Origin of the sequence: Cellulomonas sp. T2.31MG-18 (assembly GCF_964266755.1) — a bacterium.
In the GTDB taxonomy this organism is placed as follows: domain Bacteria; phylum Actinomycetota; class Actinomycetes; order Actinomycetales; family Cellulomonadaceae; genus Cellulomonas.
The window spans coordinates 226,857-280,679 of the sequence record NZ_CAXWGW010000002.1 but is presented as its reverse complement, the minus strand read 5'-3'; the positions used below and the strand labels follow the sequence as shown (position 1 = coordinate 280,679).

At 74.1% G+C, this 53,823-nt stretch carries 58 protein-coding genes, 3 tRNA genes and 1 riboswitch (2 of these 62 running past the window's edge); of the genes, 25 read left to right on the top strand and 36 right to left on the bottom strand.

Annotation, left to right across the window (positions count from 1 at the left end; genetic code table 11):
- The 3 genes in view from ACFQTY_RS09170 to ACFQTY_RS09160 are tightly spaced (at most 43 nt apart) and all read right to left on the bottom strand, a layout consistent with a single transcriptional unit that may run on beyond the window.
- Nucleotides 1–663 carry the 5' portion of an LLM class flavin-dependent oxidoreductase gene (locus ACFQTY_RS09170; protein WP_378099617.1) on the bottom strand. 246 nt of this gene lie to the left of the window's left edge, so only the first 663 of its 909 coding nucleotides appear in the window; its start codon is at nucleotides 661–663; its stop codon lies beyond the left edge, outside the window.
- Nucleotides 664–672: 9 nt separating this feature from the next.
- Nucleotides 673–1,632, bottom strand: coding sequence for a cation diffusion facilitator family transporter (locus ACFQTY_RS09165; protein WP_378099615.1), 960 nt, complete (start codon nucleotides 1,630–1,632; stop codon nucleotides 673–675).
- A 43-nt stretch (nucleotides 1,633–1,675) separates the two neighbouring features.
- Nucleotides 1,676–2,017 carry a metallopeptidase family protein gene (locus ACFQTY_RS09160; RefSeq protein ID WP_291761562.1) on the bottom strand — a complete coding sequence of 114 codons (342 nt, stop codon included), beginning with the start codon at nucleotides 2,015–2,017 and terminating at the stop codon, nucleotides 1,676–1,678.
- Between the two features lie 128 nt (nucleotides 2,018–2,145).
- On the opposite strand from ACFQTY_RS09160, the gene ACFQTY_RS09155 reads away from it, so the two are divergent.
- From ACFQTY_RS09155 to ACFQTY_RS09140, 4 genes are all read left to right on the top strand, one after another.
- Nucleotides 2,146–2,218: transfer RNA gene (locus ACFQTY_RS09155), tRNA-Glu, on the top strand.
- 27 nt (nucleotides 2,219–2,245) lie between these two features.
- A tRNA-Asp gene (locus ACFQTY_RS09150) sits at nucleotides 2,246–2,319 on the top strand.
- Between the two features lie 39 nt (nucleotides 2,320–2,358).
- Nucleotides 2,359–2,431, top strand: a tRNA-Phe gene (locus ACFQTY_RS09145).
- Nucleotides 2,432–2,664: 233 nt separating this feature from the next.
- Nucleotides 2,665–3,009: a hypothetical protein gene (locus ACFQTY_RS09140; protein WP_378099613.1), complete on the top strand. Its 345-nt coding sequence runs from the start codon at nucleotides 2,665–2,667 to the stop codon at nucleotides 3,007–3,009.
- Nucleotides 3,010–3,112: 103 nt separating this feature from the next.
- Here the strand turns inward: ACFQTY_RS09140 and ACFQTY_RS09135 are convergent, their stop codons facing one another.
- The 4 genes from ACFQTY_RS09135 to ACFQTY_RS09120 form a co-directional block, all read right to left on the bottom strand.
- Nucleotides 3,113–3,865: a hypothetical protein gene (locus tag ACFQTY_RS09135; RefSeq protein ID WP_378099611.1), complete on the bottom strand. Its 753-nt coding sequence runs from the start codon at nucleotides 3,863–3,865 to the stop codon at nucleotides 3,113–3,115.
- Nucleotides 3,866–3,930: 65 nt separating this feature from the next.
- Entirely contained in the window at nucleotides 3,931–4,500 is a 570-nt protein-coding gene (locus tag ACFQTY_RS09130; RefSeq protein ID WP_378099609.1) for an RNA polymerase sigma factor, read from the bottom strand.
- A gap of 66 nt (nucleotides 4,501–4,566) precedes the next feature.
- Nucleotides 4,567–4,836 (bottom strand): hypothetical protein, encoded by a 270-nt coding sequence (locus tag ACFQTY_RS09125; protein ID WP_378099607.1) that lies wholly within the window; start codon nucleotides 4,834–4,836, stop codon nucleotides 4,567–4,569.
- A 5-nt stretch (nucleotides 4,837–4,841) separates the two neighbouring features.
- The gene (locus ACFQTY_RS09120; RefSeq protein WP_378099605.1) at nucleotides 4,842–5,072 is read right to left on the bottom strand and encodes a hypothetical protein; all 231 of its coding nucleotides are present in this window, start codon (nucleotides 5,070–5,072) and stop codon (nucleotides 4,842–4,844) included.
- Nucleotides 5,073–5,283: 211 nt separating this feature from the next.
- Here ACFQTY_RS09120 and ACFQTY_RS09115 point away from each other — a divergent pair, with 211 nt between their 5' ends.
- The 3 genes from ACFQTY_RS09115 to ACFQTY_RS09105 all read left to right on the top strand — a co-directional run bounded on the left by ACFQTY_RS09115 (nucleotide 5,284) and on the right by ACFQTY_RS09105 (nucleotide 7,020).
- Nucleotides 5,284–5,736, top strand: a complete 453-nt coding sequence (locus tag ACFQTY_RS09115; RefSeq protein WP_378099603.1) for a hypothetical protein — start codon at nucleotides 5,284–5,286, stop codon at nucleotides 5,734–5,736.
- Between the two features lie 262 nt (nucleotides 5,737–5,998).
- Complete coding sequence (locus ACFQTY_RS09110) at nucleotides 5,999–6,538, top strand: DUF2321 domain-containing protein (protein ID WP_378099601.1); 540 nt, start codon at nucleotides 5,999–6,001, stop codon at nucleotides 6,536–6,538.
- 131 nt (nucleotides 6,539–6,669) lie between these two features.
- The gene (locus ACFQTY_RS09105) at nucleotides 6,670–7,020 is read left to right on the top strand and encodes a hypothetical protein (protein ID WP_378099598.1); all 351 of its coding nucleotides are present in this window, start codon (nucleotides 6,670–6,672) and stop codon (nucleotides 7,018–7,020) included.
- Nucleotides 7,021–7,501: 481 nt separating this feature from the next.
- On the opposite strand, the gene ACFQTY_RS09100 is transcribed toward ACFQTY_RS09105, so the two are convergent.
- Genes ACFQTY_RS09100 through ACFQTY_RS09085 form a run of 4 tightly spaced genes read right to left on the bottom strand, consistent with a single transcriptional unit; the run spans nucleotide 7,502 to nucleotide 11,121 of the window.
- Nucleotides 7,502–8,716 (bottom strand): ABC transporter permease, encoded by a 1,215-nt coding sequence (locus ACFQTY_RS09100; protein WP_378099596.1) that lies wholly within the window; start codon nucleotides 8,714–8,716, stop codon nucleotides 7,502–7,504.
- A complete protein-coding gene (locus ACFQTY_RS09095) occupies nucleotides 8,716–9,399 on the bottom strand; it encodes an ABC transporter ATP-binding protein (protein WP_378099594.1) in 684 nt (227 codons plus the stop codon). Before ACFQTY_RS09095 ends, ACFQTY_RS09100 begins: the two co-directional genes overlap by 1 nt.
- Complete coding sequence (locus ACFQTY_RS09090) at nucleotides 9,396–10,502, bottom strand: peptidoglycan-binding protein (protein ID WP_378099592.1); 1,107 nt, start codon at nucleotides 10,500–10,502, stop codon at nucleotides 9,396–9,398. Before ACFQTY_RS09090 ends, ACFQTY_RS09095 begins: the two co-directional genes overlap by 4 nt.
- On the bottom strand, nucleotides 10,495–11,121 hold the full coding sequence (locus tag ACFQTY_RS09085; RefSeq protein WP_378099590.1) for a hypothetical protein: 627 nt from the start codon (nucleotides 11,119–11,121) through the stop codon (nucleotides 10,495–10,497). Before ACFQTY_RS09085 ends, ACFQTY_RS09090 begins: the two co-directional genes overlap by 8 nt.
- A gap of 140 nt (nucleotides 11,122–11,261) precedes the next feature.
- On the opposite strand from ACFQTY_RS09085, the gene ACFQTY_RS09080 reads away from it, so the two are divergent.
- Nucleotides 11,262–11,912 (top strand): response regulator transcription factor, encoded by a 651-nt coding sequence (locus ACFQTY_RS09080; RefSeq protein ID WP_378099588.1) that lies wholly within the window; start codon nucleotides 11,262–11,264, stop codon nucleotides 11,910–11,912.
- Complete coding sequence (locus ACFQTY_RS09075) at nucleotides 11,909–13,081, top strand: ATP-binding protein (RefSeq protein ID WP_378099586.1); 1,173 nt, start codon at nucleotides 11,909–11,911, stop codon at nucleotides 13,079–13,081. The genes ACFQTY_RS09080 and ACFQTY_RS09075 overlap by 4 nt, the downstream gene beginning before the upstream one ends.
- Before the next feature lie 16 nt (nucleotides 13,082–13,097).
- Here the strand turns inward: ACFQTY_RS09075 and ACFQTY_RS09070 are convergent, their stop codons facing one another.
- Nucleotides 13,098–13,949, bottom strand: coding sequence for an FkbM family methyltransferase (locus ACFQTY_RS09070; protein ID WP_378099584.1), 852 nt, complete (start codon nucleotides 13,947–13,949; stop codon nucleotides 13,098–13,100).
- Between the two features lie 231 nt (nucleotides 13,950–14,180).
- On the opposite strand from ACFQTY_RS09070, the gene ACFQTY_RS09065 reads away from it, so the two are divergent.
- The 3 genes from ACFQTY_RS09065 (at nucleotide 14,181) to ACFQTY_RS09055 (ending at nucleotide 15,439) form a co-directional block, all read left to right on the top strand.
- Complete coding sequence (locus tag ACFQTY_RS09065) at nucleotides 14,181–14,642, top strand: phage holin family protein (protein ID WP_378099582.1); 462 nt, start codon at nucleotides 14,181–14,183, stop codon at nucleotides 14,640–14,642.
- A 90-nt stretch (nucleotides 14,643–14,732) separates the two neighbouring features.
- Nucleotides 14,733–15,140 carry a phage holin family protein gene (locus ACFQTY_RS09060; protein ID WP_291761338.1) on the top strand — a complete coding sequence of 136 codons (408 nt, stop codon included), beginning with the start codon at nucleotides 14,733–14,735 and terminating at the stop codon, nucleotides 15,138–15,140.
- Nucleotides 15,140–15,439 (top strand): DUF3618 domain-containing protein, encoded by a 300-nt coding sequence (locus tag ACFQTY_RS09055; RefSeq protein ID WP_378099580.1) that lies wholly within the window; start codon nucleotides 15,140–15,142, stop codon nucleotides 15,437–15,439. Before ACFQTY_RS09060 ends, ACFQTY_RS09055 begins: the two co-directional genes overlap by 1 nt.
- Before the next feature lie 151 nt (nucleotides 15,440–15,590).
- Here the strand turns inward: ACFQTY_RS09055 and ACFQTY_RS09050 are convergent, their stop codons facing one another.
- On the bottom strand, nucleotides 15,591–15,797 hold the full coding sequence (locus tag ACFQTY_RS09050) for a BldC family transcriptional regulator (RefSeq protein WP_263731471.1): 207 nt from the start codon (nucleotides 15,795–15,797) through the stop codon (nucleotides 15,591–15,593).
- 498 nt (nucleotides 15,798–16,295) lie between these two features.
- Here ACFQTY_RS09050 and ACFQTY_RS09045 point away from each other — a divergent pair, with 498 nt between their 5' ends.
- Nucleotides 16,296–16,508 carry a DUF3073 domain-containing protein gene (locus ACFQTY_RS09045; RefSeq protein ID WP_263731470.1) on the top strand — a complete coding sequence of 71 codons (213 nt, stop codon included), beginning with the start codon at nucleotides 16,296–16,298 and terminating at the stop codon, nucleotides 16,506–16,508.
- 117 nt (nucleotides 16,509–16,625) lie between these two features.
- Here ACFQTY_RS09045 and purM read toward each other — a convergent pair whose 3' ends face one another.
- Genes purM through ACFQTY_RS09030 form a run of 3 tightly spaced genes read right to left on the bottom strand, consistent with a single transcriptional unit; the run spans nucleotide 16,626 to nucleotide 19,797 of the window.
- Nucleotides 16,626–17,744, bottom strand: a complete 1,119-nt coding sequence (gene purM, locus ACFQTY_RS09040) for a phosphoribosylformylglycinamidine cyclo-ligase (protein ID WP_378099577.1) — start codon at nucleotides 17,742–17,744, stop codon at nucleotides 16,626–16,628.
- A complete protein-coding gene (purF, locus tag ACFQTY_RS09035; RefSeq protein ID WP_378099575.1) occupies nucleotides 17,741–19,288 on the bottom strand; it encodes an amidophosphoribosyltransferase in 1,548 nt (515 codons plus the stop codon). Before purF ends, purM begins: the two co-directional genes overlap by 4 nt.
- A gap of 38 nt (nucleotides 19,289–19,326) precedes the next feature.
- Nucleotides 19,327–19,797: a histidine kinase gene (locus ACFQTY_RS09030; RefSeq protein WP_378099573.1), complete on the bottom strand. Its 471-nt coding sequence runs from the start codon at nucleotides 19,795–19,797 to the stop codon at nucleotides 19,327–19,329.
- 241 nt (nucleotides 19,798–20,038) lie between these two features.
- Between ACFQTY_RS09030 and trpS the strand changes: the two genes are divergently transcribed.
- Nucleotides 20,039–21,139 carry a tryptophan--tRNA ligase gene (gene trpS / locus ACFQTY_RS09025; RefSeq protein WP_378100710.1) on the top strand — a complete coding sequence of 367 codons (1,101 nt, stop codon included), beginning with the start codon at nucleotides 20,039–20,041 and terminating at the stop codon, nucleotides 21,137–21,139.
- Between the two features lie 55 nt (nucleotides 21,140–21,194).
- Here trpS and ACFQTY_RS09020 read toward each other — a convergent pair whose 3' ends face one another.
- From ACFQTY_RS09020 to purL, 5 genes are all read right to left on the bottom strand, one after another.
- On the bottom strand, nucleotides 21,195–21,575 hold the full coding sequence (locus ACFQTY_RS09020; protein ID WP_378099571.1) for a sterol carrier family protein: 381 nt from the start codon (nucleotides 21,573–21,575) through the stop codon (nucleotides 21,195–21,197).
- 105 nt (nucleotides 21,576–21,680) lie between these two features.
- Complete coding sequence (gene rsgA / locus ACFQTY_RS09015; protein ID WP_378100708.1) at nucleotides 21,681–22,217, bottom strand: ribosome small subunit-dependent GTPase A; 537 nt, start codon at nucleotides 22,215–22,217, stop codon at nucleotides 21,681–21,683.
- Nucleotides 22,118–22,786, bottom strand: coding sequence for a GTPase RsgA (rsgA, locus tag ACFQTY_RS09010; RefSeq protein ID WP_378099569.1), 669 nt, complete (start codon nucleotides 22,784–22,786; stop codon nucleotides 22,118–22,120). Before rsgA (ACFQTY_RS09010) ends, rsgA (ACFQTY_RS09015) begins: the two co-directional genes overlap by 100 nt.
- A 63-nt stretch (nucleotides 22,787–22,849) precedes the next feature.
- Entirely contained in the window at nucleotides 22,850–24,334 is a 1,485-nt protein-coding gene (locus tag ACFQTY_RS09005; protein WP_378099567.1) for an RNB domain-containing ribonuclease, read from the bottom strand.
- Nucleotides 24,335–24,349: 15 nt separating this feature from the next.
- Nucleotides 24,350–26,731, bottom strand: a complete 2,382-nt coding sequence (gene purL, locus ACFQTY_RS09000) for a phosphoribosylformylglycinamidine synthase subunit PurL (protein ID WP_378099565.1) — start codon at nucleotides 26,729–26,731, stop codon at nucleotides 24,350–24,352.
- A 53-nt stretch (nucleotides 26,732–26,784) separates the two neighbouring features.
- Here purL and ACFQTY_RS08995 point away from each other — a divergent pair, with 53 nt between their 5' ends.
- Nucleotides 26,785–27,531, top strand: coding sequence for a rhomboid family intramembrane serine protease (locus ACFQTY_RS08995; protein ID WP_378099563.1), 747 nt, complete (start codon nucleotides 26,785–26,787; stop codon nucleotides 27,529–27,531).
- Between the two features lie 92 nt (nucleotides 27,532–27,623).
- On the opposite strand, the gene ACFQTY_RS08990 is transcribed toward ACFQTY_RS08995, so the two are convergent.
- Nucleotides 27,624–28,844: an AGE family epimerase/isomerase gene (locus ACFQTY_RS08990; RefSeq protein ID WP_378099561.1), complete on the bottom strand. Its 1,221-nt coding sequence runs from the start codon at nucleotides 28,842–28,844 to the stop codon at nucleotides 27,624–27,626.
- Nucleotides 28,845–29,060: 216 nt separating this feature from the next.
- Here ACFQTY_RS08990 and ACFQTY_RS08985 point away from each other — a divergent pair, with 216 nt between their 5' ends.
- Complete coding sequence (locus tag ACFQTY_RS08985) at nucleotides 29,061–29,999, top strand: DUF2599 domain-containing protein (RefSeq protein ID WP_378099559.1); 939 nt, start codon at nucleotides 29,061–29,063, stop codon at nucleotides 29,997–29,999.
- 47 nt (nucleotides 30,000–30,046) lie between these two features.
- Here the strand turns inward: ACFQTY_RS08985 and ACFQTY_RS08980 are convergent, their stop codons facing one another.
- Entirely contained in the window at nucleotides 30,047–32,107 is a 2,061-nt protein-coding gene (locus ACFQTY_RS08980) for an acyl-CoA dehydrogenase (protein WP_378099557.1), read from the bottom strand.
- On the bottom strand, nucleotides 32,104–32,835 hold the full coding sequence (locus ACFQTY_RS08975; RefSeq protein ID WP_378099555.1) for a TetR/AcrR family transcriptional regulator: 732 nt from the start codon (nucleotides 32,833–32,835) through the stop codon (nucleotides 32,104–32,106). Before ACFQTY_RS08975 ends, ACFQTY_RS08980 begins: the two co-directional genes overlap by 4 nt.
- 151 nt (nucleotides 32,836–32,986) lie before the next feature.
- On the opposite strand from ACFQTY_RS08975, the gene ACFQTY_RS08970 reads away from it, so the two are divergent.
- Genes ACFQTY_RS08970 through ACFQTY_RS08960 form a run of 3 tightly spaced genes read left to right on the top strand, consistent with a single transcriptional unit; the run spans nucleotide 32,987 to nucleotide 36,808 of the window.
- On the top strand, nucleotides 32,987–34,363 hold the full coding sequence (locus ACFQTY_RS08970) for an acetyl-CoA C-acetyltransferase (protein ID WP_378099553.1): 1,377 nt from the start codon (nucleotides 32,987–32,989) through the stop codon (nucleotides 34,361–34,363).
- Nucleotide 34,364: 1 nt separating this feature from the next.
- A complete protein-coding gene (locus ACFQTY_RS08965) occupies nucleotides 34,365–35,783 on the top strand; it encodes a 3-oxoacyl-ACP reductase (RefSeq protein WP_378099550.1) in 1,419 nt (472 codons plus the stop codon).
- Nucleotides 35,780–36,808 carry a MaoC/PaaZ C-terminal domain-containing protein gene (locus ACFQTY_RS08960; RefSeq protein ID WP_378099548.1) on the top strand — a complete coding sequence of 343 codons (1,029 nt, stop codon included), beginning with the start codon at nucleotides 35,780–35,782 and terminating at the stop codon, nucleotides 36,806–36,808. Before ACFQTY_RS08965 ends, ACFQTY_RS08960 begins: the two co-directional genes overlap by 4 nt.
- Here ACFQTY_RS08960 and ACFQTY_RS08955 read toward each other — a convergent pair.
- Together ACFQTY_RS08955 and ACFQTY_RS08950 are read right to left on the bottom strand one after the other, a co-directional pair.
- A complete protein-coding gene (locus ACFQTY_RS08955; RefSeq protein ID WP_378099546.1) occupies nucleotides 36,738–38,039 on the bottom strand; it encodes an APC family permease in 1,302 nt (433 codons plus the stop codon). The genes ACFQTY_RS08960 and ACFQTY_RS08955 overlap by 71 nt on opposite strands.
- Nucleotides 38,040–38,615: a GNAT family N-acetyltransferase gene (locus tag ACFQTY_RS08950; protein WP_378099544.1), complete on the bottom strand. Its 576-nt coding sequence runs from the start codon at nucleotides 38,613–38,615 to the stop codon at nucleotides 38,040–38,042.
- Between the two features lie 116 nt (nucleotides 38,616–38,731).
- Between ACFQTY_RS08950 and ACFQTY_RS08945 the strand changes: the two genes are divergently transcribed.
- Complete coding sequence (locus tag ACFQTY_RS08945; protein WP_291761303.1) at nucleotides 38,732–39,328, top strand: pentapeptide repeat-containing protein; 597 nt, start codon at nucleotides 38,732–38,734, stop codon at nucleotides 39,326–39,328.
- A 26-nt stretch (nucleotides 39,329–39,354) separates the two neighbouring features.
- Here ACFQTY_RS08945 and ACFQTY_RS08940 read toward each other — a convergent pair whose 3' ends face one another.
- Complete coding sequence (locus tag ACFQTY_RS08940) at nucleotides 39,355–40,728, bottom strand: aminotransferase class V-fold PLP-dependent enzyme (protein ID WP_378099541.1); 1,374 nt, start codon at nucleotides 40,726–40,728, stop codon at nucleotides 39,355–39,357.
- 31 nt (nucleotides 40,729–40,759) lie between these two features.
- Nucleotides 40,760–40,874: riboswitch (SAM riboswitch) on the bottom strand.
- 273 nt (nucleotides 40,875–41,147) lie between these two features.
- On the opposite strand from ACFQTY_RS08940, the gene ACFQTY_RS08935 reads away from it, so the two are divergent.
- Together ACFQTY_RS08935 and ACFQTY_RS08930 are read left to right on the top strand one after the other, a co-directional pair.
- On the top strand, nucleotides 41,148–41,567 hold the full coding sequence (locus tag ACFQTY_RS08935; protein ID WP_337974425.1) for a rhodanese-like domain-containing protein: 420 nt from the start codon (nucleotides 41,148–41,150) through the stop codon (nucleotides 41,565–41,567).
- Nucleotides 41,564–42,826, top strand: coding sequence for an O-succinylhomoserine sulfhydrylase (locus tag ACFQTY_RS08930; protein WP_378099539.1), 1,263 nt, complete (start codon nucleotides 41,564–41,566; stop codon nucleotides 42,824–42,826). Before ACFQTY_RS08935 ends, ACFQTY_RS08930 begins: the two co-directional genes overlap by 4 nt.
- A gap of 9 nt (nucleotides 42,827–42,835) precedes the next feature.
- Here ACFQTY_RS08930 and ACFQTY_RS08925 read toward each other — a convergent pair whose 3' ends face one another.
- Nucleotides 42,836–43,609: a VIT1/CCC1 transporter family protein gene (locus tag ACFQTY_RS08925; protein ID WP_378099536.1), complete on the bottom strand. Its 774-nt coding sequence runs from the start codon at nucleotides 43,607–43,609 to the stop codon at nucleotides 42,836–42,838.
- 131 nt (nucleotides 43,610–43,740) lie between these two features.
- Here ACFQTY_RS08925 and ACFQTY_RS08920 point away from each other — a divergent pair, with 131 nt between their 5' ends.
- The gene (locus ACFQTY_RS08920; protein ID WP_378099534.1) at nucleotides 43,741–44,421 is read left to right on the top strand and encodes a DUF1345 domain-containing protein; all 681 of its coding nucleotides are present in this window, start codon (nucleotides 43,741–43,743) and stop codon (nucleotides 44,419–44,421) included.
- 52 nt (nucleotides 44,422–44,473) lie between these two features.
- Here ACFQTY_RS08920 and purQ read toward each other — a convergent pair whose 3' ends face one another.
- The 6 genes from purQ to ACFQTY_RS08890 form a co-directional block, all read right to left on the bottom strand.
- Nucleotides 44,474–45,169, bottom strand: coding sequence for a phosphoribosylformylglycinamidine synthase subunit PurQ (purQ, locus tag ACFQTY_RS08915; RefSeq protein WP_378099532.1), 696 nt, complete (start codon nucleotides 45,167–45,169; stop codon nucleotides 44,474–44,476).
- The gene (gene purS / locus ACFQTY_RS08910; RefSeq protein ID WP_378099530.1) at nucleotides 45,169–45,441 is read right to left on the bottom strand and encodes a phosphoribosylformylglycinamidine synthase subunit PurS; all 273 of its coding nucleotides are present in this window, start codon (nucleotides 45,439–45,441) and stop codon (nucleotides 45,169–45,171) included. The genes purQ and purS overlap by 1 nt, the downstream gene beginning before the upstream one ends.
- 99 nt (nucleotides 45,442–45,540) lie before the next feature.
- Nucleotides 45,541–46,464, bottom strand: a complete 924-nt coding sequence (locus ACFQTY_RS08905) for a phosphoribosylaminoimidazolesuccinocarboxamide synthase (RefSeq protein WP_378099528.1) — start codon at nucleotides 46,462–46,464, stop codon at nucleotides 45,541–45,543.
- A gap of 97 nt (nucleotides 46,465–46,561) precedes the next feature.
- Nucleotides 46,562–47,170 (bottom strand): hypothetical protein, encoded by a 609-nt coding sequence (locus ACFQTY_RS08900; protein ID WP_378099526.1) that lies wholly within the window; start codon nucleotides 47,168–47,170, stop codon nucleotides 46,562–46,564.
- A gap of 67 nt (nucleotides 47,171–47,237) precedes the next feature.
- On the bottom strand, nucleotides 47,238–48,503 hold the full coding sequence (gene purD / locus ACFQTY_RS08895; protein WP_378099524.1) for a phosphoribosylamine--glycine ligase: 1,266 nt from the start codon (nucleotides 48,501–48,503) through the stop codon (nucleotides 47,238–47,240).
- Between the two features lie 70 nt (nucleotides 48,504–48,573).
- Nucleotides 48,574–49,860, bottom strand: coding sequence for an adenylosuccinate synthase (locus tag ACFQTY_RS08890; RefSeq protein WP_378099522.1), 1,287 nt, complete (start codon nucleotides 49,858–49,860; stop codon nucleotides 48,574–48,576).
- Between the two features lie 209 nt (nucleotides 49,861–50,069).
- Here ACFQTY_RS08890 and ACFQTY_RS08885 point away from each other — a divergent pair, with 209 nt between their 5' ends.
- Nucleotides 50,070–50,426 (top strand): STAS domain-containing protein, encoded by a 357-nt coding sequence (locus ACFQTY_RS08885; protein ID WP_378099520.1) that lies wholly within the window; start codon nucleotides 50,070–50,072, stop codon nucleotides 50,424–50,426.
- Nucleotides 50,427–50,428: 2 nt separating this feature from the next.
- Here the strand turns inward: ACFQTY_RS08885 and ACFQTY_RS08880 are convergent, their stop codons facing one another.
- Complete coding sequence (locus tag ACFQTY_RS08880; RefSeq protein WP_378099518.1) at nucleotides 50,429–52,606, bottom strand: SpoIIE family protein phosphatase; 2,178 nt, start codon at nucleotides 52,604–52,606, stop codon at nucleotides 50,429–50,431.
- An 86-nt stretch (nucleotides 52,607–52,692) separates the two neighbouring features.
- Here ACFQTY_RS08880 and ACFQTY_RS08875 point away from each other — a divergent pair, with 86 nt between their 5' ends.
- A complete protein-coding gene (locus tag ACFQTY_RS08875; RefSeq protein ID WP_378099516.1) occupies nucleotides 52,693–53,103 on the top strand; it encodes an STAS domain-containing protein in 411 nt (136 codons plus the stop codon).
- 128 nt (nucleotides 53,104–53,231) lie between these two features.
- Here the strand turns inward: ACFQTY_RS08875 and fbaA are convergent, their stop codons facing one another.
- A protein-coding gene (gene fbaA / locus ACFQTY_RS08870; RefSeq protein ID WP_291761274.1) for a class II fructose-bisphosphate aldolase crosses the window boundary here: on the bottom strand, nucleotides 53,232–53,823 show its 3' portion. The gene runs 428 nt beyond the window's last position; the window shows 592 of its 1,020 coding nt (coding positions 429–1,020); its start codon lies off the right edge, out of view — the gene reads right to left on this strand; it ends in the stop codon at nucleotides 53,232–53,234.

Sequence of the window (53,823 nt, the reverse complement as noted above, 5' to 3'; positions counted from 1 at the left end):
CTCGATCTCGTCGTACGCCGCCACCAGCTCCGCCAGACCGGCCCACCACTGGTCCTGGGCACCCGCGCCCGTCCCGTCCGGCACCACCGGCCCGTACGTCGCCCAGCCCTGCCCGTACCTCGCCGCGAGCGCCATGGTGCGCGGACCGTTCGCCGCCACCACGAACGGTGGCCGAGGCCGGGCGATGGTCCCGGGCACCATCCGGGCGTCGTCCGCCGTGTACCACCGGCCGGTGTGGTCCGTCACCGGCTGGGTGAGCAGCGTGTCCAGCAGCTCGACGAACTCCTCGAACCGCGACGTCCGCTCACGCCTGGTCGGCGCCGGCCCCAGCACGCGCGCGTCGAACCCCTCACCACCGGCCCCGAGGCCGAGCAGCAGCCGGCCACCCGTGACGTCGTCCAGGCCCATCACGTCCTTGGCGAACGGCACGGGGTGCCGGAAGTTCGGCGACGCGACCCACGTGCCCAGCCCGATGGTGCTGGTCACAGCACCTGCGGCGGCCAGCAGCGGCACGGTGGCGAACCACGGCTGGTCGGCCAGCGACCGCCACGCCAGGTGGTCGTAGGTCCACGCGTGGTCGAACCCCAGCTGCTCCGCCTCGAGCCAGTGCTGCCGGGACACCGACCACCGCTCCTGCGGCAGGATCACCACTCCGATGCGCATGGCCGGAGCCTAGGCGTGGGTCACGGGCTCCGACGGGCCGCCGGACGCGGGTTCCAGCTGGAACGTGCAGTGCTCGACGTCGAAGTGCCCGGTGAGGCAGCCGCGCAGCTGGTCGAGCACGCGGCCGGTGCCGCCGGCCGCGAGGACGTCGTCGTCCACCACCACGTGCGCCGAGAGCACCGGCACCCCGGACGTGATGGTCCACGCGTGCAGGTCGTGCACGCCGCGCACGCCCGGCAGCCCGCCGATGTGGGTCCGCACCGTCTCCAGGTCCACACCCTCGGGCGTCGCCTCGAGCAGCACGTCGGCCACCTGGCGCAGCAGCGCTGCGGCGCGCGGCAGGATCAGCAGGCCGATCAGCACCGACGCCGCACCGTCCGCGCGGGCCCAGCCGGTGCCGAGCACGACGAGCGCGGCGACCACCGCCGCGGCTGAGCCCAGCAGGTCCCCGAGCACCTCGAGGTAGGCCGCCCGCACGTTGAGCGACCGCCCCTGCCCCTGGTGCAGCAGCCCGAGACCCACGCCGTTGGCGACCAGCCCGACGGCGGCCACGGCCAGCATCAGCCCGGCCCGGACCGATCCCGGGTGCACCAGCCGCTGCACGCCCTCGACCAGCACCACCACACCGACGACGGCCACCAGCATCCCGTTGACCAGGGCGGCGAGCACCTCGGCCCGCTGCCAGCCGTAGGTTCGCGCGGCCGTCGCCGGTCGCGCAGCCAGCCCGGTCGCCACCAGCGCGAGGGCCAGCCCGCCGGCGTCCGTCAGCATGTGACCCGCGTCGGCCACCAGCGCGAACGACCCCGACAGCACCCCGCCGACCACCTCGGCGACCATGACGGCCAGGGTGACGACGAGCACCGCGGTCAGCCGCCCCCGCTGCGCACCCGCCGCCGTGGCACCGTGCGGACGCCCGTGCCCACCGTGCCCGTGCCCGCCACGCCCGTGCCCGTCGCCCGCCGCCGTCATCGACCGCTCCCCTGCCTCCGCGGCCCGGCCGCCACGCGCCGCCTCAGTCCCACCCGAGCTCCTCCAGCCGCTCGTCGTCGATGCCGAAGTGGTGCGCCACCTCGTGCACCACCGTGACGGCCACCTCCTCGACCACCTCGGCACGGTCGTGGCACACGGCCAGCGTCGGGTTGCGGAACACCGTGATGCGGTCCGGGAGCGAGCCGAACCACGCGTCGGTCCGCTCGGTGAGCGGCGTGCCCTCGTACAGGCCGAGCAGCGCGGGCTCGTCCTCCGGACCGTCGTCCTCCACCAGCACGACGACGTTGTCCATCAGCTCCCCGAGCTCCGGCGGGATGCTGTCCAGGGCGTCGCGGACGGCGTCCTCGAAGTCCTCCCGGCTCATCTCGACCACGGACCCATCCTCCCGTCCCGCGCCGACGTGTCGCGCCCCACAGGATCCCGCTTTGGTGGTTCGGCGCCTGACCCGTATGATCGTCACCGGTCTTCCGACGCCTCGACGTTGGGGCGTGAGCCCCCATCGTCTAGCGGCCTAGGACCCCGCCCTTTCACGGCGGTAGCACGGGTTCGAATCCCGTTGGGGGTACGGAGCAGTGCAAAGGCCTTACACCAAGGCCCCGTAGCGCAGTTGGTTAGCGCGCCGCCCTGTCACGGCGGAGGTCGCGGGTTCAAGTCCCGTCGGGGTCGCTCGAAGCGCCGGTCCTCGGACCGGCGTCGTCGTATCGAGGCTCTGTAGCTCAGTTGGTAGAGCGCACGACTGAAAATCGTGAGGTCACCGGATCGACGCCGGTCGGAGCCACTCTCGAGAACCCCCTGGTCACCAGGGGGTTCTTCTGTTTCAGAGGCTCCCTCTCGCCCCGCCCCGTTGAGGCCGGGCCATTCTTGGGCCCGGCCGATGCCCACGAGCCCGGGCCCGATGGCGGGCCCATCTCGACGTGCTTCGGCCGGCTCGGGGCAGGAGGTCACCCGAACGGCTGATCGCCCCGTCGTCGTCTCCGACCACCGTGACCGCACCCGCTAGCGTCGCGAGGCGTGACGGCGAGCCCGACCCAGGAGCGAGGCCCGCTCGCTCTTGCCTGGTTCGGGCTCGCGGGTCTCGCCGTCGCGGTCGTGTTCGCCGGCCTCGCACTGGCCGCGTGGCGCACACCTGTCATCACGTCCGAGGGCTACTGCGGGAGAGCCGTCACCTTCCACCCCGGCGCCGGGCAGCTGTCCGGCGGCGAGATGACGACGGCGGACCGCGAGGCGATCACCGCCGAGTGCCGCGCCGCGGGAGCCGCCGCCTGGGACGCCGGTCGGCGCGATGCCGCTGTCGCGCTGCTCGGGGCGGCCGTCGCAGGCACCGCCGCAGCGCTCCGGCGGCGCACGCTCGCGTAGCTCCGGGCATCTGCTCGGAAGTGGCCCACCAGCCCCAGGCGCGGGCGCGGGGATTGCGAAGTCGTGTCGACCGGCACCCGTGGTGTGGCGACATCCGTCGAGGTCAGCCGACCGCGAACTCACCGATCACCGTGGTGCCGTCGGACTCGTAGACCGGGATGGTTCGGCCGCGCCCCGAGCTGGCGCCCGCGTCGGCCGGGCTGCTCGGCTGCGGATCCTCGAGCTCGGAGGCGTAGGCGTACCCCGACCGGCCGTTCGTCGCCTCGACCGCAACCAGGTCCGGGTCGCCCTGCGGCGCGGAGCCGCTCACGCCAAAGGTCTGTCCTCGCGCGTTGACCCCCAGCCGGGTGGGCACGTGCGTGACGAGCTGAACGGTGACGATGCCCGTGAAGCCGCCCGAGGGCATCAGGAGCAGCGTGTCGACCGTGCCGTCCAGGGGGAAGTCGTACCGGCTCGCGCCCTGGCTGCCGCGGCTGACGTCTGCTGCGTCGAAGGACGCGACGGGGTTGTCACCCGCCGCGCTGGTCCCGAAGCTCAACGTGCCCGGAGCGGTCGGCGTGACCACCACCCGGGCGTGCGTCGCCGCGGAGGGCCGCGGCAGCAGCGCGATGGTCGTCCGAGAGCTGACGGTCCGGCTGACGGGGTCACCGATCAACGAGATGATCGGCGCCCCTGGGATCACCCCCGGTGGCGCGTCGACCGGCGCGCCCAGCGAGGGCGACGGCTGCCCCGACGGACGGCCGACCGCCGCCCGGTTGCTGGCCACGCCGAACGCGGCTGCCGTGGCCCCTCCCCCTGCCAGGGCACCGCTCAGCACCAGGGCGATGGCCCACGAGGTGCGGTGCCCTGCGGTCACCGGGCGAGCTCCTGCGATCAAGCCCGCACGAATCGCGGCCGACCTGTTCGCGCTGAAGACCACGCTCACGACGCATCACCTTCCGGAACCGTGCGGGCCTCGACCACCACGGCGAGACGGCGACGCAGCCGCGACAGGCGCATCTTCGCCGCCGACTCGCTGATCCTCAGGACGGCCGCTGCGTCCTTCACGCTGAACCCCTCGACTGCCGTCAGCGCGAGCAGCTGACCATCTGCCGGCCGAGCGGCGGCGAGCACCGCTCGAACTCGTCCGTCCCGGGCGGCATCCATGCCGTCGACCAGCGCAGCCGGGTCCGGCGCCAGCTCCGGGGCGGGCAGTGCGGCGAGGAACCGGCGGTAGCGACGCTGGGCGCGGGCCTCGTTACGGGCCAAGTTGTGCGCCGTGGCCAGCAGCCACGGCAGCAGCGACCCGTCGACGAACCGCACGTGCGCCCGCCGGCGCCACAGCTCCAGGAACGTCGCTGCGCTCAGGTCCTCCGCGTCCTGGGGTGCGGAGCCCAACCAGAGCAGGTGCCGGAACACCCGGTCGCGGTGCCGGTCCCACAGCACGCCGTACCCGTCGGACTCGCCGGCGACGACCAGCATCCACAGCGCCTCGTCCGCCTCGTCGCCCACACTGCATGATGTCCGCACCGTGCTCGCGGGTCACACATCACGGTCGCCCGTCGTCGACCAGTCGGCTCAGGCGACCTTGCGTGCGTATCGCTGGCGGGCCGCCTCGCCGGTCGTCCCTACCAGGGCGCCGATCGCGGACCACGACATCCCGTCATGACGGGCGCTGCGGATGGCCTCGAGCAGCTCACGTTCGGCCGCGGACCTCGCTTGCACGGCGGCGCGAAGCGCGGTGACGGCCTCACGGGTGAGCTCGTCGTCGGGGTTGGGGTCGTAGTCCTCGAACCGACCGGCGAGCTGGTCGGCGTGGGCAAGGATCTCGTCAACGGAACGGGGCATGGTCATCACCTGAGGAACTTCTCCCGGGCGCGCATGGCGTGCACAATCACCACGGCCACATCGCCCACGACGTATCCGACTTCCAGAATGGTCGCCGCCGCTGTGGCGCCGATCATCATCGTGAACCCGTCCCCAAGGTCCCAGACCCGGATCGGGTTGCGGTAGGCATGCACGATGTCGGAATCCCCGATCCCGTGCTTGCGCGCGGACGGAGCGACGATCGGACCCTCCGGCACCGTCACAAGTTAACTTGTGAGCGTGCGTCGATCAAGAGCCGGGGGTCCTGGGTCCCGAATCCGAGACGAAGTCGCGCTCGTGATCCTCTGGCCGAGCGCTTCCCACGAAGCCCGAGGGCTTCGCGACCGGAGGCCTCGAACTTCCAACGCGGTGGCACAGGACGTGACACATTCGTCGCGTCCTGACCCAAGCGGCGCGGAGAGGCGGCGCATGACGACAGCCGGTCCCGCACGCCGAGCGGTTGCCGCGACGGTCGTGGCACTGTGCCTGACCGGCTGCGCGGCTCGAAGCCCCTACGGGGTCGATCCGCCGCTGCGAGAGGCGGCCAACCGCTTCGCAGTCGCGCTGCGAGACAGCGACCAGAACGGCCTGACACAGATGGCGGCCGGCGACACCACGGCGGTCACACCCCTCGTCGCGCTGCGCGGAGGCAGATCCACGGTGCCGCTGGCCTACAGCTCGAGCGATCGAGGAATCGCCGAGGTCGAGTTCACCGTCAACTGCGGCTCGGGCACCGCCACCTTCTGGGAACGCTTCGTCTACGTCTCGGGCACGTGGAAGCCCGACCTTAGGGAGGGGCCGTCGCCGCAGGAGCCCGCCCTTGCCGCGAGCGCGCCGCCTTCCCACTTTCCGACGCCGACGCCCCAACCGGCGTGCGGGTGAAGACCCGTCCCGACGAGACACAACTCCGACGCGTCGTATCCCTGCGCCGAACGCATACCGGACGACCGATCCCTGAGCCCGGCCCGGACCACCGCCGACGCGATTCAGAACCCGGCCGTGGCCCTGGCATGGGCGGCCAGATCCAGAGCGGCGAAGGTGAAGCCGTCCGCCTCGAACAGGCCCTACCCCTCCGGCACGCCGACTCGCGACTGTGGCCGCGCCAGGGCGAAGGATGCGCCGAGCCCGGCTATCGTCCCGGAGCGTGGACGCGCTCTGGCCCGACGGCGACATCGCCGCGATGCGCAACGGTGGCTCGTACTACGAGGGCGCCGCGATCTGCCGGCGAGGGCACGTCGAGACCCCTTACATTGACCCCTCACGCGAGCGCCCCGTGATAGCTGAGAACTGCCCGGAGTGCGGCGCTCGCGTCCTCACCTCGTGTCCGTCATGTCGCCTCCGGATCCGCGGAGAGATGTTCGTACCGGGCGTCATCGGTTTCGGCGACTTCAAGCGGCCGTCGTTCTGCGACGGTTGTGGCGCCGCGTACCCATGGGCTACCCGCGCTGAGCGGATCTACGAGCTGGAGAACCTGCTCGACGAGGAGGAGATCGACGAAGCGGATCGCGTCGTCGTCCAGGGCGACCTCGCCCGCCTGCGTACGCAAGAGATGAACGCCTCGGATGAGAAGCACGCATGGGAGCGCGTGGTGGAACGCTCGGGTGCGGCGCTGTCGAGCGGTCCCGTTCAGCGTGTCCTCGAAGGCCTCGTGTCGGCCGCGATCCGGCACCAGCTCGGGATCTAGGGTCTCCGGCGCTCCAACGCGCCCTCTGTCGGCGACAGAGTTCCGGCGGGGAACGACCACTGCGCTACAGAGATCGCTGGCCAGCCTCGGCTGGCGGCGTTTCGCCTTGTCGCCTGTGGCAGCCTTCGCGAATGCCACTCACCCAAGAAGAACGCTCAGCGCAGCGCCTGCTCGTCGGACTGCTGCGCGGCGGCAACGCCACGCTCGACACGGCTGTTGGCCTGCGCATCTGGCGTGCCCAGGGGTCTGGAGAGTGGATGGCAAGCGTCGAGGAGATCTCCGAACATCTAGAGGTCTTGGGAGTACCGCATCACGTGGCGGTCGTGCGTCGCACCTACCACCGCAGACTGATGACCGGCTTCGAGATCCGCGTCGACTGGGACGACCTGGCCGCAGTACTGCGATGGGCGCCAAGCCTGCAGCGACTCATCGACGCCGTCGGCCAGCCGATGGCCGAGGAGACGCCGCCCGCCTCCGGCTAAGCCGCGCAACCTGATCGAGGAATCGCTGCCGCGAGGTCTTCTGTGAGCTCCAGCTCGGGCAGGCCGGGTCCCGGGGGCCTCGGCGTGGGCAGCGCAGCTCCGACGCGTCAGTGGGCACGTCGACCGCAACAACGCCGCGACTCTCAGGACGGAGCCGGCGCTGGAAAGAGCGCGGCGTTGGGCTCAACGTTGCGCCACGGCGCGATCCGGGCCATATCCGGGCCATTTCTTGGCTGGCACGCAACTGTGGCCAACTGCGACCATCCGGCGAAACACCTGATCAGAGCGCTGTGGGTCACAGAGAAAGAGTCCGCGACAGGCGTCGAAGTCACTGAAAATCGTGAGGTCACCGGATCGACGCCGGTCGGAGCCACTCTCGAGAACCCCCTGGTCACCAGGGGGTTCTTCTGTTTCACAGGCCGCTTCCCGCGCCGCCGCGCCCCGTCGAGACCGGGTCGTCGTCGGAGCCCGGGGGCGGTGCTCACGGTGCGCGGAGCGCATCAGCCGGAGCCAACCGCGCGGCGCGGATCGCCGGGTAGAGCCCCGCGAGCGCACCGACGACCATCGCCGCGACGAACCCGCCCAGCGGCACGTCCAGCGGCATCGTCGCCGTCGTGCCCCTGATCCTCGCGACGGTCACGGTCGCGAGGACGCCGAGGCCCGCGCCGAGAAGCCCGCCGACCGCCGACAGCAGCGCCGACTCGGTGCAGAACTGCAGGGCGATGTGCCGGCCCCGTGCGCCCAGCGCCCGACGCAGGCCGATCTCACCGCGGCGCTCGAGCACGGAGATCACCATGGTGTTCGCGATCCCGACGCCGCCGACCAGCAGGCCGATGGCGCCGAGCGCCAGGAACAGCCCCACGAACGCCGTCTTCGCGGCGATCCGGGCCACCAGGATGTCCGACGGTCGGCGGACCTGGACGGCCTCGGGCTGTGCCGGCGACGCCGTGAACGGCAGGACGGCGGCCACCGCCCCGACGTTGTCCGGGTCGACCCGCACGTAGATGCGGGTGGCCCGGCCGTCGAGGCCCAGCAGCGAGCCGGCCACGGGGAAGCTGACGAGCGCGGCGGTGTCCAGCTCGGGTGCCACGGATGCGGGAGCCATGATGCCGACGACCGCGAAGTACGTCCCGTCGAGGTACACCTGCGTGGCGGGGGTCAGCACGTCGATGCCGAGGCTGCGCGCCGCAGCGAAGCCGAGCACCGTCTCCGGGTAGCTGTCGCTCACCGCATCGAGGAAGTGCCCGTGCAGCATGGTCGTCCCGAGGCCCGACGGGAGCGACGGCTCGGCGGCGAGCACGCTGATCCCTCCGGTGTCGAGGGGCGGGATCGCGGCCGTCCGCCGCACCGTCGCGCCGGGGACCGCGCCGACGGCCGTCGTCATGAGGACCGGCGGGATGGCCCGGATCATCGGTTCGGCCGTGCTCGGCAGCGGCGAGGGGGTGCCGTTGAAGGTCTGGCCGGAGGCGACGGTCAGCAGGTTGCCCTCGGCCCCGAGCTGCGCGAGCAGGTCGGCCCGCGACGATGCCGCGATGCCGAGCACGGCGACCAGCGCCGAGATCGAGATGGCGATGCCCAGCGCCGAGAGCGCAGAGCGCAGCAGCCGCGCTCTCAGGCCGGCGGCGCCGACCCCCAGCGCGTCGGCGGCGCGGACACGGGAACGCGGTGACGCGGTGACGGTCCGGGCGGTCCTCATCACGCCGCCCCCGTGTCGTCGACGATGCGCCCGTCACGCAGGCGGACGTGCCGGTCCATCGCGGCTGCGACCTCGGCGTCGTGCGTGATGACGACGATCGTGGTGCGCTCGTCGGCGAGGCCGGCGAGGAGCGCGACGATCCCGGCGCCGGTCACCGAGTCGAGGTTGCCCGTCGGCTCGTCGGCCAGCAGGAGGGTCGGGCGGCCGACGAGGGCCCGGGCGATCGCCACGCGCTGCCGCTCTCCCCCGGACAGCTCCTGGGGCCGGTGGCTCAGCCGCTCGGCCAGCCCGACCCGTGCGAGGGCCGCCTCGGCAGCCGCGCGACGGTCCCGGCTGCCGAGCCCCCGGTAGAGCAGTCCCTGCGCGACGTTGTCGAGCACCGACAGGTGGTCGAGCAGGAAGAACTGCTGGAAGACGAACCCGATGTGCCAGGCCCGCAGGCCCGACAGCTCACCGTCCGACAGGCTCGAGGTCGACGCACCGGCGATCCGCACCACCCCGCTCGTGGGCCGCTCGAGCGTGCCGAGCACGTTGAGCGCGGTCGACTTCCCCGAGCCCGACGGCCCCGTGACCGCGACGGTCTCACCCGTGCCGAGCTGGAGGGTCACCCGGTCGAGCGCGGTGACGGCGTTCGGGGTGGGGTAGGTCTTGGTGACGTCGCACAGCTCGACGGCGACGCTCATCCGACCGGCACCTCGACCTTGTCCCCCTCGTGCAGGTCCGCGCTGGTGACCTGCACGAGCGTGGTCGCGAACAGCCCCGGGACCACGGCCACCAGGCGGCGGCCCTGTACGTCCTGGAGGTACACGCCGTACCCGCCGCCTCCGAGCGCGACCAGCGCCGAGATCGGCACCGCCAGCACACCCGTGACCGCCTGGCTGGTGATGTTCACCGTGACGGGCGTCTGGTCGAGCCCGGCGACCGCGTGCGGGTCCGCGAGCGTGACCGTGGCGGGAACGGTCACCGGCGCGTCCCGCGACGGGCCGCCGCCGCCAGGCGCAGCCGACCCGTTCGAGTCGGCCGTCGCGCTGGCGGCGGTCGAGACGGCGTCGACCCGACCGTTCGTCAGCGCTCCGGACGGCAGCGTGACGGTGACCGCGTCGCCGACGTGGACGAGGTACGACTGGACCGTCGGGACGGGCACCAGGACCTGCGACGTCGTCGAGGTGGCGGTCAGCACCGCGCTGCCCGCCCGGACGTCCCCGCCGAGCGCGGCCTGCACCGCCGCGACCCGGATGGGACCCGGCTCGTACACCACCGCACCGACGGCGACGCGTCCGTCGACGGCTTGTCCGGTGGCACGCTGCCAGCGCTCGACCGCGGCCGCGGTGGCCGTCGTGAAGTGCTGGTCGACGGTCAGGTTCGCCGCACCGGCATAGCCGAGCGCGGTGAGGTTCTCCTCGAGCTGCTGGACGTCGGGCCCGTCCGGCACGCCGACGGCGAGGTCACGCCACGACGGTCGTGCGCCGTAGAACAGGGGGACGGCGTGCCCGTCGACCTCGTACACACCCTGGCCGCGTGCGACGACGTCGCCGGGCGACGGCAGCCCTGTCACCGTCCCGCCGGCTCCCTGCCCGATCACCGCGTAGTGCCCGGCGTACCCGAGCGTGCCGCTGACCTGGGTGGTCGTCGCCAGGTCCCTCCGTGTCACGGTGGCTGTCGCGGTGGGGACCACCGTGGCGGCGGCCGCCGCCGGGCGCCCGACGTGCCCGAGGTACCAGGTTCCGGCACCTGCCAGCACGGCGACCGCCAGGGTCGCGGCGACCCACCTCGCACGCCTAGTCATGCGCGAGGGCGGTGAAGGTCGACTGGGCGACCTCCGCGTCGAGCTTGTCGCGGCACGCGGCGAACGCGCGTTGCACGGTGGGGTCGGCCTTCCCGGCTCCGGTCTGCGGCAGCTCGGCGCTCGTGAGGCCGAACCCGTGGCCCGGGGTGTACGGGGTCGCCGACGTGGGGTCGGTGACGTTCGGGAGACCGTTGGCGCGCAGGCACTGGGCGGCCGCCACGCCCGCCTGGACCAGCGCGGGCGGAGCCGGCGGCTGGTCCGTCGGCTGGAGCCCTGCGGCCGTGATGAGCGCCTCGCACGCATCCCTCAGCTGGTTCTCGATCCCCGACCGGTTCCCGGTGGCCTGATCGGCATCCGCGATGCTGCGGCTGTCGGTGTAGACGTGCCCCTCGGCATCGAGCACCGGGTCCTGGTACGCGGGCACCCCGTGCTCGCGGATGCACTGGGCCGCGGCGTGCAGCGCCGCCGCCCGAGCAGCTCCTGAGCTGCCCGCACCGTTCGAGCCGGCAGTGGACCCGCTCGCGGCGAGCGTCGGCACGCCCGGGCCGGCGGGCGACGCGGTGCACGCGGCGAGCAGGCCGATGCTCACCAGCGCGAGGGCCAGCAGTCGGGTCTTCATCGGGACCTCCGTGGATCGGGCGGGCCGGCGCGCCCCCTGTCGCGGCGGGCCGTGCAGCCAGGTCTACGGGGAGGCCGGTGACACCGCCGCTACCTGGGATGTCGCACGGATGTCATCCGTCCCGGCGCACCATGGGGCGCATGCGGGTCCTGGTGGCGGAAGACCACGTGACGTTGGCGGGACGCATCGCCGAGGGCTTGCGGGACTCCGGCATGGCCGTGGACGTGGTGCACGACGGTGGGGCCGCTCTCGACGCCGCCGGGACGGTGCCCTACGACGTGATCGTGCTGGACCGGGACCTTCCGGTGGTCCATGGCGACGTGGTGTGCCGCACGCTCGCGGCCGGCGGTCTGCCGACCCGGATCCTCATGCTCACCGCGGCCTCGGGCGTGGACGACCGGGTCGCCGGCCTGGAGCTCGGCGCCGACGACTACCTCGGCAAACCGTTCGCCTTCCACGAGCTGGTCGCGCGGATCCGCGCCCTGGGCCGACGTCAACCGTCGAGCCCGCCGATCGCGCACGTCGGCGACCTGACGGTGGACCGCGCCCGGCACCGCGCGACGCGGGGCGACCAGCCGCTCTTCCTCACGCGCAAGGAGTTCGGCGTCCTGGAGGTCCTTGCCTCCTCCGACGGCCGCGTGATCAGCGCCGAGGAGCTGCTCGAGCGAGTCTGGGACTCGACCACGGACCCGTTCAGCAACATCGTCTCGGTGACCATGACCCGGCTCCGCCGCAAGCTCGGTGACCCGCCGCTGATCGTGACCGTCACCGGCAAGGGCTACCGGATATGAGGCGCCTGCACCTGACGATCCGGGCCCGGCTCACGCTCCTGGCCACCGCACTGTCCGCCGCAGCGGGCGGCGTCGTCGTCGCGTCCACGTACGCCCTGGTCGCGAGCACCCTCCCCGCGAGCAAGACCGTCACCGCGGTCAACAGCTCACAGGCGTTCGCCGCCGCATGCCGGACGGCGCTGGCCGACGGGACCGCCGACGCCAACCTTCGCGAGAAGTGCCAGGCCGCCTTCAAGGCCGGCGTCAAGGTGGGTGCGGAGGTCCAGAGCGACACCACCCTCAGCCATTTGCTGACGTTCTCGCTGGTCACGCTCGCAACCGCGACGATCCTCACGGCGCTGGCGAGCTGGTTCGTCGTCGGCCGGGTGCTGCGCCGCATCCAGCGCATCACGGACGCCGCGCGCGCCGCCTCGGACACCAACCTGTCGGAACGGGTGGCACTGCAGGGTCCGCACGACGAGGTCTACGAGCTCGGCGACACGTTCAACGCGATGCTCGCGCGGCTCGATGCGTCCTTCACCGGCCAGCGCCGCTTCATCGCGAACGCGAGCCACGAGCTCCGCACGCCGCTGACGGTGATCAGCACCTCGGTCGACGTCGCGCTCGCCAAGCCCTCGCCCAGTGCCGCCGACCTCGGCGCGATGGCGCTCGACGTCCGCGAGGCGGCCAACCGCGCGACGGCGCTCATCGACGCCCTGCTCACGCTGGCGAGGACCGACCGCGCCCTCACCGACCGCGAGCCCGTCGACCTGGCCACGGTGGTCGAGGACGTCGTCGACTCGATCCCGCACGCGGGCGTCGACGTCGACACGTCCCTCGACCCGGCACGCACCACGGGCGACCCCGTGCTGCTCGAGCGGCTCGTCGCGAACCTCGTCGACAACGCCGTCCGCTACAACCACCCCGATGGCCGCGTCGCCATCAGCACGCGGACGGACGACGCGAGCGGCCGGGTCGTGGTGGAGGTGGCGAACTCCGGACCGGTGGTGCCGGCGACCCAGGTCGAGGGCCTGTTCGAGCCGTTCCGGCGGCTCAGCGATCGCACGGGCCCCGACGGCTTCGGGCTCGGCCTGGCCATCGTCGCCTCGATCACCTCGGCCCACTCGGGGACGCTGACGGCGGCGGCGCCCGACACCGGAGGGCTCGTGGTCACTGTCACGCTCCCGTGAGGTCACCGGACCCACGTCAGCCGCGGCGGCTGCCGTCGGGTGCGGTGTCCGCGCGGAACAGGACGTTGCGGCCGACGATGCCCGGCCGCCACGCGCCGTCCGCCCAGTGCGCCGGGGTGTAGCCGAACGTCTCGAGCCGCCCGACGACGCTGCGCGCCGAGGTGTCGAACCGCACCAGGTGCCGGTCCTCGAGCTCGAGCAGCAGGTGCGGGCGGAAGGTGGCCAGCGTCGTGCTGCCGCCGGCGAGCAGCCGCTCCTCGGCGCCCTCGACGTCGGCCTTGACCAGGTCGAGTCGTGCCAGCGCGAGCCGCGCGGCGACGGCGTCGAGGGTGTCGACCTCCACGGGAAGGCTGCGGTGCCGGCTGAACTCGGCGTTGGAGCCGAGCCCGTGCGTGCCGTCGGACAGGAACGCGCGGCCGTGGACCCGCATCCCGCGTCGGCTCGGCAGCGACAGGTGCCCACGTCCCGGTTCGGCACCGAGGGCGAGCTGATGGACCGTGACGTGGGACGCACCGACCAGGCGCTTGGCCAGTCTGAGCACGCGGGTCAGGTCGGGTTGGGGCTCGATGGCGTGCACGGCACCCGCGCGGCCGACGAGGTGCGCGAGGGTCCAGGTGTACAGCCCGAACTCGGCGCCGACGTCCACGCAGACGGCTCCGGGGCCGACCAGCTGGGCCAGGCCGAGCACCTCGTCCTCCACGAACGGCGCCCGGCGGGCGCCGGCACCGAGCGCGGCCGCCACGGCGGCGAGCCGTCTCGGCCGGCGAGGCGCCCGGCTGCCGTCCGGCGGCTCAGGCTCGGCACCGACGCCGGGTGCGGTCGAGGTGGCGCCCGCGGGCTGGTCGGGGGCAGGGCTCGGAGTCGGCATGGCTCGATCCTGCGAGCCGTGCGGTGGCGCGGGCATCAGGCTCCGACCCTGAACGGACCCTGGTTGCGCCCTGGAAACCCCTGAGGGGAGGGCGCCCAGAGCCCCGCTGCACGTCCGTGCACCACGTCACCCCTCGTCAGCGCCGTGTCGGGGCCGATCGTCCCGGTGACAGGGTGACCGTCCTCCTACGCTGGACCAAGCCACCGCCGCCTATCCACCGAGGACGTCATCGTGACCTCCGCCCCGCAGCCCGAGCACCACGGCCTGTTCGACCGCCTCGCCCACCGGCTCGCCGGCCGGACCACCGAGCCGATCGCCGACCGGGCCAAGGAGCGGATCGGTCGGATGGAGGACCGGGTCCGTTCGTCCGTGATGGCGGAGCTCGACGCGGTGAGCCGGTCCGTCCGGGCCCGTGCCGTGCAGGTGCGACCGTCCGCGATCGCCTTCGCCGTGGCGGCCGTCCTGACGGTCCTCGCACTGGCACTCATGGTCGGCTCGGCCGTCGTCGGACTGGCGCACGTGCTGCCGCTGTGGCTGGCGCTGCTGATCGTCGGCGTCGCCCTGCTCCTGCTCGCGGCCGGCGCCGCCGCCTGGGGTCGCAACCACCTGCCGCCGGGGCCCGTGCTGGGAGTCCCGCCGGCGCCCATGCCGACGCACCCGGCGGAGGAGCTGGTGCACCCCTGGGCGGACTGACACCCCCGTCCGGACGCCGAAGGACTCGCGTGCCGGGCCGCTGACCAGCAGACTGAGGTCGCAGGACGCGGACGGACGAAGGGTCGGGTCATGGTCACGCAGACGTCGGTACCGGGCGACACGAGGTCGCTCGGTCAGCTGGTGAGCGACCTGTCGGAGCAGGCCGGTCGCCTGGTCCGCGCGGAGATCGACCTGGCGAAGGCCGAGCTCGCCGAGAAGGCGAAGCAGGCCGGCATCGGCGGCGGGCTGCTGATCGCCGCGGGGTTCCTGGCGTTCTACGGCGTCGGCGCCGCGATCGCGACCGCGATCATCGGCCTGTCCAACGCCGTGGCGCCGTGGCTCGCGGCGCTGATCATCACCGTGGCGATCTTCCTGGTGGTCGGCGTGCTGGCCCTGGTCGGCGTCCGGCGCCTGAAGCGGGGCATGCCGCCGACCCCGGAGCACGCGATGGAGAACGTCCAGCAGGACGTGGCAGCCGTCAAGGAGGGCCTGCACTGATGAGCGACTCGAGCGCAACACCGAAGCTGGGCACGTCCGAGCGCATGAAGGCGCTGGAAGCGGAGCTCGAGCTCACGCGCGGGGAGCTCGCGGCGACGGTGGACGAGCTGGCCGACCGGCTGAACCCCAAGACGCAGGCTGAGCGAGCCGTCGCGGAGGGCAAGCGGCTGGTGGCCGACGCGACGGATCCCTCGGCAGCACCTGAGGCGCGCAAGCGGGCGCGGGTGGTGCTGGGGGTCGCCGGTGCGGTGGCGGCGCTGCTGGTGACCGGCGTGGTGCGGCGGATCGCTCGGCACTGAGGTCACTCGGCACCGAGGTCACTCGGCGCTCAGGCCGCCTCGTGCCGGTGGCGGTGCGGTCGGCACGACCTGCTCCTGCCGGCTCTGGCCGGAGCGGCGGTGGCGCGCACCTCGATGGACGCCGGACCTCGTCCGGCGTCCCGTACAGGTCTCAGTCGACCTGGCGCTGCTGCGGCAGGCCGTCGAGCAGGCCCCGCACCTCGGACTCGCGGTAGCGGCGGTGGCCGCCCAGGGTCCGGATGGACGAGAGCTTGCCGGCCTTCGCCCACCGCGTCACGGTCTTGGGGTCGACGCGAAACAGGCTCGCGACCTCCGACGGCGTGAGCAGTGTCTCGGGGTCGACGTGGTTGGACGACATCCTGGACGTACCTCCTGACGGACCTGGGACTGAGCCTGCAGGTCGCTCCCCCTCTTGCCTCACACGTCCAGCATGGACGTATGCCTCAGATGCCGCACTTCGTACGGGGCCACTTTGCCACCCATATGGGTGACACAGCTGTGACATCAGTCACCGCTGGGCTGACCGCCGCACGGAAGTCCTCGTCAGAGTGCCAGAGAGGGACGAACTACCCGACTCGCCGCCAACGGTACATCCGGCGATGGGCCGCCTATACCGCACCATGCCGGACTTGTGGCGCAGTTCACCACAAGTCGTATGCGACCTTCGTCACACTCGGGGACGGAGGTCCTGGCCGCCTGCGGCTGCGGTCCGGCTCCGGTCCAGGGCGCCGGGGCTCGGTGGTCGGAATGCTCACGGACCATGTAGCGTTGCCCTGCGAACAGACGAAACAGCACCCCGGGGCCGCACGTGTGAGCACGGAGCCGCCCCGCTTCCACGTTAGAGGGGGTCGATGCCATGGGGCGCGGCCGTCAGAAGGCTAAGCAGACGAAGGTGGCCCGGGAGCTGAAGTACTTCAGCCCGGACACCAACTACAGGGCTCTCGAGCAGGAGCTCTCGTCGCGTGGCCACAACGATCTCGTCACCGAGACCCGTCCCCCGGTGAGCGAGGAGACCAACCCTTCGTGGAAGAGCTGGTCCTCGGACGACGAGGACGACGACGACCGCTGAGCGGTCGTCGTTCGGTGTCCGGCCCGCACCGCCTGAGCGGCGGGCGAGCTGCCGGTACCGCTCTCCGCTGGCGAGGCGACCCTGGGGTCAGGCCGTGACCCGCCGGCGCCGCGTTCCTCAGACGCGGTAGCTGCCCGACATCAGCACGGCGCCGCCCTGCACGCCCTTGGTGCCGCTGACCAGGTCCGGCGTCCCGGGCACGTCGCGCTCCGGGTCGAACGGCCGGATGCTGCCCAGCTCCCACGCGGACAACCCGAGCTCGCCGGCGTGCTGCAGCACACCGGCGGCGGCCTCCGGCGCGACGACGGCGACCATGCCGACCCCCAGGTTCAGGGTCGACTCGAGGTCGTTCCACGGCACCCCGCCGAGGCGCTGCACCAGGGAGAACACCGGCGGCAGCTGCCAGCCGGCGCGGGACACCTCGGCCACGGAGCCGGTCGGCAGCACCCGGGCCAGGTTGGCGGCGAGCCCTCCGCCGGTGACGTGGCTGAACGCGTGCATCCCGCCCGCGGCACGCTCCGTCAGCGCCAGGCAGTCGGCGGCGTAGACGCGGGTCGGCTCGAGGAGCTCCTCACCGACGGTGCGGCCCAGCTCGTCGACGTACCGGTCGAACCGCCAGCCGGACACCTCGATGACCCGGCGCACCAGCGAGTACCCGTTGGAGTGCAGCCCGCTGGACCCGAGGGCGACCAGCACGTCTCCGGACTCGACCCGGTGCGGACCCAGCAAGCCGTCCGCCTCGACCACACCGGTCGCGGCGCCGGCCACGTCGTACTCGTCGGGCGCCAGCAGGCCCGGGTGCTCGGCCGTCTCACCACCGACCAGTGCCGTGCCGGCCACCTGGCAGGCGGCCGCGATGCCGCGGACGATGTCGGCGATCCGCTCCGGGACCACCTTGCCGCAGGCGATGTAGTCGGTCATGAACAGGGGCTTCGCACCGACCACGGCGATGTCGTCGACCACCATGCCGACCAGGTCGAAGCCGATGGTGTCGTGCCGGTCGAGGGCCTGGGCGACGGCCACCTTGGTGCCCACGCCGTCGGTCGACGTGGCCAGCAGGGGCCGGCGGTAGCCGAGCAGCGCCGACGCGTCGAACAGGCCGGCGAAGCCACCGACGCCACCGACCACCTCCGCACCCTGCGTGGCCCGCACCGCCTCGCGCATCAGCTCGACGGCCTTGTCACCGGCGTGCACGTCGACGCCGGCCTCCGCGTAGGTGACCTTGTGCTCGGTCACGGGTGCTCCAGGGCTCCGGCCGCGCCGGCGCTGGGGATGAGGGTGACCAGGCCGTCCTCCGGGGAGCCGAGGGGCAGCTGCTGCTGGTCGACCAGGTTCTTGGCGAGCCGGTCGTCCGGCGGCAGCGGGATCGGGTACTTCCCGGTGAAGCAGGCGGTGCACAGCTGGCCGACCGGCTGCTCGGTCGCCTCGACGAGACCCTCGATGGAGATGTAGCCGAGCGAGTCGGCGCCCAGGGACGCGGCGATCTCCTCGACGGCCAGGCCGTTGGCGATCAGCTCGGCGCGCGACGCGAAGTCGATGCCGTAGAAGCAGGGCCACTTCACCGGTGGGGAGCTGATCCGCACGTGCACCTCGGCGGCACCGGCCTCCCGGAGCATGCGGATCAGGGCGCGCTGGGTGTTTCCGCGGACGATCGAGTCGTCGACGACGACCAGCCGCTTGCCGCGGATCACCTCGCGCAGCGGGTTGAGCTTGAGCCGGATGCCGAGCTGGCGCAGCGTCTGCGACGGCTGGATGAACGTGCGGCCGACGTAGGCGTTCTTGGTCAGCCCCTGACCGAACGGGATGCCCGACTGCTGCGCGTAGCCGACCGCGGCGGGAGTGCCGGACTCCGGCACCGGGATGACGAGGTCCGCCTCGACCGGGTGCTCGACCGCGAGCCGTCGGCCCATGTCCACGCGCGAGGCGTGCACCGAGCGGCCGGCGATGGTCGTGTCCGGACGGGCGAGGTACACGTACTCGAAGATGCAGCCGGCACGGTCCGGCGTCGCGAACCGGCTGCTGCGCAGCCCGTCGGCGTCGATCGCCAGGAACTCGCCGGGCTCGACCTCGCGGACGTAGGACGCGCCGACGATGTCGAGCGCCGGCGTCTCGGAGGCGACCACCCAGCCGCGCTCGAGGCGGCCCAGCACCAGCGGCCGGACGCCCTGCGGGTCACGGGCGGCGTAGAGGGTGGTCTCGTCCATGAAGACGAGGCTGAACGCGCCCCGCAGGCGGGGCAGCACCTCGAGCGCCGTCGCCTCGAGGGTGTGGTCCGGGTCGCCGGCCAGCAGGGCCGTCACCAGAGCGGTGTCGGTGGTGTTGCCGCGGGCGAGCTCGCCACGGCGCTTGCTGCCGTACCGCTCGGCGACCAGCTCGATCAGCTCGGCGGTGTTCGTCAGGTTGCCGTTGTGGCCGAGGGCGACGGTGCCGCCGGCGGTGGCGCCGAGCGTGGGCTGCGCGTTCTCCCAGGTGGAGGCGCCCGTCGTCGAGTAGCGGGTGTGCCCGATGGCGATGTGCCCGGTCAGCGCGTTGAGCGCCGTCTCGTCGAACACCTGGGACACCAGGCCCATGTCCTTGTAGACCAGCAGGTGCCGGCCGTCGCTGGTCGCGATGCCCGCCGACTCCTGGCCGCGGTGCTGCAGGGCGTACAGGCCGAAGTAGGTGAGCTTGGCGACCTCCTCGCCAGGAGCCCAGACACCGAAGACCCCGCAGGCGTCCTGCGGGCCCTTCTCGTTCGGCAGCAGGTCGTGGGACAAGCGTCCGTCCGCGCGGGGGGCCACGCGACCATGGTCGCACAGGGCCGACGGCGGATCCGACCTCAGCGGCGCAGCGACCGCCGGTCGGCCCACAGGGCGAGACCGGCACCGATGCCCAGGCCGAGCACCGCACCGGAGAGCGCCGCGAGCAGGCGGACGCCGTTGGAGCCGCCGAGGAACGGCAGCACGCCCCCCGTGCTGCTGACGGAGCCGTCGGCGAGCAGCACGGCGACGAGCAGGCCGACGACGAGGCCGACCAGGGTGCCCGTGGTGAGGAAGGCGCTGTAGCGCGGGGCGTGGCGGACGGTGGCCGGCACGGCGGCGCGGAGCAGCTCGTCCTCCGTGGGGACGGCTTCGTCGTCGCGGGCTGCGTCGGCCGGAGGCACGGGGTCGGCCGGTGCGGCCGCCGGAGCCACCTCGGGAGCCGATGCGTCGACCGTGGCCTGGTCGGGAGGCACGGGACCGTCGGGCGCCACGGCACCTCCGGGAGGCGGGGCGCCCTCGGGGGACGGCATGGGCTGCGGATCCGGCACCCCGCGATCCTAGGCGGGGCTCACGGCGCCCACCGAGACGACGCCGGGCGACCGGTAGCCTCGTCGTCATGACCGCGAACCGTGCCTGGTGGTGGCTGCGCTAGTCGCAGCCCGGTCATCCACACCTCCCCGAGCTGCCGAGCGGCTCGGGTGACGGAACGGTCCCGGTCTCGCGCGGCGGCACCGACCCGAAGGACCCGTCGTGCTCCCGTCGTCCACCGCACCCTCCCCCACCGCCTGCGTGACCTCGGCGCCGGACGGCCCGCCCGGCGCCGCGCTCGGCTCGCTGGAGCTCGCCGCCCTCCGCGCCCGTCAGCGGGCGCAGCAGATCGAGGAGGAGCTGGCCCGGGACCCCTCACGGTTCCGCGTGCTGACCGGCGAGAGACCGACCGGCCCGCTGCACCTCGGGCACCTGTTCGGCACCGTGGAGAACCGGGTGCGGCTGCAGCGGTCCGGCGTCGACACCCTGCTGGTGGTGGCGGACTACCAGGTGATCACGGACCGCGACGTCGCCGGTGACGTGCGGGGTGCGGTGCGCGAGGTGGTGCTCGACTATCTCGCGGCCGGTCTGGACCCCGAGCTGACGACGATCTTCACGCACAGCGCCGTCCCGGCCCTGCACCAGCTGCTGCTGCCGTTCCTCAGCCTGGTGACCGTCGCCGAGCTGGACCGGAACCCCACCGTGAAGGCCGAGCTCGCCGCCACGGGCGGGCGCGCGCTGACCGGGCTGCTGCTGACGTACCCCGTGCACCAGGCGGCCGACATCCTGTTCTGCCGCGCCAACCTGGTGCCCGTCGGGCGGGACCAGCTGCCGCACCTGGAGACCACGCGCACCATCGCTCGGCGGTTCAACCAGCGGTACGCGGGTGCCGAGCCGTTCTTCCCCGAGCCAGACGCGCTGCTGTCGACCGCGCCCGTGGTGCTCGGCACGGACGGCGCCAAGATGAGCAAGTCCGCCGGCAACGCGATCGCGCTCGGCGCGGACACCGACACCACGGTGCGGGCGATCCGCTCGGCGCGCACGGACGGCGACCGGCACATCACCTACGAGCCGCAGCGGCGCCCCGAGGTGGCCAACCTGCTGCTGCTGACCGGCCTGTGCACCGGACGGACCCCGCAGGAGGTCGCCGAGGACATCGGTGGGCGCGGTGCGGGCGTCCTCAAGTCGCTGCTCGCCGACGCACTGCTGGACTACCTGGCCCCGCTGCGGGCCCGCCGGGCCGAGCTGGCGGCGGACCCGCAGGTGGTGCACGACGTGCTGACCAGGGGCAACGCGCGCGCGAACGAGCTGGCGGACGAGACCATCCGGGAGGTGCGCCGGCTGATGCGGATGCTCCTGTGACGGCGCCGGGGCGGATCGGCGATCCGACACCGCGCGTCAGGTGCGGGGACGAGCGTCAGCCGCGGGGGCGGGCGGCCTGCAACGGGAGCCAGTCGGAGAGGTCGGCGCGGGCGCCCGAGGCGTGCACCCGTCCCTGCGCCAGGGCGTCCGTCCACGTCAGCGCACCTGTTGCGAGGCGGAGCCACGTGTCGGGGTCCGTCTCGACGACGTTCGGCGGGGTGCCGCGGGTGTGCCGCGGGCCGGCGACGGCCTGCACGGCGCCGTCCGGCGGGACGCGCACCTCGACCGAATTGCCCGGGGCCACGTCGGCCAGCTCCTCGAGGGTGAACCGGACCGCGGTCCGTCGGGCGCCCACCGGGACGTCGTCGGGTGCGGCGCGCCACACGCCGAGCGCCGCCCGTCCGTCGGCCGGATCCGTCCTGCGTCGTACCGCCACCCGGACATCCTGCCCCGGTCGCGGACGCGGGACCGCCCCGGGGCGAGCCCGGCCCCCGACCCGACTCCCTGACGCGACTCCCTGGCCCGACCACCGACGGCGCGCTCAGCGGCGACCGGTGCCGCGCCCCTCGACCCGGTCCCGCTCGCGGAGCGACCGGTGCACGTCACGGCTCCACTGCCGGACACGCGCGCGCTCCTGCGCCGCGAGGCGCGCGTCCGCCCGTCGGGCCTGGTGGGCGGCCTCGCGGGCGAGCCGACGCCACGACTCGAGGCGGCGTTCCGGCAGCTCGCCGTCCTCCACCGCGGCCAGCACGGCGCAGCCCGGTTCCGACAGGTGCGCGCAGTCCGCGAACCGGCAACGGGCCGCGAGCGCGACGACGTCGGCGAAGGTCTCGTCCAGCGCCTCGGCATCGGCCACCAGGCCGATCCCCCGCACGCCCGGGGTGTCGATCAGCAGCACGCCGTCGCCCAGTGGCACCAGCTCGCGGTGGGTGGTGGTGTGCCGCCCGCGCCCGTCGGCACGGCGCTCGCCCGTCTCCATCACCTGGCGCCCGGCCAGGGCGTTGACCAGGGAGGACTTGCCGGCACCCGACGGCCCGACCATGACGAGCGTCGTCCCGGGGCGCAGCAGCGCCCGCAGCCCGTCGAGGCCGGACCCGTCGACCACGCTGACGGCGTGCACCGGGGCACCGGGGCGCCGGGGGCGACCGACGCGACCTCCGCCGCCATCGACGCGGCGTCCGGCACCAGGTCGGACTTGGTCAGCACGACCACCGGCTGGGCGCCGGACCGCCACGCGAGCGTCAGCAGGCGTTCGACGCGACCGAGGGACGGGTCCGGGTCGAGGTGCTCGACGACGAGCACCACGTCGACGTTCGCGGCGAGCACCTGCTCCCGGGAGGTGGCGCCGGCGGTGTCGCGGACCAGCGCGGTGCGGCGAGGCACGAGGTGGTGCACGTGCGGCTGGTCGCCGGGGGCTGACGCATCGAGGACCAGCACGTCACCGACCGTCGGCGGCAGGCGGACGCCGTCCGGGTCGGGGACCAGGCCGTCGTGGTCGAGCGGGACCCGCACAGGGGCGGCTGCGTCCATCGTGTCGAGGGCCTGGTCGGCGCCCGGGTGCCGCTGGTCCGTCGGCCGCTGCGGCACGTTCGCGGGCACGGCGAGGACGGCGCCGCGGTCGGCGCGCACCACTCGGACGGTGTCCATGCGACGACCGTAGGAGTGCGCCGACGGCGCGGGCGAGCGGATTTCGTCCGGCTCGGGGGTCGCTCAGGGCAGCCGGAACAGCACGGTGCGCCGGGGCACCGACGCCTCGGCCAGCCGCGCGTGGACCGGCACGCCGAGCGGGAGGTCGGCACCGTCGTCGGCCTCGATCCGGGCCCGCACCGCCGGGTGCCGCACCACCAGCTCGCCGCGCGTCGGCTCGGCGTCCCGCCGGTCGACCACCACGCCGTCGAAGGTGCCACCCACCCGCGGCGCCAGCACCGCCGCCTCCACCACGTCGGTCCCCTCGCGGTCGTAGGCGGCGGCCCGCTGACCGGTGCGACCCATCACCGACGGCAGACCGGGCAGGGCCGCGCGGACCCACTCCGGCACCGCCGATCCGGCGCACGCCGCGATGGCGATCTCCGAGGCGTACCTGTCCGCGAGGCGCCGCAACGGTGCGGTGACGTGGGCGTAGGGCGCCGCGATGGCCGCGTGCCGGGCGGCGGACCCCGTCGGGGGTGCGGCACCGTCCGACCCGCCGAACGCGACGTAGCCCGCGCCGCGGAACAGGGAGGTCGCGGCGTCGAGGAACGCGGCCTGCGCCGGGTGTGCCGAGTCCAGGCGCCGCAGCAGGTGCGGGTAGGGCTCGTCGGCGGGCCAGTCGACATCGAGGGCCGCGGCCGTGCGGTGCAGCCGCGCGACGTCCCCGTCGTCCGCCGGGGGCATGGTGCGCAGCAGGCCGACGCCGGCGTCGAGCATCAGCCGGGCCGCGGCCATGCCGGTCAGCAGGGACAGCTGCGAGTTCCAGCGCTCCATCGGCAGGACCGCCCGGAAGCTCGTCGTCCAGCCGCCGTGGCCGTCGGCCGCCACCTGCTGCTCCGGCACCGAGAGCGACACCCCGCCGCGGTCCCGTTCCGCCCGCTCGCGCAGCCGGCCCACCGCGCGCACCCCGACCAGCACGTCGGTCAGCGCCCCCGGCTCGTGCTCGTCGAGCATGCGCTGGGCCTGCGGGTAGGCAAGCTGCGCCCGGCTGCGCACCGTGGCGGGGCCGACGTGCACCGCGGCCGGCTCGCCGTCGGCTCCCAGGTCGAACCGCCACAGCACCGCCGGGCGGTCCTGGTCCGGGAGCAGGCTCGCGGCACCCTCCGACAGGGACGTGGGGTGCAGCGGGACGGTGCCGTCCGGGCCGTAGCAGGTGGTGCCGCGCGCGTGGGTCTCGATGTCGAGGGCGCCGCCGGGGACGACGAACGCGCCGACGTCCGCGATGGCGTAGTGCACGGTCCAGCCGTCGCCCGCGGGTGCGACGTGCAGCGCCTGGTCGAGGTCCATCGAGCCGGGCGGGTCGATGGTGAGCAGCGGGAGGTCGGTCGCGTCCACCCGTGCGACCGACCGACCCGGGACGTCCAGCGGTCCGGTCCGCGCAGCCGTGGCCGCCTCGTCGGCCGCCGCCGCGGCGAACTCCGTGGGGATGCCCAGCTCGGCCCGGACCTGCGCCAGCGCGGCTGCGACCTGGGCGTCCGCGAGGCGGGCGATGCGGGACCGGGGCACGGTCAGCCCCTCGCGTCAGCCGAAGTGGTGCGGCAGCGTCCCCTCGGACGCGGTCCGCAGCTCGGTGAGCGGGATGGTGAACAGCCCCTGCACCTCGACCGACGGCGCGTGCACGTGGTCGGAGGGGTCCACCGGCCGGCCGGCACCCGGGCTGCACGTCTCGGCGGTCTCGCCCAGCCGCAGCACCGGCACGCCGCGAGACGTGCACAGGTCGATCAGCCGGACCTCCTCCGAGCGCGGCACGGCGACCAGCACCCGGGCGGTGGACTCGGAGAACAGCGCCTCGAACGGCGTCAGCCCGTCCCGTGTGCACAGCGGGTCCAGGTCCACCTGCACACCGACCCCGAAGCGGAGCGACGCCTCGACCAGACCCTGCGCGAGGCCACCCTCGGACAGGTCGTGCGCGGCGTCGACCAGGTGGTCGCGGGCGGCCTGGGCCAGCACCAGGGCGAGCCGGCGCTCGGCCTCCAGGTCCACCTTCGGCGGGGTGCCGCCGAGCTGGTGGTGCACCACGTCCGCCCAGGCGGAGCCGTCGAGCTCCGGCCGGGTGGCGCCCAGCAGGTAGACGGCGTCACCGGGGTTGGTCCAGCCGGACCGCACCGCGTCGGCCACGTCGTCCAGCACGCCGAGCACGCCGACCACCGGGGTCGGGTGGATCGCCTGGTCACCGGTCGTGTTGTAGAGCGAGACGTTGCCGCCGGTCACGGGCACCTCGAGGGCGACGCAGGCGTCCGCGAGGCCGTGGATCACCTGGACCAGCTGCCACATCGAGTCGGTGCGCTCGGGGCTGCCGATGTTGAGGCAGTCCGTGACGGCCAGCGGCTTGGCACCCGTCGTGGCGACGTTGCGGTAGGCCTCCGCCAGCGCCAGCTGGGCGCCGACGTACGGGTCGAGCTGGGCGTAGCGACCGTTGGCGTCGGTGGCCAGCGCCACGCCGAGGCCGGTCGTCTCGTCGACGCGGACCACGCCGGAGTCGTCGGGCTGGGCGAGGGCCGTGTTGCCCTGCACGAAGCGGTCGTACTGGTCCGTGACCCACGCCTTCGACGCCAGGTTCGGCGAGGACGCGAGCGCGAGGACGGTGTCGCGGAGCTGGTCGGGCGTCTCCGCGCGCGGGTAGCGCGCCTGGCCGTCAGAGGTGCTCACCGAGTCCGCGACCAGGGCGTCCTGCCAGTCCGGACGGGCGTACGGGCGGTCGTACACCGGCCCCTCGTGCGCCACCGTCTTCGGGTCGACGTCGACGATGCGGGCGCCGAAGTGGTCGATGGTCAGCCGGCCGTCGCCGGTCACCTCGCCGATCACCGCCGTCTCCACGTCCCACTTGCGCGTGATGGCGAGGAACTCGTCCAGCTTCTCGGGCCGGACGATGCCCATCATCCGTTCCTGCGACTCGGACATGAGGATCTCGCCGGCGGTCAGCGTGGGGTCGCGCAGCAGCACCTTCTCCAGGTCGACGTGCATGCCGGACCCGCCGTTGGACGCCAGCTCGCTGGTGGCGCAGCTGATGCCGGCGGCGCCGAGGTCCTGGATGCCCTCGACGACGTGCGCCGCGAACAGCTCCAGGCAGCACTCGATGAGCACCTTCTCCATGAAGGGGTCGCCCACCTGGACCGACGGCCGCTTGGAGGGCTTGGTGTCGTCGAACGTCTCGCTGGCCAGGATCGAGGCGCCGCCGATGCCGTCGCCGCCGGTGCGCGCGCCGAACAGCACGACCTGGTTGCCCACACCCTCGGCGTTGGCCAGGTGGATGTCCTCGTGCCGCAGGACGCCGAGGCACAGGGCGTTGACCAGGGGGTTGCCCTGGTACGACGGGTCGAAGACGAGCTCGCCGCCGATGTTCGGCAGGCCCAGGCAGTTGCCGTAGCCGCCGACGCCCGAGACGACGCCGTGCACCACGCGCGCGGTGTCCGGGTGGTCGACGGCGCCGAACCGCAGCTGGTCCATCACGGCGACCGGGCGGGCGCCCATCGAGATGATGTCGCGCACGATGCCGCCGACGCCGGTGGCCGCACCCTGGTACGGCTCGACGTAGCTGGGGTGGTTGTGCGACTCGACCTTGAACGTGACCGCCCAGCCGTCGCCGATGTCGACGACCCCCGCGTTCTGCCCGATGCCGACCAGCAGGTGCTCGCGCATCGCCGGCGTCTGGTTCTCGCCGAACGTCGACAGGTGCAGCTTCGACGACTTGTACGAGCAGTGCTCCGACCACATCACCGAGTACATGGCCAGCTCGGCGGCGGTGGGCCGACGGCCCAGGAGGTCACGGATGCGCGCGTACTCGTCGGGCTTGAGGCCCAGCTCGGCGTACGGCTGCTCGAGGTCCGGGGTGGCGAGCGCGTGCTCCACCGTGTCGGACGTGGCGGCGGGACGGGGGGCCGGCGACTGCACGTGGCTGGTCATCGATCCCCGAGGATAGCCGGGCAGGTATGGAGACCCGTTGCTAGCGTCAGTGGGTGGTCATCCCCATCGCGGACGACAACAGCAGGCGCCGGACGACGCCCGGCATCACCTACCTGCTGGTCGCGGTGAACGTGCTGGTGTTCCTCGCCATGGTGCGGGCGACGCCCACCGAGCAGGCGCAGCTGATGGCCACCTACGCTGCGGTCCCCCGCGCGATCCTGCACGACGGACCTGCCGCCTGGCTCACGCTGCTGACCAGCATGTTCATGCACGCCGGCTGGCTGCACCTCGGCGGGAACATGCTGTTCCTGTGGATCTTCGGCGACAACGTCGAGGACGCGATGGGGCACCTGCGGTACCTCGGCTTCTACCTGCTGTGCGGCGTGGTCGCCGGGCTGACGCAGGTCGCCGTCGACCCGTCGGGGACCACCCCGCTGGTCGGCGCGAGCGGAGCCATCGCCGGCGTGCTCGCCGCGTACGTGGTGCTGTTCCCGCGGGGCATGGTCCGCACCATCGTGGTGCTGATCCCGCCGCTGTTCGTCTGGCCGCTGCTGCCGGCGTGGCTGCTGATCGGCGGCTGGTTCTTCCTGCAGTTCTGGTCGGGGCTCAGCTCGCTCGGCGCGTTGTCCGCGGGCGGGGTGGCGTACTGGGCGCACGTCGGCGGGTTCGTGCTCGGGGCGGTACTGGCGAAGCCGTTCGCACGGGCCGGCGGGGTGGAGCACCGGTTGGCGACCACGCGCCGCTACCCGCAGGACCTGTACCGGAACGACCCGTACGGGCGGCGGCCGCCGCGCTGGTGAGCGGCCCGGGCTGGGCAGGGCAGCGGCGCCCGGAGACAAGCCGGGTGCGGCAGGGGCTCCCCCACCGCACCCGGACCTGAAGCCCCTGCCTGCTAGGACCGGACCAGCCCCTGCGCCACCGCGGTGGCCAGCGACGGCGCCAGCGGCAGCCGCGGGATCAGCGTGCACTGGGCGGCGTGGTACAGGTCCGCCTTGCCGGGCCAGACGGTGCCGGCCGGCTGGTTGTGCACGTCGAGCTGGTGGAACCACGAGCCGTTGACGTGGTCGATCACGTACCGGTCGACGTAGTCCCACCACTGCGCGTAGCGCTGCGCGTACTGCTCGTCACCGGTGCGCTGGTGCAGCGCCGCCGCGGCGCCGATCGCCTCGGCGGCGACCCAGTGCATGCGGTCGGCCACGACGGGGGCGCCGGACCAGTCGGTGGTGTAGACGAAGCCGTCGGCACCGTCGGCCGCCCAGCCGTCCGCGACCGCGCGGTCGAACAGCGCGCGCGCCGCCTCGAGCCAGTCGGCGCCGGTGGCCCCGGAGGCCTCGAGGTGCAGCAGGAGGCGGGCCCACTCCAGGCCGTGGCCCACGGTGGCGCCGTACGGCTTGAACTTGTCGTCCCGCTGGTCGTCGTTGAACTCCGGCTGGGCGGTCCACGCCTCGTCGAAGTGCTCCGGCAGCCGCCAGCCGTTGCCCGCGGCGGCCGAGGCGGCGAAGGCGCCGATCCGGGCGGCGCGGTCCAGCCAGACGCGGTCGCCGGTGACGTCCGCCGCCGCGAGGAACGCCTCGACGGTGTGCATGTTCGCGTTGATGCCGCGGTACGGGTCGAGCGTGCTGAACGTGGTGTCCCACGTGTCGACGGCCTTGCCGGCGGCGTCGTCCCAGAACCAGCGCTCGTAGGTGGCCAGCGCGTCGGTGAGCAGCTCACGGGCACCGGCCAGGCCGGCGACGGTGGCCGACGAGGCGGCGAGCACGACGAACGCGTGGGCGTAGGCCGTCTTGTCGGGGTCGGGGGTGCCGTCGGCGCCGACGCCGGGGTACCAGCCGCCGTGCTGCGTGTCCCGCAGCGGGCCGGTCAGCCCCGCGAGCGCCGCCTCGGCGATCGGCCGGCTGCCCGGGATACCCAGCAGGGTGCCGAGCGAGTACACGTGCACGGTGCGGCACGTGATCCACGTCTGCACCCCCTGCGCCGGCAGCGGCGTGCCGTCGTCGTCCAGCCAGTAGGCGCCCCCGCCCGGGGCGGGGGTGTGCCGGCCGAAGGCCAGCAGGGAGTTCAGGTGGCGGTCCAGCCATGCCAGGTGGCTCGGGACCGTGGGCCAGGCCCGCATCGTCAGCTCACTCCAGAGGTGTGTCGGGGCAGGGACGCGGCGGTGGTGCCGCGCGGCGTCGGCCCGGGCGGCTCGGCGGGACCGTCGTCGGCCGCCGCGGCGCGCCCGGCGGCCGCCTCCCCGCATTCTCGTCCACCGACGGCGCGGGGCGTGGGACCAGGATGACGCCGCCCGGTGGACCGCCCGCGCCCGCGCCCGCCCGGTTAGGGTGCCTGCGTGTCCAGCCACCGCGGGCCGAGCACGGACCGTCGCCGGCGTGTGCGCGCCGGCCGCGCGTTCGCCCTGGTCTGCGTCCTGGTCGGCCTCGCGTCGGGGTGCACGGCCGGCGACGCGGCCGGGCCGACCGACGCCCTGCCCACGGCGGGCACGGCTGCGCCAGCGCCGAACGACCCCTCGGCGGCGGACGTCCGCACGAGGGGTGTGGCCCTGACCGCCAACGGCGTCAGCGCCGCCGCCGTCCCGGACGCCACCGTCACCGCCGACGCCAGCGCCGACCCGGACGGCTCGGCCCACCTGCGCCTGGTGGCCAAGGACGGCGCCGAGAGCGGATCGCCGACCACCGCGGTCGCGAGCCCGACGACCTCCGCACCGGCGGCCGTACCGCTGGCGTGGCTGACCGGTCCGGCCGGCTCGACGGCCGCCGTGCTCGAGGACGGGTCCGCAGTGATCTCCGCCTCCGACGGGTCCTTCCTGATCGGGCTCAGCGCACCGACGCCGAGCGCGCGGTTCACCGTGGTCGGCACCCCCGCGGCCGTGCTACGGATCGACCACGTGACCGCCAGTGGGCTCGGGGCCACGGCCACCGGCGGCCCGGTCACCACCTGGCTGTCCGGCAGCGCGGTGGTGGCAGCCACCTGGGGCGTGGCCGAGGGCGGCCGCTCCCTCGAGGTCACCCCGAGCGAGTGGGCGCGCAGCGGCACGCTGGCCGCTCAGCAGGCACTGTGGAGCCAGCTCGTCGCGCAGCACCCGGACGCGAACAGCCCGACGATGCACGAGCAGCTGCTGTGCCACGTGCTCGGCGCGGCCGGCAAGTCCACCTGGCACATCGAGCCGTGGCGGCCTCAGGTCGACGCGCTGACGATGCTGCGCACGCGGTGCAACCCGACGGCTGCCGACGTCGCCACCCCGCCTGCCCCGACCGCAGCCAACGGCTGACGGCCGGGGGCCGGGGCGCGAGACCTGGAGGTCTGCACCTCGCAGCCTCAGCCCCGCACGTGCCGCTCCGGCACCGCCGCCTCGCCGGACGCGCGCTGCGCCCGGTTCCACGCCCGGGCCTCGTCCTGCCGCACCTGCTCGGCACCGGACGCGATGGCCGCGCGCAGGTGCTCCGGGCCGTAGCCGAACGCGTCCACCAGATCCTGCGCGTGCGGACGCAGCCGCACCAGCAGCCGGTCGATGTACGACGAGACGGTCCGCGCACGGCCCGCGGACAGCCGCCCGTGGATCAGGTACCAGGCGAGGTGCCGCTCCACGAGCGTGAGCCCGAACAGGTCCCGCAGCCGGGTGAGCACCCGGCGGGTGCCGGGGTCGTCGACGGTGGTCAGGGCCCGCGTGAACGCCTCCCACTGCACACGCTCGGCGTGGGCACGGGCCGCCTCGATCAGCTCGTGCTGGTGCGCCTCGAACAGGGCCGCCGCGGCGGCAGGCGGCAGGCTGCGCGCGGGGGCGAGGGCGGCGGCGGCCTCGGCGACCATCGTCTCCACGCGGTCGGTCAGCAGCTGGCGCTGGGTGGACTCGTCGCGCAGCTGGCCCACCGAGCGGCGGGCGTCGCCGACGTCGGCGATGGTCTGGGCGGCGCGCACCAGCGGCGTGCGGTGCAGGGCGGCGTCCGCGGCCCGCTCGGCCACCAGCCGCGCCATGTCACCGGCCGAGTGCAGCTTGAGCCCCTTGGCGTAGTCGCCGAGCAGCCGCTTGGCCACCAGCTGGTACAGCACCGTGTTGTCGCCCTCGAACGTCACGTACACGTCCAGGTCCTGGTGCAGCCCGACCAGGCGGTTCTCGGCGAGGAAGCCGGCGCCGCCGCATGCCTCGCGGCAGGTCTGGATGGTGCGCATCGCGGCCCACGTCGACGTCGGCTTGAGGGTCGCGGCCAGCGTCTCCAGGTCGGCACGGGTCGCCGGGGTGTCCGCCCGCCCGGAGAACACGTCGTCGAACGCCGCGAGCAGCTCCTCGTGGGCGTAGGTCGAGGCGTAGGCCTCGGCGACCAGCGGGAGCAGCCGGCGCTGGTGCTCGCCGTGGTCCAGCAGCACCACCTCGTCGTCGTCCGCACCCGCGAACTGGCGGCGCTGGTTGGCGTAGGTGACCGCGATGGCGAGGGCCAGCTTGCTCGCGTTGGCGGCGGCACCGTCCAGCGAGACGCGGCCCTGGACGAGAGTGCCGAGCATGGTGAAGAAGCGGCGTCCCGGGTTCTCGATCGGCGAGCTGTAGGTGCCGTCCGCGGCGACGTCGCCGTACCGGTTGAGCAGGTCGCGGCGCGGCACGCGGACGTGGTCGAACCACAGGCGGCCGTTGTCGATCCCGTTGAGGCCGCCCTTGAACCCGTCGTCCTCACCCCCGACACCCGGCAGGAACTCGCCGGTGACCGCGTCGCGGATCGGCACGTAGAACGCGTGCACGCCGTGGTTGACCCGCTCGCCGCCGGGCGCCGCCGTGATCAGCTGCGCGAACACCACCGCGGCGGTGCCGTGCGTGGCGGCGTTGCCGAGGTAGTCCTTCCAGGCGCCGCGGAACGGCGTGTGGAGGACGAACTCCTGGGTGGCGGCGTCGTACTCGGCGGTGGTGCCGATCGAGGCGACGTCCGAGCCGTGGCCGGTCTCCGTCATCGCGAACGCGCCCGGCACCTGCAGGAACATCGCGTCCCGCAGCAGCCGCTCGTGGTGGTCGGCGGTGCCGAGGTGCAGGATCGCCGAGGCGAACAGCCCCCACTGCACACCGGCCTTGATCTGCAGGCTCGGGTCGCCGGCCACCAGCTCCTCGAACCGGGCCAGGCTGCCGCCGTGGTCGTCGGAACCACCGAGCGCCGTGGGGAAGGCCCGCAGCACGTCCGTCTCCGCGACCAGGCGGCGCAGCTGGGTCAGCACCCGCTCCCGGTGCTCGGCGTAGGGCTGGCCCTCGATCTTCTGGAAGGCCGGGTCGGCGACGATCGCCCGGGCGCTGCGGCGCAGGTCCGCGTAGCGGCCGAGCAGGTGCTGCTCCAGCGTCGGGACGTCGACGCGCGCGTCCGCGGTGCGGAGGCGGGGCGGACGTTCGGCGGTGGTGGTCATGAGGTCTCCTTCATCGTCGAAGTGCCTGCTGAGGGACGGGCGGCGGTGCCGGGACGCACGACGAGACCGACGGGGCCGGCCCACAACCAGGTGCAGACGCGGCCGGCGAGCTCGCCCCGGCTCGGTGCCGCGGGTTCGTGGCGGTGCAGCAGCCACCACTCGCCGGCGCCGCGGACGAAGCCGACGGCACCCGCGGCCCACGCGGTGGCCAGTGCGGCGGCGCTGCCCGGCGAGTCGACGGACCGGGCGGCCACCTCGCGGGCGAACGGGCCCGCCACCAGGGCGGTCACCTGGTCGAGGAAGTGCTCCACCGACCCGTCGCGGGTGACGAACGCGTACACCGACGGCGACGACTCGATCATCTCCAGGTACACGTCGACCATCGCGCGGAGCCCTTCGCGAGGCGTGCCGTGCGCGGCGAGCGCATCCGCGAGCGCGTCCCGGATGTCCCGCACGACGAGCTCGGCGACGGCCACCTGGAGCGCCGTCTTGTCGGCGAAGTACCGGTAGACGATCGACTTGGAGGTGCCGGCCGCCGCCGCGATCTCGTCCATGGAGATGTCCGGACCGTCGTGGTGCACCGTGCGCCGGGCGGTCTGCACCAGCACCGCGCGCCGGGCCTCGCGGTGGTCCGCCCATCGGGTGGCACGACCGTCCGCCGGTGGGGCATCGCTGCCCACCGCCCGCAGGCCCGTCGTCGTCGACCGGGTCGGTTCACGACCACTCACGAAACCGACGGTATCAGGTACCATCGGTTCCGGACAGATCCAAGGGACAAAGGTCCCGCGCCGGCGTCGGGACGGCGCGCAGCACCTCTGACCCGCGATCTCTGAGCCACCGCAGCAGGCCCATCAGTGACGATGCGAGAGGACTTCTCCCATGGCCCGCACCTCCCCGTCCCCCAGCTCTCCGTCCCCCACGTCGCCCTCCCCCACGTCGCCGTCCCCCGCCCGCCCGGCCTACGTGCTGGGCGGCAACCGGGTCCCGTTCGCCCGCGCCGGCGGCCCCTACGCCCATGCGAGCAACCAGGACCTGCTCACCGCGGCGCTCGACGGTCTGGTCGCCCGGTACGGGCTGCAGGACGAGGTGATCGGTCAGGTCGCCGCCGGGGCGGTGCTCAAGCACTCCCGGGACTTCAACCTCACCCGCGAGGTGGTGCTGGGCTCCGCACTGTCGTCGCGCACCCCTGCGGTCGACCTGCAGGAGGCGTGCGCCACCGGCGTCGAGACCGTGCTGCTGCTGGCCAACAAGATCCGCCTCGGCCAGCTCGAGTCGGGCATCGCCGGCGGCGTCGACTCCGCTTCCGACGCCCCGATCGCCGTCAGCGAAGGGCTGCGGCGCGTGCTGCTCGACCTGTCCCGGGCCCGCACCGTCGGGCAGCGGGCCGCCGTGCTCGCCCGGCTGCGTCCCAAGGACCTGACCCCCAACCCGCCACGGGTGGACGAGCCGCGCACCGGCCTGTCGATGGGCGAGCACCAGGCGCTGACCACCGTGGAGTGGGGCATCACGCGCGAGGCCCAGGACGAGCTGGCGCTGGCCAGCCACCGCAACCTCGCGGCCGCCTGGGACAGCGGGTTCTTCGACGACCTGGTCACCGGCTACCGCGGGCTCGCACGGGATGCCAACCTGCGCACCGACACCTCGCTGGAGAAGCTGGCCGGCCTGCGGACCACGTTCGGCAACCACCTGACCGCCCCCGCGACCATGACGGCCGGCAACTCGACGCCGCTGACCGACGGCGCCTCGACGGTGCTGCTGGGCTCGGCGCAGTGGGCCGCCGACCACGGCCTCACGCCGCTCGCCGCCGTGGTGGACGCCGAGGTCGCCGCCGTCGACTTCGTGCACGGGGAGGACGGGCTGCTGATGGCCCCTGCCTACGCGGCGCCGCGGCTGCTCGCCCGGCACGGGCTGACGCTCGACGACCTCGACCACGTGGAGATCCACGAGGCGTTCGCCTCCACCGTGCTGGCGATCCTGGCGGCGTGGGAGTCGGAGCAGTTCGGGCGGGAACGGCTGGGGCTGCCGGGCGCGTTCGGGTCGGTGAAGCGGGAGCGGCTGAACGTGCACGGGTCGTCGCTGGCGGCCGGGCACCCGTTCGCCGCGACCGGGGGGCGGATCGTGGCGAGCACCGCCAAGGAGCTGCACGCCCGGCACCTGGCGCAGGTCGCCGCGGGCGACGACTCCCCGGTGCGGGCGCTCGTGACGGTGTGCGCCGCCGGTGGGCTCGGCGTCGCCGTGCTGCTCGAGGCGGCGTGACATGCCGGACACCTACCTGCAGCTGGTGAACAGCGGCCCGACGGCCACGCTGGCCAAGCGGTTGGGGCTGCCGCGGCCCGCCGTTCTGCGGCGCTACACGCCCGGCATCCCGCTGCTCGACGGGCCGGTGCTGGTGCTGGGCCGCGGGGACGACGCCGATGCGCTGGCGCGGCTGCTGTCCGGGCCGGCGGGCGGCGTGGTGCCCGGGGCCGGGGCGGAGGCTCGCTCAGCCGCCGCCGGGATGCCGGCCGTGCTCGACGGCTGGGACCTGGAGGTGCACCGGCACCCGGCGCCGGACGTCCGGTACGGCGCCGTCGTCCTGGTGCTCACGGCCGTCGAGCGTCCGGACCAGCTGACCGAGCCGGTGCTCGCCGCGGCCGGTCCTGTGAAGGGACTGCGCAGCGGTGGCCGGGTGGTCACCGTGTCCCGGGCGGCCACCGCGGACGACGCCCCGGCGGTCGCCGCCGCCCGGCAGGGGGTCGACGGCCTGCTGCGGTCGCTGGCCAAGGAGCTGCGCGGCGGGTCCACGGGCAACGGCGTGGTGCTGACCGGCTCGGTGCCGGTCACGGCGCCGAGCGCCGTGGCCGCGCTGCGGTTCTTCCTGTCCCGGCGGTCGGCCTTCGTGGACGGTCAGCTGCTCGCGGTGGACTCGACCGCCGGCACGCTGCCGGCCGACTGGGAGCGGCCGCTGGACGGCCGGGTCGCGGTGGTGACCGGCGCGGCACGGGGCATCGGCGCGGCGATCGCCCGGACGCTGGCCCGCGACGGCGCGCACGTCGTGGCGGTGGACGTGCCGGCCGCCGGTGAGCAGCTGACGGCGGTGGCCAACGAGGTGCGCGGCACCGCGCTGCAGCTGGACGTGACGGCTGCCGACGCCGGGGAGCGGATCCTCGAGCACGTCCGCGCCCGGCACGGACGGCTCGACGTGATGGTGCACAACGCCGGCATCACCCGGGACAAGCTGCTGGTCAACATGGCGCCCGACCGCTGGTCCTCGGTGCTCGCCGTCAACCTCGAGTCGCAGCTGCGGATCAACGAGGCGCTGCTGACCAGCGGCGACTTCACCGACGAGCCGCGCATCGTCGCCACCGCCTCGACGTCCGGCATCGCCGGCAACCGCGGCCAGACCAACTACGCCACCTCCAAGGCCGGCGTGATCGGCATGGTCCGCGCCACCGCTCCCCTGCTGGTGCCGTTCGGCGGGACGGCCAACGCCGTGGCCCCCGGGTTCATCGAGACGGAGATGACGGCGCGGATCCCCGCGCTGACCAGGCAGGTCGCGCGACGGCTCAACTCGTTGCAGCAGGGCGGCCTGCCGCAGGACGTCGCTGAGGCGGTCGCCTTCCTCGCCTCGCCGGCAGCCGGCGGCATCGTCGGACGGACGCTTCGGGTGTGCGGGCAGAACCTGGTGGGCCAGTGACCGGGCCGCTGCGCACGGTCGAACTGCCGACGGTGCCACCGCTCGGCGACTCGTACCGGCACGCGCTGACCGCCGCCGCGGCCGGTGCGGTGTCGCGCCGCGCCGGGCGAGCTGGCCGGGGCGACGCGACGACGACGCTGCCCGACGTCACGCTCAGCGCCCACGGCGTGCAGGCCGACGCCGAGCGGCTCACCGCGTACCAGCACCTGCTGGGCGAGCCCGGCACGGACGTGCTGCCCGCGGGCTTCGTGCACGTGCTGGCGTACCCGGTGGCGACCGCCCTGATGGTCCGCGACGACTTCCCGCTGCCGCTGCTCGGGCTGGTGCACCTGGCCAACCGCGTCGAGCAGCGGCGACCGCTGCGGCTCGGCCAGGAGCTGGACGTGCGGTCGTGGGCCACCGGGCTGCGCGCGCACCGGTCCGGGACGCAGGTGGACCTGGTCAGCGAGGTGGCGGCCGACGGCGTCACCGCGTGGCGCGGCGTGTCGACCTACCTGGCCAAGGGGGTGCGGCTGGCCGGGTCGGCCGGGCCCGCGGCTGAGCCGGGCTCGGTCCCGGCCTCCGCCCACGACGACGGCTCCGGCGGCGGCTCCGGCGAGGGCTCAGGCACGGACGAGGCCACCGATCGCCGGCCGTTCGAGCCGCCCGTCCCCACCGCCACCTGGCGGCTGCCCGCGGACACCGGCCGCCGCTACGCGGCCGTCTCCGGTGACGTGAACCCGATCCACCTGTGGGCACCCGCCGCCCGGGCGTTCGGCTTCCACGGCGCCATCGCGCACGGCATGTTCACCGCCGCCCGGGCGCTGGCCACCGTCGGTGCCGTCCGCGGGGAGTCGTTCACCTGGTCGGTCGACTTCGCGGCGCCCGTGGTGCTGCCGACCACCGTCGCGGTGCGCGTGGCCCGCAGCGACCCGGCCGCCGGCACCTCCAGCGGCACCGGCACCGGCCACGACCTCACCGTGTGGGACCCCCGCCGCCGCCGTCCCCACCTGACCGGCTCGGTCGTCCCGCTGCCGACCGCCTGACCCGCACGGCGACCGCCCGCACCGCGGACCCGACCGCCAGCACCCCGACACCCGCCGCCACCGCCCACCCCGGCAGCGCCGTCGCGAGCGCCAGGCACCCGACCAGGCCCACCGCAGGAACCCATCGCGGTGCGATCCGATCGGCCGCCGGCTGAGTCCAGGCCGCCGCGTGGCCGATGCCGTAGTAGAGCAGCACGCCGAACGACGAGACCACCAGCACGCCCGTCAGGTCGACCGCCAGCGTGAGCACCACCACCGTCGCGCCGACCACCAGCTCGGCGAGCCACGGCGCCCGCGAGCGCCCGCCGACGGCGGCCCAGCGGCGCGGCAGGTCACCCTCCCGAGCCATGGCGAACGCCGTGCGGCTCACGCCGGCGAGCAGCGCGAGGAGCGCGCCCCCGGCCGCCGCGACGGCGGCCACCCGCACGGCCGGCACCAGCCAGCCGGCGGTCGCCGTGGCCGTGTCGAGCACCGGCGCCCGGGACCCCGCCGCGCCGTCGACGCCGAGGACGTGCAGCACCGCGACCGCCACGGCCAGGTAGCCGACCGCGACCAGGGCGAGCGCGAGACGGATGGCCCGCGGGATGGTCGTGCGGGGCTTGCGCACCTCCTCGCCGAGCGTGGCGACGCGCGCGTACCCGGCGAAGGCGAAGAAGAGAAGGGCCGCGCCCTGCAGCGTGCCGCGCACCCCGCCGGGCAGACCGTGCGGAAGCACGTCCCCCGGCAGCGTGTCGACGTGCCGACCCAGGGCGACGACGACGACCGCGACCAGCACCACCACCGCGACGGCGAGCAGCAGCCGCGCCGCCGCCGCCGTCCGCGAGACCCCCGCGAGGTTGACGGCGACCAGCGCGACGACGACCAGCGCGGCCACCGGCCGGTGCCACGCGGTCGGCACGACGTACGCCGCCACCGTCCCCGCCATCACCGCGCACGAGGCCGTCTTGCCCAGCACGAACGCCAGCCCGGCGAGGAACCCGGGCCACTCCCCGAGCCGCTCCCGGCCGTACGCGTAGACCCCTCCGGCGCGCGGCAGCACCGCCGCCAGCTGAGCGGTCGACGTCGCGTTGGCCCACGCGACCAGGGCCGCCACCACCAGGGAGACCAGCACCCCGCCGCGCGCGGCGGCAGTCGCCGGGCCCAGCACCACGAACACACCGGCGCCGAGCATCGAGGACAGCCCGATCACCACCGCATCGGCGGTTTCGAGCCGACGGTCGAGCGTCGGCACCTACGCCAGCCCCACGCGCTGCTCCAGACCGGCCCGCACCGCCGGCCACTCGTCGGCCAGCACCGAGAAGTAGGCCGTGTCCCCGCGGCTGCCGTCAGGTCGCACGCGATGGCTGCGGAGCACGCCCTCGGCCGTCGCGCCGAGCCGCAGGATCGCTCCGATCGACCGTGAGTTCGCCGTGTCGGCGCGCAGGGCGACGCGTGCGAGGCCCCAGTCGTCGAAGCCCTGGCTGAACAGGGCCAGCTTGCAGGCGGGGTTCACCGTGGTGCCCCACACCCGGCGCGCGTAGTAGGTGAACCCGATCTCGGCGCGGGCGGCGGTGAGCGTCACGTCGTACAACGAGGTGCTGCCGACCACCGCACCGGTGGACTCCTCGACGACGGCGAACGCGTACCGGCCCGGATCGGCGTCGGCGGCGGCGATCAGGTCCAGCACGTCGTCCGGCGTGCGCGGGACCGGGCTGCTCATCCCGCGCCACATGGGCTCGTCCACCAGTGCGGCGAGCGCAGGGGCGTGCACGTCGGCCAGCGGGACCAGCAGGACACCGGGCGCTGTGAGGACCAGGGAGTGGCGCACATCGCGATGCTGCCATCCGCCGCCCACACCCCGCACCGGGCTCCCGTCGACCCGTGGCCCCTCGACACCGGCGGGTCCCGGTCGGTCACCCCGGGCGGGCGTGGGACGGTGGTCGCGTGAGGCCCCAGCCGCTCTCCCCCGGTGCCGACCTGGACGGCGTGGACCTGGCGGACGTCGACCTGTCCGGCGCCGACGGGCACGACGCCCGCGTCCTGGAGTGCACGTTCACCGCCTGCCGGCTGGACGGCGTCCGTCTCGACGGCGCCCGGCTGGTGGACACGTCGTGGTCACGGGTGCGCGCCGACGAGCTCAGCCTGGCGCGCACCACCTGGTGGGACGGCACGCTGACCGACTGCCGCCTCGGCGCCGTGCAGGCCTACGGCTCCTCGTGGACGCGGGTGACCGTCCGCGGCGGGAAGGTCGACTACCTGAACCTGCGCGAGTCCGAGCTGGTGGACGTGGTGCTCGACGGCTGCGTGGTGGACGAGCTCGCGCTGGGCGGGGCGACCGTCCGGCGGCTCGAGCTGCGCGGTTGCACGGTTCGGCGGCTCGACGTGACGGCGGCCCGGCTGGTGGACGTCGACCTGCGCGGCCTCACCGGGTTGCAGCACATCGAGGGCGTCGCCGGGCTGGCGGGGTCGACGATCACCGGCGACCTGCTGCTGGAGCTCGCCCCGGCGCTCGCGGAGCAGCTGGGCATCCGGGTCGACTGAGCGATCCGGGGTCCCGACGAGCGTCGTCAGACGGCCGGGCCGCAGGCCGCCGCCGCGGTGGCCGCCAGGTGGTCCAGCCCCGGCACGTCGAGCAGCGGCCGCGGGTCGTCGGCCACCGTCCAGCACCCGTCCACGACCGTGTACTCCGCCGCCGGCCCCTCCACCAGCAGCCGGTCCAGGGCCGTGACCAGGCGGTCGACCGCCTCGCTCGTCGTCCCCACGCCCACCGACGCGCGCACCGCACCGTCCGAGGCCGACAGGTGCGCCAGCAGCGGGTGCGCGCAGAACCGCCCGTCCCGCACACCGATGCCGTGCTCGGCGGACAGCACCGCGGCGACCAGCCCCGGGTCCAGGTCCGCGACCGTGAAGCTGACCACGCCGACCGGGTCCACCGAGTCGGGCCACACGCGCAGCACCCGCACCCCGGGCAGCGCCTCGAGCCCCGCCACCAGCCGGGACCGCAGCGACTCCTCGTGCGCCGTCAGCTCGCCGGCCGGCAGGGCGACCAGCGTCTGGCACGCCTCCGCAAGGGCCACCGCGCCCAGCACGTTCGGCGACCCCGCCTCGTGGCGCGCCGGGGCCGGCTGCCACAACGTCCGGTCCGGCCGCACGTCCCGCACGGCACCGCCGCCGGCCAGGTACGGCGTGCCCGCGTCGAGCCAGTCCCGCCGACCCACCAGCGCACCCGCACCGAACGGCGCGTAGTTCTTGTGCCCCGAGAAGGCGACGTAGTCCGCGCCGGTGGCCGCCAGCGAGAACCCGCGGTGCGGCACCAGCTGGGCGCCGTCCACCGCCACCCGGGCACCGGCCTGGTGCGCCGCAGCCACCACGGCGTCCAGCGGCAGCGCCTCACCGGTGACGTTCGACGCCCCCGTGACGGTGACCAGGGCGTACTCGTTGGCCGCGAGCTCGGCGCGCAGCGCGTCCAGCGTCGCCGCGACGGTGGCCGCCACCGGCAGGATCGTGGTGCGGTGGCGGGCCCGGGCGGCGTGCACCCACGGCAGCAGGTTGGCGTGGTGCTCCACGTCGAGCACCAGCACCGGGCCGGGCACCACGCCGGCCAGCAGGTTCAGGGAGTCGGTGGTGTTGCGGGTGATGATCGCGACGTCGTCGACCCGTGCCCCGACGAACGCCGCGACGGTGGACCGCGCCGACTCGTACAGGGCGGTGGACACCTGGGACAGGTACCCGGCACCCCGGTGCACCGAGGCGTACAGGGGCAGCACCTCGGCGATCCGGTCCGCCACCGACTGCAGCGCGGGGGCGCTCGCGGCACAGTCGAGGTTGGCGTAGACGGCGCTGCTGCCGTCCACCAGCGGCACCAGGGTGTCGGCCCCGACGACGGGCAGCAGGGCGGGGATGTCGGTGCAGACGGGAGACGTCTCGAGCACGCTGGTCATGGCAGTCCTCCGGCGGGAGGGACCTCGGCGAGGTCCGCGCTTGCCGCCCGCCGGACGGCGGACGGCCTGGTCGTCACCCGGGGCACCCCGCCGCGGAGGGAGGGTTGCCGGCCAGCGAGCCGGGGCTTGCACGCCGCCTGCGGACCCGTGCGGGGTCCCAGCTGGCGCTCGCTGGCGCTCATGACCGAGACGAGGTTCGGCGGCGGCCGGGCCCGCTGTCAACCGCCGACAGCCGTTCATCTCGCCATGCAAGACAGTTCGTCCGCGCACTGGGACGACCCTCGGAGCGGGGCATAGCATCGCGCCACCATCCAGAGCGGCCGAGAGACCCGGATCGACGACGCCGCAGCAACCCGCGGACCGCGCCCCACGGCGCGGACCGGACACGGGTGCTACCGCCGGGACCGATGGAGGAGCACATGAGCGACATCGACGACCTGACCCCCCGCGAGGCCTGGGACCTGCTCGCGTCCGACGAGCGTGCCGTGCTGGTCGACGTCCGCACGGCCGGCGAGTGGCAGCAGATCGGCGTGCCGGACACGGCAGACCTGGGCCGCGAGCCCGTGTTCGTCGAGTGGCTGAGCGGGACCACGCACGCGGTGAACCCCCAGTTCCTCGACCAGCTGGCGCTGGCCGGTGTGCAGCCCGGTGACGGCCGGGACCTCGTGTTCCTGTGCCGGTCGGGGGTGCGCTCCGTCGCCGCGGGGCTCGCGGCGCAGGCCGCCGGCTACGGTCCCGTGCACAACGTGCTGCAGGGCTTCGAGGGGGACGTCGGCCCGGACGGGCAGCGCGGCCACACGGGCTGGCGCGCCGACGGCCTGCCGTGGCGGCAGGCGTGAGCCGGCGGGTCCCGGGACCTGCCGACTGGGACGACCGCCGGGTGGACCGGGCCGGGCTGCGGCCCGACACGCTCGCCGTGCGCGGCGGCCTGGTGCGCTCGGGTTTCGACGAGACGTCCGAGGCGCTGTTCCTCACGCAGGGCTACGTCTACGAGCGGTCGGCGGACGCCGAGGCGGCCTTCGCCGGTGAGGCCGACCGGTTCCAGTACTCCCGCTACGGCAACCCGACGGTGTCGACGTTCGAGGAGCGCCTGCGCCTGCTCGAGGGCGCCGAGGCGGCGGTCGCCACGTCCAGCGGCATGTCCGCCGTGTTCACCACGCTCGCCGCGCTCGTCTCGTCGGGCTCCCGGATCGTCGCCGCCCGCGCCCTGTTCGGCTCGTCGATCGTGATCTTCGACGAGATCCTCGCCCGCTGGGGCGTACGCACCGACTACGTCGACGGCCACGTGCCGGAGCAGTGGGAGGCCGCGCTGGCCACCCCGGCCGACGTCGTCTTCTTCGAGACGCCGTCCAACCCGATGCAGGACCTGGTCGACATCGCCGCGGTGTCGGCGCTGGCGCACGCCGCCGGCGCCGTCGTGGTGGTCGACAACGTCTTCGCCACCCCGGTCTTCTCCCGCCCGCTCGAGCACGGCGCCGACGTGGTGGTCTACTCCGCCACCAAGCACATCGACGGGCAGGGCCGGGTGCTCGGCGGGGCGATCCTCGGGTCGACGGAGCTGCTGCACGGGCCCGTCCGCACCCTGATCCGCAACACCGGTCCGTCGCTGTCGCCGTTCAACGCCTGGGTGCTGCTCAAGGGGCTCGAGACGATGTCGTTGCGGGTGCGCCACCAGGCCGCATCGGCGCTGCGCCTCGCGGAGTGGCTGGAGCAGCACCCGGCCGTCGCCGGCGTCCGCTACCCGTTCCTGCCGTCGCACCCCCAGCACCGGCTCGCGCTGGCGCAGCAGACCGGCGGCGGCACCGTGGTGACGTTCGAGCTGGCGGTGCCGGAGGGCGCGGGTGCGGACGAGGCCAAGCGCCGCACGTTCGCGGTGCTGGACGCCCTGCGGGTGATCGACGTGTCCAACAACCTCGGCGACGCCAAGTCGATGGTCACGCACCCGGCGACGACGACGCACCGCAAGCTCGGTGCCGCCGGGCGCGCTGCGGTGGGCATCGCCGAGTCGACCGTCCGGCTGTCCGTCGGCCTGGAGGACGTGGACGACCTGGTGGACGACCTGTCCCAGGCGCTCGACGCCGCCGGCTCCGCGGGCTGACCGACCGGGTCAGGCCACCGTCGTCCCGAAGATCTTGCCGACGCCGTAGGTGATCGCCATGGTCAGGATGCCCATGCCGACGTTCCGCAGGATCGCCCGACCCTCGGGCGCCTTGCCGAGCCGGGCGCTGAGGAACCCGGTGAGGATCAGCCCGAGGATCACCGCGCCGACGGTCGCCCACACCCGCGCACCGTTGATCGGCAGCAGGATCACGACCAGCGGGATCAGGGCGCCCACCGCGAACGAGATGAACGACGACCCGGCGGCGTGCCACGGGTTCGTCAGGTCGTCCGGGTCGAGGCCGAGCTCCGTCTCCGCGTGCGCGCGCAGGGCGTCGTTCTTCGTGAGGTCGCGCGCCACCTCCTCGGCGACCCGCCGCGAGATGCCCTTCGCCTCGTAGAGGCGTGTGAGCTCCTCGAGCTCCTCGTCGGGCATGTTCTCCAGCTCCCAGCGCTCCTTGGTCAGCAGCGCCTTCTCGGTGTCGCGCTGGGTGCTGACGGACACGTACTCGCCGCCCGCCATCGACAGGGAACCGGCCACGAGCCCCGCGACGCCGGCGGTGGCGATGGCGGTGACCGACGTTGTCGCGCCGGCGACGCCGATGACGATGCCGGCCGTGGAGACGATGCCGTCGTTGGCGCCCAGCACCCCGGCCCGCAGCCAGTTCAGCCGCGAGCCGACGCTCGCGTCGTGCGGCTCCTCGTGCAGCTCGGCGGGCTCCTGACCGTCAGGCGTGCCGGGGGTCGGCTGGGGGGCGGACGTCGACTCGGGCGCATCAGTCATGGCAACTCCCGGAAGGGTGAAAGGGTGGCGGCCACCGGCACGGCGGCCCTGCTCACGACTCTAGGCCGGTCGCCAGCCCGCCACCCGGCCCGCCGCGGGCCGCGCGGGCCGGCAGGCGGTTGACTGCTCCCATGGCCGACCACCACTCCACGGATCCCGCCCAGAGCCGCCGGCTGCGCCGGCTCAGCGGGTGGCTCGACGTGCGCCCCGGCATCCGGATCGCCGTCTCCGCCGTCGCGGGCGTCGCCGTGGGCCTGGCGCTGACGTGGGACTCGGCCGTGGCGGCCCTGATGGGCGCCTGGGCGACCACCGGCCTGCTGTCGACCCTGTGGACGTGGCTGGTGATCGTGCCGATGAACGCCACGGAGACCGCCGCGCACGCCACCCGCGAGGAGCCGGAGCGGTTCGCGGCGCACCTCATCGTGCTCACGGCGGCGATCGCGAGCCTGTCCGGCGTGGCCCTGGTCTGGACCGGTGCCGAGAAGAAGGCCGGCGCCCTCGGCATGGCCACCGTGCTGGCGGCGATCTTCGCGTCGTGGGCCGCGATCCACACGATGTTCGCGCTGCGCTACGCGCGGATGTACTACACCGGCCCGGACGGCGGCATCGACTTCCACCAGAGCGAGCCGCCCTGCTACACCGACTTCACGTACATCGCCGTCACGGTCGGGATGAGCTTCGCGATCTCGGACACCGACCTCAAGGCGTCGGCCTTCCGCCGCACCGCGCAGGTGCACGCCCTGCTGTCCTACCTGTTCGGCACCGTGATCCTGGCGCTGCTGGTCAACCTGGTGGCGGGGCTGTCGAAGTAGCGCCCGGGCAACCGCGCGCGGCCGCGCGACAGCGGCCCCGCACCCAGCGGCGTCAGCCGACGAGCGTGTGCAGCACCGAGGTGAAGAACCGCATCCCGTCGGTCCCCGTGCGCGGTCCGCGAGCGCCGTCCGGCCCGAAGCCGGGCTCCACCGCGTGCTCCGGGTGCGGCATCAGGCCGACGACGTTGCCCGCCGCGTTGCAGATGCCGGCGATGTCCCGGCGAGAGCCGTTCGGGTTCCAGCCGCGGTAGCGGAACACCACACGGCCCTCCCCCTCGAGCTCGTCGAGCGTGTGCTCGTCCGCGACGTACTGCCCGTCCTGGTTCTTCAGCGGGACGGTGATCACCTCGCCACGCGTGTACTCGCGCGTCCACGGGGTGTCGACGTTCTCCACCTCGAGCTGCTGCTCGCGGCAGACGAAGTGCAGGTGGTCGTTCTTCACCATCGACCCGGGCAGCAGGTGCGCCTCGGTGAGCACCTGGAACCCGTTGCAGATGCCCAGCACCGGCATCCCCTTGCCGGCGGCCTCGACGATCGACGTCATGACCGGTGCGAAGCGGCTGATCGCCCCGGCGCGCAGGTAGTCCCCGTAGGAGAAGCCGCCCGGCAGCACCACGGCGTCCACGCCGTGCAGGTCCTCGTCGGCGTGCCACAGCGACACCGCCTCGGAGCCCGACAGGCGGACGGCCCGCGCCGCGTCCCGGTCGTCCAGCGTGCCCGGGAACGTCACCACTCCGATGCGGGTCATCAGGCGTCGGCCCCGGTCGCCGCAGCCTCCGCGTCGGCCACGTTGACCACGTCCTCGATAACCGGGTTGCTCAGCACCTGCCGCGCAGCCTCGGCCGCCGCCTCGAGCACCTCCGGTGTGACCGGCCCGTCCACCTCGAGCTCGAACCGCTTGCCCTGCCGCACCGAGACGAACTGGGCGAACCCGAGGCGCGGCAGTGCGCCGGCGACGGCCTTGCCCTGCGGGTCGAGGATCTCGGGCTTCGGCATGACGTCGACGACGACGAGTCCCACAGCAGCTCCAGACGGGCGTGGCGAACGGGGGTCGGCGCCCATCCTAGAGCGGGGTCCCCACGAGCCGATCAGGGCGTCCGCCCGCCGAACGGGTCGTCGTCAGGCCTCCGGCACCACCAGCGGCGACCCGGTGATGCGCTGGTACGCCTCGAGGTACCGGTCCCGGGTCCGCGCGACCACCTCCGCCGGCAGCTGCGGCGGCTCGGCGTCGCCGGCGCGGTCCCACCCGGAGGCGTCCGAGGTCAGCCAGTCGCGCACGTACTGCTTGTCGAAGCTGGGCTGCGCGTGCCCCGGCTCCCACTCGTCGGCCGGCCAGAACCGGGAGGAGTCCGGGGTGAGCACCTCGTCGCCGAGGGTGATCTGCCCGGTCACCGGGTCGGTGCCGAACTCCAGCTTGGTGTCCGCCAGGATGACGCCGCGCTCGCGGGCGATCTGCTCGGCACGGGCGTAGACCGCCAGCGTCAGGTCGCGCAGCGTTGCGGCGGCGTCCCGGCCGACCAGGTCCGCGACGGCCGCGAACGGCACGTTCTCGTCGTGCTCGCCGTACTCGGCCTTGGTGGCGGGCGTGAAGATCGGTTCCGGCAGGCGCGAGCCGTCCACCAGGCCGGGAGGCAGCGGGATGCCGGTCACCTGGCCGTTGGTCCGGTACTCGACCAGCCCCGAGCCGGTGAGGTACCCGCGGGCGACGCACTCGACGGGGAACATGGTCAGCCGGCGGCAGATCATCGCCCGTCCGGCCACCGCCGCCGGGACCTCGGTGGAGACGACGTGGTTCGGCACGATCGCGGCGAGCTGCTCGAACCACCACAGGCTCAGCTGGGTCAGCACCACGCCCTTGCCGGGGATGCCGGGGCTCAGCACGTGGTCGTAGGCGGAGATCCGGTCGCTGGCCACCACCAGCACCACGTCGCCGTACCGCTCGAAGATGGCCGCGCCCGACGGGTCCTCCGCCGGCACGTAGAGGTCGCGCACCTTGCCCGAGTACGCGTGCGTCCAGCCGGTCAGGTCCACCGCATCCGCCATGGCCGTCATCCTCCCTCAGGCGTCGCGGGCGCCGCACGGCCGTCCGCCGCGCAGCAGCGCCGGTGACGGAACGGGTCGGGAACGACGACGTCCCTGGTCAGGGCAGCAGCAGGTCCCGCACGTCCCGCAGGCCGGGCAGCGGCGCCACGCCCAGCGGCCGCTTCCAGTAGACCCACGGGAACCACATCGTCCCGATGCGCTGCCAGCCGTCCCCCGACCGCAGGGGCCCCGCACCGACGTAGGAGCGGTGGTGCTCCCACTGCTGGTCGGACTCCTCGACCTCGAAGAACAGGGGGCCGTAGGCGACCGCGTGCCAGCCGTACCGGCCCGCGCGCTCCAGCACCCGCATCTCGTTGAACGCCGTCAGCGGCGTCAGCAGCTGCCGCCGGTGCGGCGCGGCCTCCACCGTCGACTCCGCCGGGTCCGGCAGCTCGTCGCGCCGGCCGTAGCGCTGCTGCGCGGCCTGTCGCGTCATGCCCAGCACGTCGCCGATCTGCTCCCACGTGCAGCCCGCCGAGCGCGCCGAGCCGACGGCGGCGACCAGCAGCTGACCGGTCTCGTCGTACGCCGCCCGAGCGAGACGGACCAGGTCGAGGTGCGAGCCGGGCTCGTGCTCGAGCCGGGCGGCGAGGTCCGGCTCGGCCGCGTCGAGCGCGGCGGCCAGGTGCTCGCGGAGGGTGGGACGGGTCGGGTCGGACGTCGTCATGCGTCAATCATTGCTTGACGCGTACGCGCGCGTCAACCATTCGTTGACGCGGGGCAGCGAGTCGCGCTCAGACGCCCTGCGCCGCCGCCAGCGCGATGTCCGACCGGTGGTGCGACCCGGGCAGGTCGATCGCGGCGACGCCGGCGTACGCGGCCTCTCGCGCGGCGGTCAGCGTGGCGCCGGTGCCGACCACCGACAGCACCCGGCCGCCGGCCGACACCAGGTGCCCGTCGGCGTCCACCGCGGTGCCGGCGTGCAGCACGTGCACCTGCGGCAGCTGCTCGGCGTCGGCGATCCCGGTGATCGGGTCGCCGCTGCGGGCCTGCACCGGGTACCCGTGCGAGGCGACCACCACGGTGACGGCCGCACCGTCGTCCCAGGTCAGCGGCTCGATCGAGCCGAGCCGCCCGGTCGCGGACGCCAGCAGCACGCCGGACAGCGGCGTGCGGAGCCGGGCGAGCACCACCTGCGTCTCCGGGTCGCCGAACCGGGCGTTGAACTCCACGACGCGCACCCCGCGGCTGGTCAGCGCGAGCCCGCAGTACAGGACACCGGCGAACGGCGTCCCCCGCCGCGCCATCTCCGCGATGGTCGGCCTCGCCACCGCCTCGACGACCTCGTCCACCAGACCGGCCGGCGCCCACGGCAGCGGCGAGTACGCACCCATGCCGCCGGTGTTCGGGCCGGCGTCCGCGTCCCCGACGCGCTTGAAGTCCTGCGCCGGCACCAGCGGCACCACGTCGACGCCGTCGCTCAGCACGAACAGCGACACCTCGGGGCCGTCGAGGTACTCCTCGACCACCACGCGGCCGCCCGGCTTGGCCAGGCACTCGGCGGCGTGCGCCAGCGCGGCGTCCCGGTCGGAGGTGACCACCACGCCCTTGCCGGCGGCCAGCCCGTCGTCCTTCACCACGTGCGGGGCGCCGAACTCGTCGAGCGCCGCGGCCACCTCGTCGACCGTCGTGGCGACGCGCGCCGCCGCCGTCGGGACCCCGGCCGCCGCCATCACGTCCTTGGCGAACGCCTTGGACCCCTCCAGCATCGCCGCCGCGCCGGACGGCCCGAACACCGGGATGCCCGCGGCCCGCACGACGTCCGCCACGCCCGCGACCAGGGGCGCCTCCGGGCCCACGACGACGAGGTCCACACCCAGCTCGGTCGCCAGCGCCGCCACCGCAGCACCGTCGAGCGCGTCCACCGGGTGCAGCTGCGCCAGCGCGCCGATCCCCGGGTTGCCGGGGGCGGCGTGCAGGCCGGTCACCGCCGGGTCGAGCGACAGCGCACGCACGATCGCGTGCTCACGGGCACCGGTGCCGACGACGAGGATCTCCACGACGGCCGAGCGTAACGGCCGCCCCGGCGCCCGCCCGGCGCCGTCCAGCGGGGCAGTCCGGCGGGTGCGGTCAGTCCAGCAGCTCGTGCCGCACGACGGTCGCCTCGCGGCCCGGGCCGACACCGATGGACGACACCCGCACGCCGCTGATCTGCTCGAGGTGCTCGACGTACCGCTGCGCCGCCACCGGCAGGTCCTCGAACGTCCGCGCGCCCGTGATGTCCTCGGTCCACCCGTCCAGGTACTCGTACACGGGCGTGGCGTGGTGGAAGTCGGACTGGTCCGCCGGCATCTCGTCCACCCGGCGGCCGTCCACGTCGTACGCCACGGCGACCGGGATCTTCTCCTTGCCGGTCAGCACGTCGAGCTTGGTCAGCACCAGGTCGGTCAGGCCGTTCACGCGGGCGGCGTACCGGACGACCACCGCGTCGTACCAGCCCGTGCGGCGCGGCCGGCCGGTGGTGGTGCCGAACTCGCCGCCGGTGGTGCGCAGCCACTCACCGTCCGCGTCGAGCAGCTCGGTGGGGAACGGCCCCTCGCCGACCCGCGTCGTGTACGCCTTGGCGACGGCCACCACGCGGTCGATGCGCGTCGGGCCGACGCCCGACCCGGTGCAGGCGCCGCCGGCCGTCGCGGACGACGAGGTGACGAACGGGTAGGTGCCGTGGTCGACGTCGAGCATGGTCGCCTGGCCGGCCTCGAACACCAGGGTCTTGCCCTCGTCGAGCGCCCGGTTGAGCACCAGGGGCGTGTCGGCGACGTGCGGGCGCAGCCGCTCGGCGTAGTGCAGCAGGTCCTCGACGGTCTCCTCGACCGTCACCGCGCGGCGGTTGTAGACCTTGACCAGCAGCTGGTTCTTGCCGTCGAGGGCGCCCTCGACCTTCTGCGTGAGGATGTGCTCGTCGAACAGGTCCTGCACGCGGATGCCGATGCGGTTGATCTTGTCCGAGTACGTCGGCCCGATCCCGCGGCCGGTGGTGCCGATCCGTCGCTTGCCGAGGAACCGCTCGGTCACCTTGTCCAGCGTGCGGTTGTACGGCGGGATGACGTGCGCGGCGGTGGAGACGAGCAGCGCCGACGTGTCCACACCGCGCTGCTCGAGCGCGTCGATCTCCTGGAACAGCACCTCGAGGTCGACGACGACGCCGTTGCCGATCACCGGCACCACGCCGGGCGTGAGGATGCCGGACGGCAGCAGGTGCAGCGCGTACTTCTCGCCCCCGACGACGACCGTGTGGCCGGCGTTGTTGCCGCCGTTGAACTTCACGACGTAGTCGGTGCGCGCGGCGAGCTGGTCGGTCGCCTTGCCCTTGCCCTCGTCGCCCCACTGGGCCCCGAGCACCACGACGGCAGGCATGCTTGTCCCCGTTCCGCGCTGCCTCGCAGGTAGGTGGACCACAGGGTCACGGGCGGCAGCCGGCCCGTCTCCCGCACGAGGCTATCGCCCGGCGCCCTGGGACCCCGACCCGGGCAGCCCCCGCTCGCGTCCGACGAGGGCCCGACCTACAGTCGCACCGAGCACCGCCCGTCGCACCGGGCCACCGCCCGAACCGGAGGAAACCCGTCGTGATCGAGATCTCCACGTCCGCGGCGACGACGACGCTCACCATCGCGGGCGACCTGGACCTCGCGGAGCGCGACCAGTTCCCCGAGATCACGGCACGCGTGGTCGGCCTTCGCCGGCAGCTGCTGGTGATCGACATGTGCCGCGTCACGTTCATGGACTCCACCGGCGCGGCGTTCCTCATCTCGCTGGCGGACTCCGGTCGCAAGCGTGGCGGCGCGACGGTGCTGCGCGGTGCCGACCCCCGGGACCTGTTCGTCCTCGAGGTGTGCGGCGCCCTGGACATGTTCCGCATCGACACGGAGCACGACTGCGGCGACTCGGTGGCGACGTCCGCGTTCCAGCGCCCGAACGCCTGACCTCAGTCGGCCGTGCGGCTCGTCGTCGAGCTCGCCGCCGTCTCGGGGAGGGACCCCGGCCGCAGCTTGGCCCACACCACCTTGCCGCCGCGCGCCGGGCGCCAGCCCCAGTCGGACAGCCGCTCGACGATCTGCATGCCGAACCCCCCCACGCGACCCGGGTGCCCGTCCGTGGCCACCGGCGGCGTCGGGTTGGCGTCCTCGACCTCGATGCGCAGGCCGTCACCCGTGTCGTACAGCTGCAGGGCCACCCGGCCCCAGCCGTGCAGCACGGCGTTGGCCACCAGCTCGGACACCACCAGCTCGGCGTTCGCCGCGTCGGCGATGTCCCAGGCCTGACAGGTGCGCACCACCGCGTGCCGGGCCCGCCCGATGGACGCGGCCTCGTTGGGCAGCGCCCAGCGCCGACGACGGGGGCTGGGACGGGAGTCCGTCACCTCGGCGGCGTCGGGCACGCGGACGACGACGACGGCGACGTCGTCCTCCGGCTGGTCGGCGAGCCGGACCAGCAGGTCCTCCCCGATGCCGGCCGAGTCCGTGGCCGTCACCGCTGCCGCCGCGTCGACGAGCGCCGCGAGCCCCTCGCGCAGCCCGCGGTCCCGCCGCTCGATCAGCCCGTCCGTGAAGTACACCAGGGCGTCGCCGGGCTCCAGCTCCACCGTGGCCGTGGCCCGCGCACCGCCACCGAACCCGACCAGCGGGCCGGCCGCGTCGGACAGGGGGCGGGCGTGACCCTGCCGCACCAGCAGCATCGGCAGGTGGCCGGCGCGGCAGTAGGCGAGCACCCACCGGTCGTCCGCCCTGGTCAGCGTCGAGAACACCAGCGCGGCCGACCGCGGCGTCCGCAGCCCGGCGACCAGCTGGTCCACCCGCTCGAGCACCGGCCCGGGAACCGTCACGTCGAACCCGTACGAGCGCACCACCGACCGCAGCTGCCCCATGGTGGCCGCGGCCTCCACGTCGTGGCCCACCACGTCGCCGATCACCACGCCGACCACGTCGGGCGCGATCTGCAGCACGTCGTACCAGTCGCCGCCCACCTGCACGTTGGCGGAGTTGGGCGCGTAGTACGTCCACACGTCGAGGCCCTCGACCTCGGCCTGCTCCGGCAGCATCGCCCGCTGCAGCGCCTCGGCCAGCCGGTGCTCCCGCTCGTAGAGCCGCACGTTGTCCACCGAGAGACCCACCCGGCGCGCCGTCAGCTCCAGCACCGTCCGCGTGGAGCCGTCCAGCCCGGCGAGCCCGTTGCCGCAACGCCCGCGCACCGCCAGCAGCCCCATCACCCTCCGCCGGCCCGACACGGGGTACACGACGACGTACGGCTCGCCGTCGGACGGCCGACCGTGCCGCGCGAGCCAGTCGCTGGCGCTCCCCGGCACGTGCCCGGCATCCTCCGACAGGTCGAGCTCGACCGGCCGCTCGCTGTGGCCGTCCAGCAGCTGCTGCACCGGGTCGGCAGCCAGCTCGGCGGCGGGTGCCGCACGGTCGGCCGGCACGTCGGGGGCCAGGTGCCGACGGCCGAAGCCGGTCGGCGGACGGTCCGGCTCGATGCCGTCGGCGGCTCGCAGACCGCCGTCGTTGAGGTAGAACGCGGCCCAGTCGACGGTCGTGGACCGCAGCAGCGCGACGATCTCGCCCAGCGCGTGCGGGTCGTCGACGTCGACCAGCAGGTCGGACACCTGGGCGACGACGGACAGCGCCTGCCGCTCCCGCCGCTCCTCGGCCACCTCCTCGGCCCGCCGGGCCTCGCGCGACAGCTCACCACCGATGTCCCGCAGCACCGCCACCCACACGTCGGTGCGCGGTCCGCCGCGCACGGGGGCGAGCTGGGCGGAGCACAGCAGCACCGTCCCGTCGGGACGGCGCACCTCCACGGACAGCTCGACGGGCCGCCGGCCGCGCAGCGCCTCGTCGAGGTGACCCTCGGCACCGTCGAGCACCCGGACGCGCGGGTCCGCCAGCAGGCCGTGCGCCGCCGCCCGCATGGCGTCGAGCGCGTACCCCGTACGCATCGACGCGACAGGGTTGGCCCACAGCACCCCCAGACCGTCGACAGAGGCGTCGAGCACCAGCATCGGCATGTCGCTCGCGGCGACCGCCCGCGCCACCAGCTCCTGGGTGCTCTCACCCGTGCCGGGGACCGCCGGGTGCGAGGTGGCCGGTAGATTGACCACCACCACCTCCGATCGTCTAGCGTTCGCGCCAGGAGCACGTGCCGCGGGACCCAGCGACAGCAGCCCCAGCACGTCCGGCCGGAAGGAGCATCGTGCGAGACGGTAACAGCCCCACGCCGGACGAGCAGACCCAGGCAGCAGAGGTCGTCGGGGAGCCCGGCGCCGTCCAGGTGATCGTCGGCGCGGACCGCACGCGCATCGTGCTCTCGGGCGAGGTCGACGCCGACCTCGGTGCCGAGCTGGCCGAGGCGACGTCCGAGGCCGAGCAGCGCGGGCTGCCGATCGAGGTGGACGCGCACCACGTGACGTTCATGGACTCGTCGGGCGTGGCGTTCCTCGCCCGGCTGTCCATCCGCAGCCAGCACCGCGTGCGGCTGCTCCGGGTGCCCCCCACGGTGCGGTTCCTGCTCGAGGTGACCCGCATCGGCGAGCTGCTCGACATCGTGGACGACGACCAGAGCGCCCCGTTCGAGCCGCTCGGCGGCGGCGCACCGACCGCCTGAGCCCTGCTCGCGACCGCCGCACGGCGCCCCACGACGCCACGGTCGAGCCCGTCGCACCGGCTCCCGCTCCGGACGCACGAAGGCCCGGGACCATCAGGTCCCGGGCCTTCGTCGTCGTCAGACCGACCTCAGAGCTTGTGCCCCGCGGAGCCGAGCTGCTGGGCGGCCTCGACCAGGCGAGCCGCCATGCCGGCCTCGGCCAGCTTGCCCCAGGCGCGCGGGTCGTACGCCTTCTTGTTGCCGACCTCGCCGTCCACCTTCAGCACGCCGTCGTAGTTGCTGAACATGTGGCCGACCACCGGGCGGGTGAACGCGTACTGCGTGTCCGTGTCGATGTTCATCTTCACGACGCCGAAGCTCACGGCGGCCGCGATCTCCTCGGCCGTGGAGCCGGAACCGCCGTGGAACACCAGGTCGAACGGCTTGTCCTTGCCGACCTTGGCGCCGACGACCTTCTGGATCTCCTCCAGGATCGCGGGGCGCAGCTTCACGGCACCCGGCTTGTAGACGCCGTGCACGTTGCCGAAGGTCAGGGCCGTCAGGTAGCGACCCTTCTCACCGAAGCCGAGGGCCTCGACGGTCTTCAGGCCGTCCTCGGGGGTCGTGTAGAGCTTGTCGTTGATCTCGGCCGCGTGGCCGTCCTCCTCGCCACCGACGACGCCCACCTCGATCTCGAGGATGGTGCGGGCCTTCTGCGACAGCTCGAGCAGCTCGGCCGCG

Excerpts from the sequence above, each read along its gene's own strand:
- ACFQTY_RS09165 (WP_378099615.1), bottom strand. The coding sequence starts at position 1,632 with ATGACGGCGGCGGGCGACGGGCACGGGCGTGGCGGGCACGGGCACGGT.
- ACFQTY_RS09160 (WP_291761562.1), bottom strand. The coding sequence starts at position 2,017 with ATGAGCCGGGAGGACTTCGAGGACGCCGTCCGCGACGCCCTGGACAGC.
- ACFQTY_RS09125 (WP_378099607.1), bottom strand. The coding sequence starts at position 4,836 with ATGCCCCGTTCCGTTGACGAGATCCTTGCCCACGCCGACCAGCTCGCC.
- ACFQTY_RS09115 (WP_378099603.1), top strand. The coding sequence starts at position 5,284 with ATGACGACAGCCGGTCCCGCACGCCGAGCGGTTGCCGCGACGGTCGTG.
- ACFQTY_RS09105 (WP_378099598.1), top strand. The coding sequence starts at position 6,670 with ATGCCACTCACCCAAGAAGAACGCTCAGCGCAGCGCCTGCTCGTCGGA.
- ACFQTY_RS09100 (WP_378099596.1), bottom strand. The coding sequence starts at position 8,716 with ATGAGGACCGCCCGGACCGTCACCGCGTCACCGCGTTCCCGTGTCCGC.
- ACFQTY_RS09095 (WP_378099594.1), bottom strand. The coding sequence starts at position 9,399 with ATGAGCGTCGCCGTCGAGCTGTGCGACGTCACCAAGACCTACCCCACC.
- ACFQTY_RS09090 (WP_378099592.1), bottom strand. The coding sequence starts at position 10,502 with ATGACTAGGCGTGCGAGGTGGGTCGCCGCGACCCTGGCGGTCGCCGTG.
- ACFQTY_RS09085 (WP_378099590.1), bottom strand. The coding sequence starts at position 11,121 with ATGAAGACCCGACTGCTGGCCCTCGCGCTGGTGAGCATCGGCCTGCTC.
- ACFQTY_RS09080 (WP_378099588.1), top strand. The coding sequence starts at position 11,262 with ATGCGGGTCCTGGTGGCGGAAGACCACGTGACGTTGGCGGGACGCATC.
- ACFQTY_RS09075 (WP_378099586.1), top strand. The coding sequence starts at position 11,909 with ATGAGGCGCCTGCACCTGACGATCCGGGCCCGGCTCACGCTCCTGGCC.
- ACFQTY_RS09070 (WP_378099584.1), bottom strand. The coding sequence starts at position 13,949 with ATGCCGACTCCGAGCCCTGCCCCCGACCAGCCCGCGGGCGCCACCTCG.
- ACFQTY_RS09060 (WP_291761338.1), top strand. The coding sequence starts at position 14,733 with ATGGTCACGCAGACGTCGGTACCGGGCGACACGAGGTCGCTCGGTCAG.
- ACFQTY_RS09055 (WP_378099580.1), top strand. The coding sequence starts at position 15,140 with ATGAGCGACTCGAGCGCAACACCGAAGCTGGGCACGTCCGAGCGCATG.
- ACFQTY_RS09050 (WP_263731471.1), bottom strand. The coding sequence starts at position 15,797 with ATGTCGTCCAACCACGTCGACCCCGAGACACTGCTCACGCCGTCGGAG.
- ACFQTY_RS09045 (WP_263731470.1), top strand. The coding sequence starts at position 16,296 with ATGGGGCGCGGCCGTCAGAAGGCTAAGCAGACGAAGGTGGCCCGGGAG.
- rsgA (WP_378099569.1), bottom strand. The coding sequence starts at position 22,786 with ATGGACACCGTCCGAGTGGTGCGCGCCGACCGCGGCGCCGTCCTCGCC.
- purL (WP_378099565.1), bottom strand. The coding sequence starts at position 26,731 with ATGACCAGCCACGTGCAGTCGCCGGCCCCCCGTCCCGCCGCCACGTCC.
- ACFQTY_RS08990 (WP_378099561.1), bottom strand. The coding sequence starts at position 28,844 with ATGCGGGCCTGGCCCACGGTCCCGAGCCACCTGGCATGGCTGGACCGC.
- ACFQTY_RS08980 (WP_378099557.1), bottom strand. The coding sequence starts at position 32,107 with ATGACCACCACCGCCGAACGTCCGCCCCGCCTCCGCACCGCGGACGCG.
- ACFQTY_RS08970 (WP_378099553.1), top strand. The coding sequence starts at position 32,987 with ATGGCCCGCACCTCCCCGTCCCCCAGCTCTCCGTCCCCCACGTCGCCC.
- ACFQTY_RS08965 (WP_378099550.1), top strand. The coding sequence starts at position 34,365 with ATGCCGGACACCTACCTGCAGCTGGTGAACAGCGGCCCGACGGCCACG.
- ACFQTY_RS08940 (WP_378099541.1), bottom strand. The coding sequence starts at position 40,728 with ATGACCAGCGTGCTCGAGACGTCTCCCGTCTGCACCGACATCCCCGCC.
- ACFQTY_RS08935 (WP_337974425.1), top strand. The coding sequence starts at position 41,148 with ATGAGCGACATCGACGACCTGACCCCCCGCGAGGCCTGGGACCTGCTC.
- ACFQTY_RS08925 (WP_378099536.1), bottom strand. The coding sequence starts at position 43,609 with ATGACTGATGCGCCCGAGTCGACGTCCGCCCCCCAGCCGACCCCCGGC.
- ACFQTY_RS08920 (WP_378099534.1), top strand. The coding sequence starts at position 43,741 with ATGGCCGACCACCACTCCACGGATCCCGCCCAGAGCCGCCGGCTGCGC.
- purQ (WP_378099532.1), bottom strand. The coding sequence starts at position 45,169 with ATGACCCGCATCGGAGTGGTGACGTTCCCGGGCACGCTGGACGACCGG.
- ACFQTY_RS08905 (WP_378099528.1), bottom strand. The coding sequence starts at position 46,464 with ATGGCGGATGCGGTGGACCTGACCGGCTGGACGCACGCGTACTCGGGC.
- ACFQTY_RS08900 (WP_378099526.1), bottom strand. The coding sequence starts at position 47,170 with ATGACGACGTCCGACCCGACCCGTCCCACCCTCCGCGAGCACCTGGCC.
- ACFQTY_RS08890 (WP_378099522.1), bottom strand. The coding sequence starts at position 49,860 with ATGCCTGCCGTCGTGGTGCTCGGGGCCCAGTGGGGCGACGAGGGCAAG.